46 protein-coding genes (2 of these 46 cut by a window edge) are annotated in these 57,671 nt (G+C 58.1%); 20 read left to right on the top strand and 26 right to left on the bottom strand.

Going from position 1 to position 57,671, the window contains the following annotated elements; all coding sequences use genetic code 11:
- The 4 genes from ACOZK9_RS13220 to ACOZK9_RS13205 all read right to left on the bottom strand — a co-directional run.
- On the bottom strand, positions 1–308 hold the beginning of the coding sequence (locus tag ACOZK9_RS13220; protein WP_058411566.1) for an HlyD family type I secretion periplasmic adaptor subunit. Its footprint begins 1,006 nt before the window's first position; the window shows 308 of its 1,314 coding nt (coding positions 1–308); its start codon is at positions 306–308; the stop codon falls past the left edge of the window.
- The gene (locus ACOZK9_RS13215) at positions 305–2,059 is read right to left on the bottom strand and encodes a type I secretion system permease/ATPase (protein WP_122251188.1); all 1,755 of its coding nucleotides are present in this window, start codon (positions 2,057–2,059) and stop codon (positions 305–307) included. Before ACOZK9_RS13215 ends, ACOZK9_RS13220 begins: the two co-directional genes overlap by 4 nt.
- Before the next feature lie 103 nt (positions 2,060–2,162).
- The gene (locus ACOZK9_RS13210; protein WP_421555978.1) at positions 2,163–2,531 is read right to left on the bottom strand and encodes a protease inhibitor Inh/omp19 family protein; all 369 of its coding nucleotides are present in this window, start codon (positions 2,529–2,531) and stop codon (positions 2,163–2,165) included.
- A gap of 48 nt (positions 2,532–2,579) precedes the next feature.
- Positions 2,580–4,013: a serralysin family metalloprotease gene (locus tag ACOZK9_RS13205; RefSeq protein WP_122251187.1), complete on the bottom strand. Its 1,434-nt coding sequence runs from the start codon at positions 4,011–4,013 to the stop codon at positions 2,580–2,582.
- A 741-nt stretch (positions 4,014–4,754) separates the two neighbouring features.
- Between ACOZK9_RS13205 and ACOZK9_RS13200 the strand changes: the two genes are divergently transcribed.
- The gene (locus ACOZK9_RS13200; RefSeq protein ID WP_058411570.1) at positions 4,755–5,027 is read left to right on the top strand and encodes a DUF1652 domain-containing protein; all 273 of its coding nucleotides are present in this window, start codon (positions 4,755–4,757) and stop codon (positions 5,025–5,027) included.
- 209 nt (positions 5,028–5,236) lie between these two features.
- Here the strand turns inward: ACOZK9_RS13200 and ACOZK9_RS13195 are convergent, their stop codons facing one another.
- Positions 5,237–7,684, bottom strand: a complete 2,448-nt coding sequence (locus tag ACOZK9_RS13195) for a UvrD-helicase domain-containing protein (protein WP_421555977.1) — start codon at positions 7,682–7,684, stop codon at positions 5,237–5,239.
- A 217-nt stretch (positions 7,685–7,901) separates the two neighbouring features.
- On the opposite strand from ACOZK9_RS13195, the gene ACOZK9_RS13190 reads away from it, so the two are divergent.
- On the top strand, positions 7,902–8,597 hold the full coding sequence (locus tag ACOZK9_RS13190; RefSeq protein WP_058411572.1) for a pirin family protein: 696 nt from the start codon (positions 7,902–7,904) through the stop codon (positions 8,595–8,597).
- Between the two features lie 74 nt (positions 8,598–8,671).
- Here the strand turns inward: ACOZK9_RS13190 and pgm are convergent, their stop codons facing one another.
- From pgm to ACOZK9_RS13170, 4 genes are all read right to left on the bottom strand, one after another.
- Entirely contained in the window at positions 8,672–10,318 is a 1,647-nt protein-coding gene (pgm, locus tag ACOZK9_RS13185) for a phosphoglucomutase (alpha-D-glucose-1,6-bisphosphate-dependent) (RefSeq protein WP_421555976.1), read from the bottom strand.
- 105 nt (positions 10,319–10,423) lie between these two features.
- Positions 10,424–11,824 (bottom strand): aminotransferase-like domain-containing protein, encoded by a 1,401-nt coding sequence (locus tag ACOZK9_RS13180; protein WP_421555975.1) that lies wholly within the window; start codon positions 11,822–11,824, stop codon positions 10,424–10,426.
- Complete coding sequence (locus ACOZK9_RS13175) at positions 11,821–13,251, bottom strand: hypothetical protein (protein WP_421555974.1); 1,431 nt, start codon at positions 13,249–13,251, stop codon at positions 11,821–11,823. Before ACOZK9_RS13175 ends, ACOZK9_RS13180 begins: the two co-directional genes overlap by 4 nt.
- Positions 13,252–13,970: 719 nt before the next feature.
- Positions 13,971–14,993 (bottom strand): zinc-dependent alcohol dehydrogenase family protein, encoded by a 1,023-nt coding sequence (locus tag ACOZK9_RS13170; protein ID WP_058411576.1) that lies wholly within the window; start codon positions 14,991–14,993, stop codon positions 13,971–13,973.
- Positions 14,994–15,282: 289 nt separating this feature from the next.
- On the opposite strand from ACOZK9_RS13170, the gene ACOZK9_RS13165 reads away from it, so the two are divergent.
- Positions 15,283–16,197: a LysR family transcriptional regulator gene (locus tag ACOZK9_RS13165; RefSeq protein ID WP_058411577.1), complete on the top strand. Its 915-nt coding sequence runs from the start codon at positions 15,283–15,285 to the stop codon at positions 16,195–16,197.
- 145 nt (positions 16,198–16,342) lie between these two features.
- Here ACOZK9_RS13165 and ACOZK9_RS13160 read toward each other — a convergent pair whose 3' ends face one another.
- Both ACOZK9_RS13160 and ACOZK9_RS13155 read right to left on the bottom strand, forming a co-directional pair.
- A complete protein-coding gene (locus ACOZK9_RS13160; RefSeq protein WP_058411578.1) occupies positions 16,343–17,518 on the bottom strand; it encodes a sensor histidine kinase in 1,176 nt (391 codons plus the stop codon).
- A 5-nt stretch (positions 17,519–17,523) separates the two neighbouring features.
- Entirely contained in the window at positions 17,524–18,213 is a 690-nt protein-coding gene (locus ACOZK9_RS13155) for a response regulator (RefSeq protein ID WP_058411579.1), read from the bottom strand.
- Positions 18,214–18,310: 97 nt separating this feature from the next.
- Here ACOZK9_RS13155 and ACOZK9_RS13150 point away from each other — a divergent pair, with 97 nt between their 5' ends.
- From ACOZK9_RS13150 to ACOZK9_RS13125, 6 genes are all read left to right on the top strand, one after another.
- A complete protein-coding gene (locus tag ACOZK9_RS13150; RefSeq protein ID WP_421555973.1) occupies positions 18,311–19,792 on the top strand; it encodes an efflux transporter outer membrane subunit in 1,482 nt (493 codons plus the stop codon).
- Entirely contained in the window at positions 19,789–20,601 is an 813-nt protein-coding gene (locus ACOZK9_RS13145; RefSeq protein WP_421555972.1) for a MipA/OmpV family protein, read from the top strand. The genes ACOZK9_RS13150 and ACOZK9_RS13145 overlap by 4 nt, the downstream gene beginning before the upstream one ends.
- A 16-nt stretch (positions 20,602–20,617) precedes the next feature.
- The gene (locus tag ACOZK9_RS13140) at positions 20,618–21,736 is read left to right on the top strand and encodes an efflux RND transporter periplasmic adaptor subunit (protein ID WP_421555971.1); all 1,119 of its coding nucleotides are present in this window, start codon (positions 20,618–20,620) and stop codon (positions 21,734–21,736) included.
- On the top strand, positions 21,733–24,792 hold the full coding sequence (locus ACOZK9_RS13135; RefSeq protein WP_421555970.1) for an efflux RND transporter permease subunit: 3,060 nt from the start codon (positions 21,733–21,735) through the stop codon (positions 24,790–24,792). Before ACOZK9_RS13140 ends, ACOZK9_RS13135 begins: the two co-directional genes overlap by 4 nt.
- Before the next feature lie 396 nt (positions 24,793–25,188).
- Positions 25,189–25,932 carry a haloacid dehalogenase type II gene (locus ACOZK9_RS13130; protein WP_152748518.1) on the top strand — a complete coding sequence of 248 codons (744 nt, stop codon included), beginning with the start codon at positions 25,189–25,191 and terminating at the stop codon, positions 25,930–25,932.
- Positions 25,933–25,958: 26 nt separating this feature from the next.
- On the top strand, positions 25,959–26,894 hold the full coding sequence (locus ACOZK9_RS13125) for a DMT family transporter (RefSeq protein WP_172979584.1): 936 nt from the start codon (positions 25,959–25,961) through the stop codon (positions 26,892–26,894).
- A 30-nt stretch (positions 26,895–26,924) separates the two neighbouring features.
- Here the strand turns inward: ACOZK9_RS13125 and ACOZK9_RS13120 are convergent, their stop codons facing one another.
- The gene (locus tag ACOZK9_RS13120; RefSeq protein ID WP_152748517.1) at positions 26,925–28,490 is read right to left on the bottom strand and encodes a PucR family transcriptional regulator; all 1,566 of its coding nucleotides are present in this window, start codon (positions 28,488–28,490) and stop codon (positions 26,925–26,927) included.
- A 398-nt stretch (positions 28,491–28,888) separates the two neighbouring features.
- On the opposite strand from ACOZK9_RS13120, the gene ACOZK9_RS13115 reads away from it, so the two are divergent.
- From ACOZK9_RS13115 to ACOZK9_RS13100, 4 genes are all read left to right on the top strand, one after another.
- Complete coding sequence (locus tag ACOZK9_RS13115) at positions 28,889–29,218, top strand: tRNA-binding protein (RefSeq protein ID WP_152748516.1); 330 nt, start codon at positions 28,889–28,891, stop codon at positions 29,216–29,218.
- A gap of 89 nt (positions 29,219–29,307) precedes the next feature.
- On the top strand, positions 29,308–30,027 hold the full coding sequence (locus ACOZK9_RS13110) for a haloacid dehalogenase type II (protein WP_152748515.1): 720 nt from the start codon (positions 29,308–29,310) through the stop codon (positions 30,025–30,027).
- 216 nt (positions 30,028–30,243) lie between these two features.
- The gene (gene gabT / locus ACOZK9_RS13105) at positions 30,244–31,527 is read left to right on the top strand and encodes a 4-aminobutyrate--2-oxoglutarate transaminase (protein ID WP_152748514.1); all 1,284 of its coding nucleotides are present in this window, start codon (positions 30,244–30,246) and stop codon (positions 31,525–31,527) included.
- Between the two features lie 110 nt (positions 31,528–31,637).
- The gene (locus ACOZK9_RS13100) at positions 31,638–32,120 is read left to right on the top strand and encodes an Lrp/AsnC family transcriptional regulator (RefSeq protein WP_152748513.1); all 483 of its coding nucleotides are present in this window, start codon (positions 31,638–31,640) and stop codon (positions 32,118–32,120) included.
- Between the two features lie 20 nt (positions 32,121–32,140).
- On the opposite strand, the gene ACOZK9_RS13095 is transcribed toward ACOZK9_RS13100, so the two are convergent.
- A complete protein-coding gene (locus ACOZK9_RS13095; protein WP_152748512.1) occupies positions 32,141–33,046 on the bottom strand; it encodes an NAD(P)-dependent oxidoreductase in 906 nt (301 codons plus the stop codon).
- Positions 33,047–33,291: 245 nt separating this feature from the next.
- Between ACOZK9_RS13095 and ACOZK9_RS13090 the strand changes: the two genes are divergently transcribed.
- From ACOZK9_RS13090 to ACOZK9_RS13075, 4 genes are all read left to right on the top strand, one after another.
- On the top strand, positions 33,292–34,536 hold the full coding sequence (locus tag ACOZK9_RS13090) for a D-amino acid dehydrogenase (protein WP_152748511.1): 1,245 nt from the start codon (positions 33,292–33,294) through the stop codon (positions 34,534–34,536).
- A gap of 114 nt (positions 34,537–34,650) precedes the next feature.
- Entirely contained in the window at positions 34,651–35,010 is a 360-nt protein-coding gene (locus ACOZK9_RS13085) for a tautomerase family protein (protein WP_152748510.1), read from the top strand.
- Between the two features lie 69 nt (positions 35,011–35,079).
- Positions 35,080–36,555: an NAD-dependent succinate-semialdehyde dehydrogenase gene (locus ACOZK9_RS13080; RefSeq protein ID WP_152748509.1), complete on the top strand. Its 1,476-nt coding sequence runs from the start codon at positions 35,080–35,082 to the stop codon at positions 36,553–36,555.
- A gap of 205 nt (positions 36,556–36,760) precedes the next feature.
- Positions 36,761–38,122 (top strand): aminotransferase class III-fold pyridoxal phosphate-dependent enzyme, encoded by a 1,362-nt coding sequence (locus ACOZK9_RS13075; protein ID WP_152748508.1) that lies wholly within the window; start codon positions 36,761–36,763, stop codon positions 38,120–38,122.
- 69 nt (positions 38,123–38,191) lie between these two features.
- Here the strand turns inward: ACOZK9_RS13075 and gabP are convergent, their stop codons facing one another.
- The 5 genes from gabP to ACOZK9_RS13050 all read right to left on the bottom strand — a co-directional run bounded on the left by gabP (position 38,192) and on the right by ACOZK9_RS13050 (position 46,014).
- Positions 38,192–39,625, bottom strand: coding sequence for a GABA permease (gene gabP, locus ACOZK9_RS13070; RefSeq protein WP_152748527.1), 1,434 nt, complete (start codon positions 39,623–39,625; stop codon positions 38,192–38,194).
- A 102-nt stretch (positions 39,626–39,727) separates the two neighbouring features.
- Complete coding sequence (locus tag ACOZK9_RS13065; protein WP_152748507.1) at positions 39,728–40,237, bottom strand: amino acid kinase family protein; 510 nt, start codon at positions 40,235–40,237, stop codon at positions 39,728–39,730.
- An 11-nt stretch (positions 40,238–40,248) separates the two neighbouring features.
- Positions 40,249–41,481: a pyridoxal phosphate-dependent aminotransferase gene (locus ACOZK9_RS13060; RefSeq protein WP_152748506.1), complete on the bottom strand. Its 1,233-nt coding sequence runs from the start codon at positions 41,479–41,481 to the stop codon at positions 40,249–40,251.
- Positions 41,482–41,655: 174 nt separating this feature from the next.
- The gene (locus ACOZK9_RS13055; RefSeq protein WP_152748505.1) at positions 41,656–44,565 is read right to left on the bottom strand and encodes an FAD-binding and (Fe-S)-binding domain-containing protein; all 2,910 of its coding nucleotides are present in this window, start codon (positions 44,563–44,565) and stop codon (positions 41,656–41,658) included.
- Between the two features lie 210 nt (positions 44,566–44,775).
- The gene (locus tag ACOZK9_RS13050; RefSeq protein WP_152748504.1) at positions 44,776–46,014 is read right to left on the bottom strand and encodes an MFS transporter; all 1,239 of its coding nucleotides are present in this window, start codon (positions 46,012–46,014) and stop codon (positions 44,776–44,778) included.
- Positions 46,015–46,336: 322 nt separating this feature from the next.
- On the opposite strand from ACOZK9_RS13050, the gene ACOZK9_RS13045 reads away from it, so the two are divergent.
- On the top strand, positions 46,337–47,938 hold the full coding sequence (locus tag ACOZK9_RS13045; RefSeq protein WP_341869388.1) for an amidohydrolase family protein: 1,602 nt from the start codon (positions 46,337–46,339) through the stop codon (positions 47,936–47,938).
- Positions 47,928–48,920 (top strand): CobW family GTP-binding protein, encoded by a 993-nt coding sequence (locus ACOZK9_RS13040; RefSeq protein WP_152748503.1) that lies wholly within the window; start codon positions 47,928–47,930, stop codon positions 48,918–48,920. The genes ACOZK9_RS13045 and ACOZK9_RS13040 overlap by 11 nt, the downstream gene beginning before the upstream one ends.
- Positions 48,921–48,986: 66 nt before the next feature.
- Here the strand turns inward: ACOZK9_RS13040 and ACOZK9_RS13035 are convergent, their stop codons facing one another.
- Genes ACOZK9_RS13035 through ACOZK9_RS13025 form a run of 3 tightly spaced genes read right to left on the bottom strand, consistent with a single transcriptional unit; the run spans position 48,987 to position 51,598 of the window.
- On the bottom strand, positions 48,987–49,298 hold the full coding sequence (locus ACOZK9_RS13035; protein ID WP_421555969.1) for an Mpo1-like protein: 312 nt from the start codon (positions 49,296–49,298) through the stop codon (positions 48,987–48,989).
- 16 nt (positions 49,299–49,314) lie between these two features.
- Positions 49,315–50,184 (bottom strand): SDR family NAD(P)-dependent oxidoreductase, encoded by an 870-nt coding sequence (locus ACOZK9_RS13030; protein WP_058411585.1) that lies wholly within the window; start codon positions 50,182–50,184, stop codon positions 49,315–49,317.
- On the bottom strand, positions 50,174–51,598 hold the full coding sequence (locus ACOZK9_RS13025; protein WP_152748501.1) for a flavin-containing monooxygenase: 1,425 nt from the start codon (positions 51,596–51,598) through the stop codon (positions 50,174–50,176). Before ACOZK9_RS13025 ends, ACOZK9_RS13030 begins: the two co-directional genes overlap by 11 nt.
- Positions 51,599–51,820: 222 nt before the next feature.
- Between ACOZK9_RS13025 and ACOZK9_RS13020 the strand changes: the two genes are divergently transcribed.
- Positions 51,821–52,867, top strand: a complete 1,047-nt coding sequence (locus tag ACOZK9_RS13020) for an AraC family transcriptional regulator (protein WP_122251372.1) — start codon at positions 51,821–51,823, stop codon at positions 52,865–52,867.
- Positions 52,868–52,876: 9 nt separating this feature from the next.
- Here ACOZK9_RS13020 and ACOZK9_RS13015 read toward each other — a convergent pair whose 3' ends face one another.
- The 5 genes in view from ACOZK9_RS13015 to ACOZK9_RS12995 are tightly spaced (at most 24 nt apart) and all read right to left on the bottom strand, a layout consistent with a single transcriptional unit that may run on beyond the window.
- Positions 52,877–54,853 (bottom strand): SDR family NAD(P)-dependent oxidoreductase, encoded by a 1,977-nt coding sequence (locus tag ACOZK9_RS13015; RefSeq protein ID WP_421555968.1) that lies wholly within the window; start codon positions 54,851–54,853, stop codon positions 52,877–52,879.
- A 24-nt stretch (positions 54,854–54,877) separates the two neighbouring features.
- The gene (locus tag ACOZK9_RS13010) at positions 54,878–55,498 is read right to left on the bottom strand and encodes a hypothetical protein (RefSeq protein ID WP_058411589.1); all 621 of its coding nucleotides are present in this window, start codon (positions 55,496–55,498) and stop codon (positions 54,878–54,880) included.
- 10 nt (positions 55,499–55,508) lie between these two features.
- Complete coding sequence (locus ACOZK9_RS13005; RefSeq protein ID WP_058411590.1) at positions 55,509–56,990, bottom strand: aspartate aminotransferase family protein; 1,482 nt, start codon at positions 56,988–56,990, stop codon at positions 55,509–55,511.
- Positions 56,987–57,664: a class II aldolase/adducin family protein gene (locus ACOZK9_RS13000; protein WP_058411591.1), complete on the bottom strand. Its 678-nt coding sequence runs from the start codon at positions 57,662–57,664 to the stop codon at positions 56,987–56,989. Before ACOZK9_RS13000 ends, ACOZK9_RS13005 begins: the two co-directional genes overlap by 4 nt.
- Positions 57,661–57,671, bottom strand: partial view of a xylulokinase gene (locus ACOZK9_RS12995; RefSeq protein ID WP_421555967.1) — the 3' end only. The gene runs 1,618 nt beyond the window's last position; 11 of the gene's 1,629 nt are visible here — the last part of the coding sequence; its start codon lies off the right edge, out of view; the stop codon is at positions 57,661–57,663. Before ACOZK9_RS12995 ends, ACOZK9_RS13000 begins: the two co-directional genes overlap by 4 nt.

Genomic DNA, 57,671 nt, shown 5'->3' with positions numbered 1-57,671 from the left:
GCTTGCAGCGATTGCACATCGGCCTGGTTCTGGGTCTGGTCAAGGCGAAACAGCGGCTGGCCCTGTTTCACCCACTCGCCCTCCTTCACCAGAATCCGGCTGACCACGCCGGGGCTGAAGGTTTGCACGGCTTTGCGCTTGCCCGACACCACCACCGTGCCTTGCACCGGGATGCCTTGATCGAGCGGTGCCAAGCTGGCCCAGAGGAAAAATCCACCCGCACCGACGAGGGTCATCAGCCAGCCGATGCGCACAAAAAAACCGGCGTCGCGTTCTTTAAAACGAGGTTCAACAGTGAGGCTACTCATGCGCCAGGGTTCCCTGCGGCTTGATACTGACGGCTCAGGCTGACGCCGGCCTTTTCACGCGGTGCTTCGTGTGGCTGGCCCGACAAGGCCCGCAGCACTTCCTGGCTGGGGCCGAAGGCCTGCAAACGCCCGTCGTTCAACACCAGCAACTTGTCGGCCTGGGCCAACGCCGAGGAACGGTGCGTCACCAGCACCACGCTGCTGCCTTGGGCTTTCATCTGCACGATGGCACTGGCCAACGCGGCTTCGCCAACGGTGTCGAGGTTGGAGTTGGGCTCATCCAGCACGATCAGGCGCGGCCCGCCGTACAGCGCACGCGCCAGGGCAACGCGTTGCTTTTGGCCACCGGACAAACCGCCGCCGCTGTCGCCCAGCACCGTGTCGTAGCCGTGTGGCAGGCGCAGGATCAGCTCATGCACGCCGGCTTGTTGCGCGGCCTTGACCACCAGCGCCGGGTCGGCATCACGAAAACGCGCAATGTTGTCGGCGATGCTGCCGCTGAACAGCTCGATGTCTTGCGGCAAGTAACCGATATGCGGGCCGAGGTCTTCACGGTCCCAGCGATGGATGTCGGCGCCATCCAGGCGCACGGTGCCGGCCAGGGTTGGCCATACGCCCACCAACACGCGGGCGAGGGTCGATTTACCCGAGCCCGAGGCGCCGAGCACACCGAGCACTTCACCGGCGCCGAGGTTAAAGCTGACCTGCTGCAAGGTCGGCACGCGCCGCCCGGGCGGGCCTGCGCTGACCTGCTCGAAGCTCACCTGGCCCTTGGGCGCAGGCAGCGCCATGGGCGCCTCGTCGGCGGCAAATTCACGCAGCAAATCGTCCAACCGATGGTAGGCCAGCTTGGCCGAGCTCCATTGCTTCCATACGGCGATCAACTGGTCGATGGGGCTGAGCACGCGGCCCATCAGGATGGAGCCGGCGATCATCATGCCGGCGGTCATCTCGCCTTTGATCACCAAAAACGCGCCCAGGCCCAGCACCAGCGATTGCAGGCACAGGCGCAGCGACTTGCTCAGCGAGGTGATGATTGAGCCAGTGTCGCTGGCCTTGTTCTGAAAACCGAGAAATTGCGAATGCACGGCAAACCAGCGTTTGCGCAACGCGCCGAGCATGCCCATGGCCTGGATGGTCTCGGCGTTGTGCAAATGGCTGGTGGCCAACTGGGTCGACTGCTGGGAAAACGCGCCCGCCTCGCCCAGCGGTTTTTTGGTCAGGTATTCATTCAGGCACGCCAGCGCAATCAATAGCACCGCGCCCGCCGTGGCCAGCACGCCAAGCCACACGTTGAACAGGAAGATCACCAGCAGATAGATGGGAAACCACGGCGCATCGAAAAACGCGAACAGCGCAGGCCCGGTGATGAATTGACGAATAACCCCGAGGTCGCCCAGCGACTGCCCGGCATTGCCCTGGCCGCGTTGCAGGTTGCGTTCAAACGCGGCTTTGTACACGCGCAAGTTGAACCGCCGCTCTAACTGGCTGCCGATGCGAATCACGATAAAACTGCGCAGGGCTTCGAGTGTGCCAATAAAGGCAAAGAAGCCCACGACCATCAGCGTCAACATCTCCAGCGTGGTTTCATTCTGCGAAGACAACACGCGGTCATACACTTGCAGCATGTAAATCGACGGCACCAGCATTAATACGTTAATCAATGCGGTGAAACAGCCGATGCTGATCAAAATGCTCTTATATTCACCCAGCGCCCTGAATAAGGGTGCAACCGCACGGGACGTCGCCATAGTGTTTGATCTTCCCTGAACCGAATGACGCGCAACAGTTGCCCGCGCCCCTGACACGGGACGGCCAACTATTAAAATCGAGTTATATGCTTATTACTGTTAACTAAGGTATTCGTTGCAGAACAACTTCTGTGCCCGCGGGGGTATGCCCTTTATATTCGCCGGGTTTCTGGCGATTTAAATGGGTAATGCCAGTGCCTTCGGCGTTCATCAGCCAAATACCGTCGGGCGTCGGCGACCAGCTCAGCGGTTTATCACCCAGCCATTGCTCGGCGCAGGCAACATCACCGGCCAGGGCGTTGGCCTGCTCCAACAGGTCCAGCGCGCAGACCTGATCCTGCTGGTGCAACTGCCAATGGCCGGCCAATTGCGCGGTGGTGGGTAAAACGAGACTGCTAGCCATTGCATGGGCTCCTGCCGACACGAACAACACCTGTGAAACACAGGCGATCAAATAAAAAAAACGCGGCATCTTTAACTCCGGCAGAGTGCGCGGCGCCGCAGCGCCGCGCGCTTTACATCACGCCACGATGTCGCTGACGGCTGCCTGGCCCACGGTAGTGACGAGGAAATCCGCCACGCCATGCCCAGAGAAGTCTACGGCGAAGGTGCCCAGGTTAGTACCCGAGGCATAACTCAGCACCGCATCGCCGGCATGCCCGGTGAACGCACTGACGAAGCTCAAGCCCGCACCTTTGGTAATGCCGGACACGTCGATCTTGTCCGAACCCGAGGTGAAGTCAAAGATCTTGTCCGAAGCACCTGGCTTGGAGTCGCTGCTGGCGCCGTACACGAAGGTATCGCTGCCGGTGCCGCCCCACAGTTGGTCCGCACCGCCGCCGCCGTAGATGATGTCGTTGCCGGCACCGCCTTTGATTACGTTGGCTGCGCTGTTACCAATGATCAGGTCATTACCCGAACCGCCGAGGGCGTTCTCGATGGTGACACCCTTGGCGATGGACACGTTGCCGACCATGCCGCCCACGTCGGAGAACGAGGCCTCATTGAGGTTGATTTTCTGGTTCTGGGTAAAACCGGAGAAGTCCAGGGTGTCGTTGCCGCCACCGTCCCATACCGAAAATACCAGCTTGTCGGCACTGGATTTTGCGCTATAGAAATCACGACCGGTGTTGGAGTTGAAACCGTAGGTGGTGTCATCTGCGCGGGTCGCGTAGTTGGCGCCGTAGAGCTTCTGGACCGCGGCAATGTCATCGATCAGCGGGCCGGAAGCATAAGCCTCGACGCCACCTTTACTGAAGTTTTGCTTGGTGTTGCTCTCGCTCCAGTAACTCATGATGCTGTAGCCGCGCGTGTCCTGTCCGTAGGTCGCGTCGTTGTAGGTTGGGTTGCCATTACCGGCGTTGTAGTCGCCAGGGTGGGACAGGCCCAGGGTGTGGCCGATTTCGTGGGTCAGGGTCTGACGGCCGTAGTTATTCACGTCCGGCGTGGTGTTTTCCCTGTAGCCACTGTTGGTCAGGTACCACGAGACGCCGTCGTAGCCTGCGCCGTTGCCGGGCAGGTAGGCGAACGCCGCTGCGCCATCCTGGCCGCCGCTGTAGTTACCGAAGGTCATGTGGGCGTCACCGCCGGTGGCTTTTTCGGTAAAACTCACGTTGGCGACATCCGACCAGGATTGCATGGCCAGTGCGGCCTGTGCTTTCTGCTGGGTATTGAACTGGCTGAACCCGGAGATGCCATGTTTGTTCATGGTGGCCGTGGTAGCCGAGGTCAGGAAGGTGTAAGTCAGGTTGATCTTACCGTTGCCATCGACGTCCCGGTAAGCGGCACCATCACGCAGCAAAAAGTTGGCTGCCTGGTCGACGCTGTAGGACGGTTTGCCATTGACCGTGAGGTTGCCGCCACGGTCGTACAAATGGCTGAAGCTATCGATTTGCGAGTAAGCCGTGCTGGCTTGCGCGGCAGAAACAATAGCCTTCTCTTTTACTTTTGACATAAACGGACTTCCTTGTTTGCAAATGCATCAGTCTTGGTCGATAGGACCCACGCGGGCGAGGTCGTCCTATCACTCGCCTCTTTTGAAGGCGTAAGAAAATTGACACAATTTGAAATCTTCCGTCTACACATATTTCCGCAGTGAATAGGTGGCGCTCATTCAATAAGATCAAGTCGCGCGCAGTGTTTGTTGGGCGCAACTGCTTTTGTCCGACAGTTTCAGACTGGGTGTTATTTAAATATTAAATAGCGTTGCGCACGGACACGTTTTAACAGCCTAGTTGTTGAATGGATCCAATATATTGCCACCGTGCCAATTACAGCATTGGCGACAGGCTACTTGCGCTATTAATCAGGGTTGTCCCCCATTACCGGGCCACAAAAGTGCAAGGCATAGTGCCACTAAGTTGTACTTAGTCGCACTTCGATAGAGCGCGGGCAACAACGCCTGACCCAGCGATGGTAAGGCCGAGACAATACGCGGCATGTGCAGCGCCGTGACGGGCAGACGGCGGTTACATCCTGGGTTTGACCGCGCTGTCAATGGCGAAACGGCGTCTATCAATAGTGGCAATTCGCCTGATTTGCAGGCGGGCATGACGCAGATCAAATTAATCGCAAACAACCGCCAAACGGCGCCAAAAAACTCACCTTGGGCGCCCGCGCGAATGCTACTTTGAAGTCCTACACTGCCACGACCAGTGAAGGTTATGGCCCTGCCGCGAGCTTAAGGAAGCGCTCAATGAACCAGGTGGGCAACATGAACAAAGTGACGTTCCCCAACGCCTGCCAGCTGATGCGCTGGCATTTCCATCCGATGGGCTTCGAGGGCAGCATGGACGCCCCCGGCAGCATGGTTGCCCGCCTGTTCGACCGTGCCAGCGGCGAGACGCTGATCGCGATTGCCGGCATCCCGTGCGCCACCGTGATGAATGCCGCCGATGTTGAGCGCATCATCGAATCGGTGGAGTACGAGCTGGAGTGTTTCGTGCCACCGCTGTCCTTGCGCGCCTGATTCGATTCCAGCATTGCTTGCCGGGCAACTGTGGGAGTGGGCTTGCTCGCGATAGCGGTGTGTCAGACACGTATTTTTCAGCTGACACACCGCTATCGCGAGCAAGCCCGCTCCCACATAAGCCCTCTCCCACACAAGCCCGCCTCCACACAAGCGCGTTTTATCCGACCATTCAGGCCCGCTTTTGGGCCGTCTGCTTTTGAGCCGGTTTAGCCGCGCTGATCGTCAAAAAACGCTTTTGCGCCGTCTACCCGCTCGGATGCTCTGGGCAGATTCACGCCCTGGCCTTCGGGCTTTTCCACATACCAATAACAATGGCTTACCGCCCGCGTGATGCCGACATAGGCCAGGCGCAGCACTTCGTCTTTTTGCGCGGTGTCATACGGTTCACTGTCGCCGTCCTTGCCCAAGCCCGCCATGCGGTACACCTGGTTCTTGTAGGGCGAACTCGTGAGGTGCTGACAGTCGCCGAGCAGGAATACCGAATCCGCTTGCAGGCCTTTGGCACTGTGATACGTCAGCTGTTTTAACCGGCGGGCTTGTGGCGGCAAGCTAGAATCCAGATTAACTACAGGCTGAATATGCTGTTCAATCAATAGCTTATCGCTACTTTTTCGATACAGCATTAACATCGAATCGCCTTGTTGATAGCGTTCCAGTAACTGCCGACCCAGCGCAGCGTCGTCGCGCGTCAGCACAGTTACGGGCACACGCTCTCGGGGTTGACCACTCGCCTTGGCCTTCTTGCCGGGCAGCGACGGCGCTGCACGCACGATATGCTCGGCAGCGTCGATGATGTGTTGATGGCTGCGGTAGTTCTCGCTGAGCATCACGCGCGTAGTGCTGGGTGACGGGAATTGCTGGTCGAACTCCATGAAGTACTTCGGCGAACTGCCGCGCCAGCCATAAATCGATTGCCAGTCATCACCCACACACAGCAACGACGAGCGTTGCGCGCCACGGCCGACGTGCATTGCCGGGCCACGGCTGCGGATTTCGCGCAGGCTGGCGCGTACCCACGAGACGATCTGCGGCGATACGTCCTGGAATTCATCGATCATCAGGTGCGACATCGGTCGCAGCAAGGGGTCACTGAGCAACTTGAGATTTTCCGGGGTGTTCTCGCCAAACAGCGAGAACATGCGGTTATAGGTCATGATCGGCGGCGACTGGTCGAGCAGGTGTTCTTCCAGAGCTTTCCAGAAAATGCTCAGGGCTTCAAAAAAACCGCGGTCCGGGTCGTCCTGCGCAAAGCTCATCTGCCCCACAGCGGTGGGTACGTCCAACCCGAGGTTCTCGATAAACCCGGCGGCCATGACAAAACTGTCCAGTAGCGGTGCTGACGTGAGTTCGCCTTTCACCTTGTAATCAAAGCCAGGCCCGGCGCTGGCATCACCCGCCAGGCTGCTTAAAAGGCGCTTGGAAGACTCGTAGCTATCCAACCATATCAATGGCTTACGGCAGAAAGCTTGAAACAAGGTGCGCTTAACCGCCCACTCTGCGCGTACCGACAGTTTTGAATTCGGCCGGCTGATCCGGGCGTCTTCCCGTGCGTCGAAGCCGAGCACCACCCAGGCATCCAGTTCCGGGATGTAGCCGTGGCAATGAAATTGCGCGCCGTTGATTTCGAAGGCCTGGCGGCTCGGCTCAATGCCCTTTATCGGCCAGGCGCCAGCGCGAAACCACAGGTCTTCGATCACATCACAGAGTTCTTCATCGCGCTTGGCGGCCAGCTCGGTTACCGCTATGCGCTTCTGTACATCCGGGTGATCGCGCTCCAGCTCCTTGAGTTGCAGGCCATGGCGTGCCAATGGCGCGATCAGCTCGCGAAAACGTTCATGTCGGCCCTGCAGCCGGTGATAGCAGGCGTTCATCTGTTGGCGCTGCGCGTCGCTGATGCGCAGGTCGAACGGGTTGCTGTCCGCGTCCTCGACACCACTGCCGAGATTCTCAAAGGCTTGCAAGCGCTCGAACCCCGGCAAGCTGCGCACCATCGGCAGAATGCGTGAATGAAAGGTACGCACCACGGCCTGAGCTTCTTTAACGCCAAGGGGTTGGCCCCACAGGCTGAGAATGTGCATGAGCTTGTTGATGAAGTCTTTGCGCGACTCGCGGGTGAAGGTCACCACGGTCATCGAGCTCAATTCAAAGCCCAGGTAATGCGTGAGCAGCAGAATGCGCAGCACCAGCGAGGTGGATTTACCCGCACCCGCACCGGCAATCACCGAGGTCGAGGGCGTGTCACTGAAAATCATCTTCCATTGCGCGGTACTCGGCTGCGCATGGGCCGGCAGCAAGCGCGCCACATCGGCCTTCATGCGCTTTTTAAGGTCAGCGCCGAGTGGCAGTCGCCAATCGTCGAACAAGTTGTGATCCACGCCTGGCGCCGTGTGCTCATCGGGGCGAAAGTCACGGATCAACAATACTTGCCGCCCCTCCTCGATACCGTCTGCCTTACCCTCGCGGTAGCCATATTCCACACCGGCCTCGTGCCCGCTGCGGAACCCGTCGGCTTGCCCGTGCAGCCAGGAAAACCGATGCTGGGCACGCAAGCGCGTCAGGCCGTGGCCGAACAAGCGGGCGGCCAGCCGTTTAAGCAGGGGCATTTGCGCCAGTGGCAGCAGATCGGGGGGCAAATCGGGCGTTTGTTGCGGCACGCGGACTCCAGCGATGAGGATGTTTTGGCGAAGCCGCCATGGTCGCCGGAATCGGCGTTGAGTTCCAGCCAATTGCTTTCACGTCATGCAGTTAGCCGATGAAGTGAAAGTCAAAACGCCAGGAACCAATCGGATTATTGGATGGGAATAAGGCATTTTTTACGCTTTTTATCGATCATGCACGGGTGGATCATGGCGACATCAACAGGAGACGATCATGCTTGAACTTCGACCTTTCAATACCTTGGGCGGCGCCCACCATGGCTGGCTTGATGCCCATCACCACTTTTCATTTGCCGAGTACCACGACCCCGAACGCATGCATTGGGGCAACCTGCGGGTATGGAACGACGACATCATCGCGCCCGGCACCGGCTTCCCGCAGCACGCGCACCGTGACATGGAAATCATCACCTATGTGCGTGAAGGCGCTATCAGCCATGCCGATAATCTGGGCAACAAAGGCCGCACCGAGGCTGGCGATGTGCAGGTAATGAGTGCGGGCACCGGGATTGCGCACAGCGAGTACAACCTGGAAGGCGCGCCGACGAAGATTTTTCAGATCTGGATTATTCCGAATGAGGCGGGTTTGCCGCCTTCCTGGGGTGCCAAGCCGTTTCCGAAAGGCGACCGTGAGGGCTTTGTGACGCTGGCCAGTGGCAAGGCGGGGGACAGTGAAAGCTTGCGGATTCGTGCGGACGCGCGGTTGGTGGCGGCCAACCTGAAGGCTGGGGAAAGCGCCGAGTACCGGCTGGACGGCGGGCGCCGCGCGTACTTGGTGCCGGCGACGGGGGTGATTGAGGTGAATGGGCTGCGTGCACAGGCGCGGGATGGTGTGGCGGTGGAAAATGAGCAGGTGTTGCGCGTAACGGCGCTGGAAGACAGCGAGATCGTGCTGGTTGATCTGGCCTGATTGATCGTTCCCGCGCTCCGCGCCAGCTTCTACAGCTGGACGCAGAGCGTGGGAACGATCATGCGGCCGGGTTATCAGTTGGAACTGATCGCACCGTCCACCAACACCTGGGCCTCTTCGACCAACTGCTTGAGGTGATCCTCACCGACGAAGCTCTCGGCGTAGATCTTGTAAATATCCTCGGTGCCCGATGGCCGTGCGGCGAACCAGCCGTTTTCGGTCATCACCTTCAAGCCACCAATCGCCTGGTTGTTGCCCGGCGCATGGCTGAGGATTTGCTGAATGCTCTCGCCAGCCAATTGCGTGGACGTGACCTGCTCAGGCGACAGTTTGCCTAACAAGGCCTTCTGCGCCGGCGTGGCTTTGGCGTCGACGCGAATCGCAAATGGCTCGCCGAGCGCGTCGGTCAGGCCACGGTAGATCTGGCTCGGGTCTTGCCCCTTGCGCGAGGTCATTTCCGCCGCCAGCAAGGCCGGAATCAGGCCGTCCTTGTCGGTGCTCCACACACTGCCGTCCTTGCGCAGGAACGAGGCGCCGGCGCTTTCTTCACCGCCAAAACCCAGCGAACCTTCGAACAGGCCATCGGCAAACCACTTGAAGCCAACCGGCACTTCGTACAGGCGACGGCCGATACGCGCCGCAACGCGATCAATCAAGCCGCTGCTGACCACGGTTTTGCCCACGGCCGCATCGCTGCGCCAGTCAGGACGGTTCTGAAACAGGTAATAGATGCTCACCGCCAAGTAGTTGTTCGGCGCCAACAGGCCGCCGGACGGGGTGACGATGCCGTGACGGTCGTGGTCCGGGTCGCAGGCAAACGCCACGTCGTAGCGCTCTTTGAGGCCGATCAGGCCTTGCATCGCGTAGCTGGAGGATGGGTCCATGCGGATCTGGCCGTCCCAGTCGACGCTCATGAAACGGAAGGTGGCATCGACTTCGGTGTTGACCACGTCGAGGTTCAAACGGTAGTGCTCGGCAATCGCCGACCAGTAGCGCACCCCTGCTCCGCCCAATGGATCGACGCCCAGGCGCAGATCGGCGCTGCGGATGGCATCCATGTCGATCACATTGATCAGGTCAGCCACGTAGCTGTTGAGGTAATCATGGCGATGCGTGGTGTCCGCCTTGAGCGCCTGTGCGTGGGTGATGCGCTTGACCCCGGCAAGCTTGTTGGCCAGCAGCTCGTTGGCCTTGGCTTCGATCCACTTGGTCACGTGCGTGTCGGCCGGGCCGCCGTTCGGTGGGTTGTACTTGTAACCGCCGCTCTGCGGCGGGTTGTGCGACGGCGTGATGACGATACCGTCAGCCAGGCCGCTGGTGCGGCCACGGTTGTAGCAAATAATCGCGTGGGAAATCGCCGGTGTCGGCGTGTATTCATCGCCTTCGGCGAGCATCACGTGCACGCCATTCGCGGCCAGCACTTCCAGTGCACTGGCACCGGCCGGTGTCGACAGCGCATGGGTGTCCAAGCCCACGAACAACGGGCCGTTGATGCCTTGCGCTTCACGGTACAGGCAGATGGCCTGGCTGATGGCAAGTACATGCCATTCGTTGAAGCTCAGCTCGAACGAGCTGCCACGGTGCCCGGAAGTACCAAAGGCCACGCGCTGGGTGGAGATCGCTGCATCAGGCTGGCCGGTGTAATAGGCCGTGACCAGTCGCGGGATGTCTACCAGCAACTGGGCTGGCGCTGGCTTGCCCGCAAAAGGACTGATTGTCATGCATAAACCTCGAAAAGAAGGATTCGGAAAAAATGGCAGTTTACTGAGAGTTGGACTACTACGCGACGGTATCGATCCTACAACCTGAAGAGAAATTTCACCGGCCTAGCCTATCTGCGCCCGGCGCAGTGCTTCGCTCAGCGCCGCCAGCGCAATCTCAAGGTCAGGCTGCCCATGAAACGTGTGGCTCAAGCGAAAATGCTGGTGGTGCAGCCCGCCGACGCTGAACAACTCACCGGGCGCGACAACCACCTGCCGGGCGAGTAAATGCTGGAACACCTGGCGCATGTCGACCGCATGGGTAGAGCCTAACCAGAGGGTGGCGCCACCGGCGGGCATGCGGCAGGTCACTTGATTACCCACGTGTTGCGCCAGGCGCTGACTCATTTCGTCCGCCTGTTGGCTGAGCAACGGGCGCAAATTGCGCAGGTGCTGATCAATGCGCCCGCTGTGGTACAGACGCGCAATTGCGCGCTGGCGAATCGATGATAACCGGAACGAGCGCAGCAGGAACTGGCGCTGCAACTCGCTGCTCATGTGCCGGGACAGCGCATAGGCATACGGCGCCTCCGGCCCGAGTATTTTTTCGAAGGAGGAAAACACCACCAGCCGCTCCGGATTGACCACATCGCGCAGCGCCGCCGGGGGCGGCTTGAACCCCAGCTCACCGTAGGTATCGTTCTCCAGCAGCCAGCAACCGTAATGGTCCAACAGGCGCGCCACACCCAGACAATCGTGCGGCAGCATGGCGAACCCCGAGGGCAGGTTGATCGCCGACGAAAGCAACACCAGGCGCACCGACTCACCGCGCAACATGCCTTCGAGCGATACCAAGTCCAGGCTGCCATCGTGCGCCCAGGGCAACTCTAGAATTCGCACCCCGGCATCCTGCAGCAGGCGCAGGATCAGCCAGTCGCAGGGCGACTCGACAATCACCGTGGCGCCGCGCAGGCCCAGCACCTCGATAAGAATATCGAGCACGCCTCGCAGGTCGGCACCGATATAAACATCGTCGGCGTGCCAGCAGCGGGTGGGCGACGAGGTATAGCGCGCGGCCAGCGCCGCGCGCAGCTCCCAGACCCCGCAAGGCTGCGACCAAGGCTGCGAAGGGTGCGGGTATTGGCGCACCAGTTCGCGCTCGAGTCGCAGCAACGTGCCATCCAGCGACGCCAACAGCGCTGGCTCATCGCCGCTGAGCACCACCATGCCCGGGCGCCGCGCGGCTACGTAGAGGCGCTCAAGCAAATCCCCGCTGGGCATGGCCATGGGGTTGCTCGCCAAGGGCCACGCGTAATAACCCGACTTGGCCACCGAATACACCCTGCCCTCTTTTTCCAGTAGCGAGTACGCGTACTGAATGGTCGAGATTGATACATTCAGGCGCAGCGATAACTGGCGCAAAGACGGCAGTTTCACCCGGGTATCGGTGCTGACCTCGTTAATCAGGTTGATCATGTAGCGGTAAACCGCCTGGTAGGCGAAATCCCGCACACCGCGCAGCGTCATCGTCCGTACAGCTGGAAGTTCAGGTCGCCGTCGGGCATGGCGTGCTCATGGCGAGTGCCGCGTTCACCGCCGCCTGGAGCAATGGCCCGCGGCCGTTGACGGTATAGATGCTGGAGCAACGGCAACGACATGCCGCTGGTGTCAGCCACCCATTGCTGCAACATCTCGGCTGCAGGCTTGCCCTGCAGCACTTTGTGCAGTTCGGGCAGCGCCACCAGCATGCCTGGGTGGCACTGGCGCAAATAACCTTCCAGCCGTTCGCCGTGATGGATAAAAGGCGAAAACAACAGGCAGACCAGTTGGCTTTCATCCAGGCCGAGGGCCTGCTGGGCATACCCGGCAGCCAAGGCGCGCCCGTCACGGCTGCCGGCTTGCGCCATCAGTGCTTCGGGAGCCTGCAGGCGCTGCAGATACGCCTGCGCCTGCAGCACGAAGGCTTCTACGGCTGCCTTGTAGTCCAATGCCCGCACGCATTCGGCCTGCAGGCCTCGCAGGTGTGCCATCAACCTCGGGCTGGCAAAGGCCGGGTGGCTGAAATGAAAGCCCAACGAGTCCGGGGCATAGGCCATGAACTCAGTGAGCAAAGGCGCGCAACTTCTGTCGATACCTTCGAACAGGTCGACAATGCCGATGTACGCCAGGTGATGGTGCCCACCCAGGCAGGGGTCAGCCTTTGGCACATAGAGCTCACCATAAATGTCACGATAGAAGTCATCGCTCCAGGCGTCCATGCGCGCAAACAGCCCATTAAGCGATGCGGGATTGACCGTGGCCTTGGCCCCGGTGGCTTGAGCGGCTTTTTTCAACCAGGCAATGAGCTGGCTTTGTTTACGCGCGCAATCGCCGCTGACCAGCGCATGCACGCCGCCGTTCCAGGCGGTGACACGCTGGTAGAAATCACCCAAGGCCAAGTACGTGTCGTTGCATAACGTTGCGCAAATATCGCCGGACGTCATATGCCCGATTATCAACTTGTTGCGTTGACTGATACCGCGCCCAACGGGTGACACCAGGCGCTGGTGGTTGAACGGCAGTACCTGTTGGTCTTCCACCATCAGTAACTCAACCCGGTCGTCATCGTGCATAAACAGTTGCGTGTAACCACGATGAATCGTATCCAGCGTGGCCTGGGTCATACCCGCGTGGCGCAGCGTGGCGACCCGCAGCTGAAACGTCTTGGGCGCTCGTGCAGCAATACTCAGTTGTGCAGCACGCAGCAACGCCAGGGTGTAACTGCTGACTTCACCACCGCCATGGGCCACAAGCACCTTGTAACCGCCCACCTGTTCCATGCCGCCCGCCGCCACGACGATACGCTGGATCAACAATTGAAGTGTGGTGCGTTCGGTGCGACTGAAGTGCCCGATCAACCGCTGCTGAACTTGCTGGTAAACATAATTCATGGCCTGTTCGTGAATGGCGCTCATAGTTCTACTACCTGAGTGAAAATATCAGTTTCAAACAACTACCGAGCGCAGTTGCCTGATCTATTACGTCTGTAAGAATGTCGCTCACGCAGCAGTGTTCTTCCTATACAAACACTAGCACTTTGCAACAAATCGACAGGTGCCGGGGGCGTGACCGCGCTGAGGACATTCATGGCGCTGACGCCCGTGCGCCAAGCGCCAAGGCCTCTTACGGCATCACTCCTAGGACCTTTCCTACGACGCCCTACACCCTTTTAACCCTGAACTTAAAGATCTGTCCGACAAATAAACCTCTTCAAACTTTAATCCTGATCGACTTATTTGATTGAGATGCGCCTTGCAAATGCCCGAGGCGTCCGGCCCAGGCAGACGCCAAACTTTTAGTTGCTGAAAGCCCGTGCGGCCGTATCAAAATTCGGATCATTACTCAGTCCTTGAGTTGAAAGTGAAGACTCAATTATCAGGACTGACATTTTTATTAACAGATACAGAACCGGGTCGAAAACCAGTTCAGATAGTTACCCGGGCGGTAATTTGATAACGCACACACGCAAGCGCCGCGCTGAAATTCAGGGCGGCGCGAAGAAGAAAGGTATGATTTACGGGGGCTAAAGGCGGTTGCGCGCTTCGGACAGCGCGCGGGTACAAGTCATGTCAGATGGCGCATCTGCCGCATGCGCCAGGGGTTTGGAATACTCGTTTGCGAATACTCCTACACCTCAAACAGCTTCGACCTGCAGCGCAACGCGCTCGCGGCAAGGGCACTCGTCCATATAACGGTGTGCTTCAACGAACTGATTGAACGGAAACACTGTGGTTTTCAATGGCACCAGCACGCGGTCGGCCGTCAGTTGGTTGATGTCGCGCAACGCACGCTGCAGCGCAACCTGGTCCTGAATGATGCCCAACTCCGGTTTGCCGGTGAAGTTGCCGATACAATGCACAAAGAACTGAATGTTCTTCTGGAACGCGGCACACGCCGGGAACGGCGTTTGATTGCCGCCTTGCAGGCCGTAGAGCACCAGGCTGCCACGTGGTGCAAGCACATCACCGAGCAATGACATCTGCGGGCCACCCAAGCCATCGAACACCACGTCAACGCCGCGGTTATCGGTGAACTTGTTGATCTGCATGAGCAAGTCCTGCTCCTCGGTGACAATCACCTTTTCTGCGCCCAGCGACAGCAGGTACTCACGCTCCGCGCTGTCTTTGGTGGCGGCAATCACCCGCACACCCAAGGCTTTGCCCAACTGCACGAACGAGGGGCCGGCACAGTGGCTCGCGTCGGTGACCAAGGCAAATTGCCCGGGTTTTACGCGTGCCAGGTCAACGTAGGCAAAGTAGGCGATCAGCAACGGCGTGTAGTGCACGCTGGCTTCAATCGGGCTCAGCACATCCGGGTACCGCACCAAGGCTGAACGGGGCAGCACGATCTGTTCGCCATACACCGGGTAATCGTTGGGGCTCTCGGCCGGAAAACTGGCCACTTTATCGCCCACTGCCAAGTCATCCACGCCGTCGCCGAGGGCTACCACCACCCCAGCCATCTCATGGCCGAGGCCGGACGGCAGACGTGCATGCGAGGACGCCAGGTTCTGGCGCCACAGAATGTCGTACCAGCTGATGCCAATCGCTTCGACACGCACCTGCACTTCGCCCGGTGCGGGCTGCGCGGCTACATGCTCTTCGCATTTGAGCACCTCGGCCGGACCAAACTTGTGAAAACGGATCGTGCGGGACATCGCAAACCTCGTCAAAGTAACCTCTAATGCCATGAACTTTATCTGGGCTTTCCAGGTAAGGCCACCGGTCGCCATTAATAGTCGACATGCTTGTCATTGATTCCGCAGCTGAATATTTGTGCTCAGCCGTTGTGGGAAAACTCAATTTGCGCGTAGGAAAACGCAATTAGCCGGTGCAGAGTAACAGCCTTTGCCCGTAAGATTAATGCCGGTCGTGCCTCACAACGGAACCTCAGGGGTTCCTGTATGGCCGCTCTCGTCAAGTAAGCTGACTCTACCAGGACACAAGATGAACCGTAACGACCTGCGTCGTGTCGACCTTAACCTCTTGATCGTATTCGAAACCTTGATGCATGAGCGCAGCGTGACCCGCGCCGCCGAGAAGCTGTTCCTCGGCCAACCGGCGATCAGCGCGGCGTTGTCGCGCCTGCGCGGTTTGTTCGATGACCCGCTGTTTGTGCGCACCGGGCGCAGCATGGAGCCATCGGCCCGCGCCGTGGAAATCTTCGCCCTGCTCTCCCCAGCCCTCGACTCGATTTCCACTGCGGTCAGCCGCGCCGCAGAATTCGTCCCGGCCACCAGCACCGCCGTGTTCCGTATCGGCCTGTCGGACGATGTCGAATTCGCCCTGCTGCCACAACTGCTCAAGCGCCTGCGCGCCGAAGCCCCTGGCATCGTGCTGGTGGTGCGCCGCGTCAACTACATCCTGATGCCCGGCCTGCTGGCCTCCGGCGAGATCTCCATTGGCGTCAGCTACACCGCCGACCTGCCCGCCAACGCCAAGCGCAAAGTGCTGCGGCGCAGCCTGCCGAAACTGCTGCGCGCCGACAGCGTGCCCGGCTCGCTGAGCCTGGACGACTTCTGCGCACGCCCTCACGCCCTCGTGTCGTTCGCCGGTGACCTGAGCGGGTTTATCGATGAAGAGCTGGAAAAGTTGGGGCGCAAACGCCACGTTGTGCTGGCCGTGCCACAGTTCAATGGGCTGGGCACGTTGCTGGCGGGCACTGACATTGTGGCGATCGTGCCGGACTACGCCGCGCAAGCGCTGACCGCAACCGGCGGCCTGCGCGCGGAAGAACCGCCGTTGCCGGTGCGCTCGTTTGAACTGCACATGGCGTGGCGCGGGTCGCAGGATAACGATCCGGGTGAGCGCTGGTTGCGCTCGCGGATTCAGATGTTTTTTGGCGACCCTGAGAGTCTTTAGAAGTCCCCGGACAGGCTATTTATCTGATCATTTCTGCCTTTCAACAAACCATGTAGCTCCATTCACTTCCAGTGGATTACTACATTGGGGGCACGTCTGAGGGCATGATTTACATAGCCATCTGTATAGGTAGATGGGTCCACGGTTACAGCGGAAATACCGCGCTGATCATGGTGCCACCCTGGTCACGATTGCTGGCGGTAATAGCGCCACCATGGGCCTGGCAAATCGCACGGGCGATGGAGAGACCTAATCCGCTGCCGCCCGAGTAACGCGCCCTCGAACGCTCCGCACGCCAGAAGCGATCAAATACGCTGTCCAAGTGCTGCGCCTCGATACCGGGGCCGCGGTCCCCGATCTCAATCACCACCCGATCTTGGACCTGCCGCGCCATGATGCTCAGCTCGCCGCCGCCTGCCGCGTAGCGCAGCAGGTTATCAATCAGGATATTCAGCACCTGGCCCAAGCGATCGCGATCAGCATGGATACAACACCCATCGGCAATACTCACGTGCGTACGCACACAGGCGTCATCCAATTGCGGCTGGAACCAGGCCAATCGTTCGCTCACCAGGGCCGCGAGGGGAAAGTCGCTGCGTTCCAGCACCAACCGACCCGCCCTGGCCATCGACAACAGGTGCAAGTCATCCACCAATTTTCTGAGTTGATCGAGCTGACGCTTGACCATGCCCAATTGTGCTACATCGCTGGGGAACACCTCATCGAGCATGCCCTGCACGCGTCCCATGGCGGCATTCAGGGGCGTGCGCAGTTCATGGGCGATGACCGCGCTTGACTCGCGCACATCCCGCTCGTAACGCTCCAGTTGCGTGGTCATGCTGTTGAAGTCGCTGATCAGGCGTTGCAGTTCGTCGGGCGTGTGTCGGTGAATCGGCAGGCGCGTGAAGAAGTCTCCACCGGCAACCTGCCGTGCCCCTTGGGCTATCGCCGAAAACTGGCTGGACAAGGGGCGCGAAAACCACAAGCCACAGACGATGATGATCGGGATGGCCGCCAACACCAGGCAGGCCAGGATCAGCCAGTCGCGATTGGCGATATCCGGCTGGAAAAATTCCACTGGGTAGTATTCGGCTACCAGTTGGCGCAAGCGTGTCTCGTTGAGTTGCGGCTCGGCGCGCAGGTGCAGCAATTCCTCACGCGCTTGCGGCGGCAGGCGCTGCAAGAAATACCAGTCCGAAAGCCTGAAGTTGCCCCACATGCACAGGGCAATCACCACCACGGCGCCGATCGCCAATAGGCTCATGCGCATACCGACCCAGCGCCACAGCGGTTTGTCGTTGACCCGAGACTTCTCAAACATGCGGGTTACCTGAACCGATAGCCAATGGAGCGTACGGTCACCAGTACCCCGGCGATGCCATGGGTTTCCAACTTGCGTCGCAGGTTGTGAATATGGGCGTCAACGACCCGGGCCAGGGCTTCGCTTTCCGGTAGGCAGATTTCCAGCAACTCATCCCGGGTGAACGCCTTGGACGGTGTCTTGAGCAACGTGACCAGCAGCTTGAACTCCGTCGGCGTCAGGTCCAGCAACTGCGTTGGCGCATCGCGGTGCTCAATGGCCGCCGTGAAGGCAGTGAGGTCAACGCGCAGGTTTTCATGGCGCAGCAGTTGCTCAACCGGTTGGCTGCCCAGGGTACGTCGCAATACCGCATGCACCCGCGCCACCACTTCCCGCGAGCTGTAGGGTTTGACCACGTAGTCATCCGCGCCATAACGCAAGGCGCCGAGTTTTTCCGGCTCATCGCCCATGGCCGTGACCATGATCACCGGCGTATCACTGCTGCGGCGCACGGCGGACAACACTTCAGTGCCACTCAAGCGCGGCAGCATCACGTCCAGCAGGATCAGGTCGGGCTGCCAGCTTTTGTGCAGGTCCAGACCACGCTGACCGTCTTCGGCCAAGGCTACCTCAAAGCCATCCCGGCGCAGATAGGCTTCGAGAATATTGGCGCTGTCGGCATCGTCTTCGACAATGAGGATACGTTTTCCTGACACAAAGAAGCCTCTTGATGAAACCTTGATAATTCACGAACGGTTTATTGAAAGTCCGCTGCCAGTATTGCCCTACGCCCGACTTTCGCGAACCGATCCTATGCCGACCACTGCACCGCTGTCCAAGCCTATCAAGCTGCCTGAACACCTCGGCGCGGTTTTGCTGCTGTCCGGCATGCTGGCCGGCTGTTCACTTACGCCGACCTATCACACGCCTGCGTTGCCGGTACCGGACAACCTGCAAGGCACACGGGTAGCGGACGCCCCCTCCTCCACGATCAACGATGTAGAAGTGCTCAGCGAAGAAGAGAAACAGCTGCTGGGTAGCCTGGACTCATCGGCGCAGTTGCTGCACTTGGTTGAACAGGCCCTGGACTACAACCGTGACCTGCGCCTGGCGTTGCTGCGTGTCGAGCAAGCCCGCGCCCAGTTCGGTATTTCCCGCGCCGATCGCCTGCCCACCGTGGCCTTAGGGCTGCAACGCGACCGCCAGCACTTGCACGACAAGGCCGCCGACGAACGCTATGGGCAGGACATCGCGGTGGCGTCCGTGGGTATTTCGGACTTTGAGCTGGATTTTTTCGGACGCGTGCGCAGCCTGTCCGAAGCGGCGCGACATGATTACCTGGCCACGCGCTACGGTAACCAGGCCGCGCGCAAGGCGCTGATCGTCGAAGTGGCGCGGCTATATTTGCAGGAACGCTTGCAGGCCGGCGTGAGGGCCGACACTCAGTCCATTCTCGACAACCAAAACCAGCTGCTGAGCGTACTCGACGGCCAGCAAAAAGCCGGTCTAGTGGCGCAGGACACGGTTGACACTCAGCGCATGCAGGTCCGTCGTTCCGCGCTGCAACTTGAGGATGCGAACGCTGAACATGTGCGTGCTCAACAGGCGTTGTCGTGGGTCACAGGGTATCAGGTCGCCCCTCTGGCAGCGGCGGCACAAAGCCAAGTCATCGATCTAAAGCCTCCGTCATGGCTGGTCGATCTACCGTCACAGCAGCTGTTGCAGCGCTTCGATGTGCGCCAATGCGAGGAAACCCTGCGCGCCGCGAATGCCAACATCGGCGCCGCGCGAGCGGCGTTCTTTCCCTCGATCACCTTGAGCACCGGTGCGGGCATCGCCAGCCCGCGCTTGAGCAACTTGTTTTCATCCGGCAGCGGCGCCTGGCTGTTCACCCCGCAACTGAACCTGCCGCTGTTCGACGGTGGCCGCAACCAGGCCAACCTGGATCTCGCGACCGCTCGCCAACAGTCCGCCGTCGCCCAATATGAAAAGACCGTGCAGGACGCTTTTCGCGAAATCGCCGACCTGTTGACTCAACGTCAACAAGCGTTGGCCAACGCCACCACGCAAATTGATCTGGCGGCATTGACCGCATTGAAGACCAAGCGTCTTGACCAACAAATTGCCGTGGGCGCGGCTGCGCGCTCAGACCACCCGGCCGCTTCAATTCGCCTGACTGAATCCGCCATCGAGTTACGCAAGGCGACCTACCAACTGTTGTTCAACCGCCTGGCGCTGTATCGCGCGCTGTCCGGCGCACCGCTGTTTTCCTCCATAGAAAGGGTTTCACCATGAACTTGACCACTCCCCCTACCCGTGCCGTGCTCTGGGGCGCCGCCGCCTTGATGTCCTGCACACTCGTGACCCCGGCACAGGCAGCCGATGCTAGCCCGGCGGCCGACAAGACCACCGCCACTCTGGGCCTCGGCATGGGCGTCGCACCTCGCTACATGGGCGCCGACCGCTACCGTGCGCTCGTGCTGCCGATGTTCAGCATCCAGCGCGGCGTATTGTTTGCCGACACCACCCGTGGCCTCGGTGTGCAGTTTCAATCCGACAGCGGCTTTGCTGCCAGCGCGGCAATCAACTACGACCTGGGCCGCAAGGAAAAAGACAGCACCACCCGCCCGGGCGGCCGCGACTTGAATGGCATGGGCGATATCAGCGGCGCCACCGTCGCCGACTTCACCCTCAGCCAGCAACTGTTCGACTGGCTGTCGGTCAGCGGCGAAGCCGAACTGCGCATGGCCGGCGAGCACCGCGGCAACCGCTACCGGTTCGGCCTGGAAGGCATCCTGTTCCACACAGGCAGCGACACCCTGGCCTTGGATATAGACGCCCATGCCGGTGATGGCCGCTACAACCAGACCTTCTTCGGCGTCACCCAGGCACAGAGCCAACGCACACTCTACGGGCGATACAACGCCGACGCCGGGATCTATGCCTACTCCGCCGCCTTGAACTGGCAGCACAGCCTGGACGCGCACTGGTCGACGCTGGTCAGCCTGACGCTGACCCAGTACGCCGACCAGGCCCGTAACAGCCCGCTGGTCCGACGTGAAAGCGCCGGCCTGGGCATGTTCGCCATCAATTACACCTTCTGATAACGAGGCGCCAGGCATGCAGGGTTTTGCTCAGTTGTTCCGTCCTTGGGGCCGTCCCCTGCTGCTCGGCGTTGCCTGCCTCATGGTGGCGGCCTGTTCGCGCGAGGAAGCGGTGTCGCAGCCGGCCGTAAGGTCGGTGAAAATCACCACCGTACACGCCGCATCGCCCGACGCTGCGCCATTGACCGGTGTGGTGCGCCAACGCCAACGCGCAGCCCTGGCCTTCGAAGGCGCGGGGCGATTGGTGACGTTGAACGTCGACGTCGGCGATACCGTAAAACAAGGCCAGGTGCTGGCAAGCCTGGACACTGCAGCCGTGCGGTTACGTTTGAAACAATCGCAGGCGGCCTTGTTGGCCAGCGTGGCGCAAACCGGCGAGCGCAAGCGCAACAAGGTCCGCCAGCAACAGCTGTTTACCCAGGGCAGTGTTGCGGCCAGCGCGATGGAGCAAGCTGAAGCGGCGTGGCAAGCGGCCGTCGCGCAGCAGACCGCCGATGAAGCGGCGCTGGACCTGGTACGGCGCGATCAGCGCCAGGGCCAACTGATTGCGCCGTTTGACGGCCGCGTCGTGGCAAGACCCGCGCAGTTGTACAGCGAGTTGTCGCCCGGCCAAGTGGTGATGGAGCTGGAGGCCGGCGGCGCGTTGCAGGTCATCGTGCAAATCCCGGTGGAACAAGCCGCCGGCCTCAAGCCTGGGGACCACGCCGTCGCAGCCGACCCGGCCGCACCCGGATCAACCCTGCCGTTGGTGCTCGAAGGCTTGTCGGCGCGGGCGCAGAACGGCCTGTTGCAAAGCGCGCGTTTCCGCTTGAACGCCCGCGACCTCGCACTCCCCAGCGGCGTAAACCTCAACGTGCGATTGGCGGCCCCTGCCGCGCCCGCGTTGTCGATTCCAACCCAGGCCCTGCGCATGGGCGGCGACGCCAGCCAGGTGCAGGTGTTTGTCTATGACCCGACCCAGGGCAAGGTCGCCCTGCGTGACATTATGATCGGCCTGATCGACCAGGGCCGTGTTGCCATCGACAACGGCCTCAAGGACGGCGAGCAAGTGGTCGTCACCGGCGTCGCGTTTCTCAGTGACGGTCAGCCCGTCAACCTGCTAGTGCCTTCCAGTCGCTTGAGCACAACCGAATGATCAACCTGACCCGACACGCCTTGGGCGCAAGCCGCCTGACGCTATTCACCGCGCTGTTGATCCTGATCGCAGGCGTGGCAACGTTTCTGAGTTTCCCGACCCAGGAAGAACCCTCGGTGACCATCCGCGATGCGCTGGTGAGCATCCAGTTCCCCGGCCTGCCCAGCGAACGCGCCGAAGAGCTGCTGGCGCGGCCAACGGAAGAAAAACTGCGCGAGCTGTCGCAGATCAAAAATATCGTGACCACCATTCACCCCGGCAGCGTGGTGATCCAGGTGACGGCGCGCGACGAAATCAAGGACCTGGGGGTGCTGTGGCAACAAGTGCGCAACAAGGTCGCCGACGCCGGCGCCGGCTTTCCACCGGGCACCCAAGGGCCGTTTGTCGACGATAATTTCGGGCGCGTCGCCGTCGCATCCATCGCGATTACCGCGCCCGGCTACAGCATGAGCGAGATGCGCGGGCCGCTGAAGCGCCTGCGCGACCAGTTGGGCGGGCTACCCGGCATCGGCCAGGTGACGCTGCACGGCATGCAGGACCAGCAGTTGTCGATCGACTTCAACCCTCAGCGCCTGGCGGGCTTGGGCTTGTCTCCCCAGCAACTGTTCCAGCAATTGCAGCAACAGAATGTGTTGGCCCCCGGCGGTATCGGCAACATTGGCGGGCAGATCACCACCCTGACCGTGACCGGTGAAGTGCTCAGCGTGGAGCAACTGCGCCAGCTGCCGATCCAACTGCCCGGTGTAGAAGGCACCACGCAATCGGTAGCACTCGGCGCCATCGCGCAGATCTCGGTGATGGCTGCCGACCCTCCGCAGACCGCTGCGGTGTATCAAGGCCAGGACGCGGTGGTGCTGGCGGTGTCGATGGCTGCGGGACAGAACATCCATCAGTTCGGCACAGCCCTGCGCGCTCGTTTGGCACAGTTGGAACAGCAACTTCCGCTGGGCTTTACCGCCCATGTGGTGACGTTCCAGGCCGATGTGGTCGATCAGCAGATGGCCAAGATGAAGCACGTAATGATCGAGACGGTGGTCATCGTCATGGCCGTGGTCATGCTGTTCCTCGGCTGGCGCACCGGACTGGTGGTCGGCGCCATTGTGCCGCTGACCATCCTGGGCACGTTGATCGCCATGCGCATGCTCGGGGTCGAGCTGCAAACCGTGTCTATCGCCGCGATTATCCTCGCCCTGGGCCTGCTGGTGGACAACGGCATTGTGATTGCCGAGGACATCGAGCGCCGACTGCATGCCGGTGAGGATCGACGCCAAGCCTGCGAGGATGCCGGGCGTACCCTGGCGATTCCGTTGCTGACCTCCTCACTGGTGATTGTGCTGGCCTTCTCGCCGTTCTTTCTCGGCCAGACCAGCACCAATGAATATCTGCGCTCATTGGCCATCGTGCTAACACTGACGCTGCTCGGCTCCTGGCTGTTGAGCGTCACCGTCACGCCGTTGCTGTGCCTGTATTTTGCCAAGGTCCCACGCCATAAGGCAGCCGAGGACAGCTACGACAACGGCTTTTACCGAGGCTATCGGGCCGTCATTCGCCAGGTGCTGCTGCACAAGGTGCTGTTTCTGATTGCGATGCTGGTGCTACTGGCCGCCGCCGTTTTCGAGTTGATGCGCGTGCCCTATGACTTTCTGCCTCAGTCGGACCGCATGCAGTTCCAGGTGCCCATCACCCTAGAGCCCGGTAGCGGTTCGCGCAAAACCTTGCAAAGCGTGCGCGAGATCAGCCTGTGGTTAGGCAAGGAGCCTCAGGTGGTCGACAGCATCGGCTATGTGGGCGATGGCGGGCCGCGCATTGTGCTGGGTCTCAACCCGCCCTTGCCCGCATCGGAAACCGCTTACTTCACCGTCAGCGTCAAGGCCGGTACGGATATTGATGCAGTGATTGCCAATATGCGTCGCTATCTGCTCAAGCAACACCCCGAGCTGCGTGCCGAACCCAAACGGTTTTCCCTGGGCACTACCGAGGCCGGTGTCGCTATCTATCGCGTGATTGGCCCGGACGAGAACGTCATACGTACGCTGGCCGGCCAGATCGAACAGGCTCTGCGTGACATGCCGGGCACACTGGATGTGCGCAATGACTGGAGCACGCGCTTGGCGCGCTATACCGTCGAGGTCGACGAACACAGTGCGCGCCGCGCAGGGGTGGACACCCAAGCCATTGCCCAGGCCTTGCAACTGCACTTCGGCGGCATCCAGGTTTCGTCGTTGCAGGACAACGAAACCCGCGTGCCCCTGGTGGTACGTGAACCCGCTTCGGCCAACCATGACGCTCCCGATTTGCGCGGCATTCTGGTCTACCCGGCCGACGGTTCGACGCCTTTGCCGCTGACGGCCATCGCACGCATCGTCGCGTCCAGTGAGCCCTCCACCCTGGTACGCCGCAATCAGGAACGCTGCATCACCGTGGTCGGGCACAACCCGTTGCTGACCGCAACCTCCATCGTCGAGCAACTGGCGCCACAGGTGGCTGCGCTGGCATTGCCGCCGGGGTACCGCATTGAGTTGGGGGGCGAAATCGAAGACTCGGCAGAGGCCAACCAGGCGCTGTTGCAATACCTGCCCCACGCGCTGATCGCCATGCTGCTGTTGTTCGTCTGGCAATTCAATTCGTTGCGCAAGGTGCTGATCGTCATCTCCGCAATCCCCTTTGTATTGATCGGCGTTGCGATCGCGCTGCTGATCACAGGCTACCCGTTCGGCTTCATGGCCACGTTCGGCCTGTTGTCCTTGGCGGGAATTATCGTCAACAACGCCGTGTTGCTGCTGGAACGGATCGAGGCGGAACTCCACGATGGCCTGCCGGTGTACGAAGCGGTGGTGAATGCTGCCGTGAAACGCCTGCGCCCCATCGTCATGACCAAGCTGACCTGCATTATCGGGTTGATCCCGCTGATGCTCTTCGCCGGCCCACTGTGGGAAGGCATGGCGATCACGCTGATGGGTGGCCTGGCGCTGGGCACATTGGTGACCCTTGGGTTGATTCCGGTGCTCTATGTAGTGCTGTTCAATAAAAAATCGGCCGCCTCCCTTGCTCAATAGTCACGCGAAACATGGGAAAAAATCGCTACACATTCCTATGATTTATAGGTGATACGTTCAAACAGGCATCGTTATCATGACCCGCTAATACCTTTGCCCGTTCAACAGCGAACACCATCGAAGCGAGAAGCGCGTCCATGAGTCTCAATACCTGCAGGGTGATGCATTTTTTGCGCAATGCCGCGATCAGGCTCGGCGGGCAAGAAAAGCCGGCGGCCCACCTGAAGGCACAGAAAATGCCTGTTCGGCACCTGTTCAGCGCAGGCAGTCCTCACGCGCATTTGTGCATCTGGTGATGCGAGCCAACTGACAGGGTATGCTCGACCGGAGAGGGTCTTTGTTGAGCTGGAGAGGCCAAAGACCGCTGCCCCAGTGCCTATTTATGAGAGGTTGAGCATGAAACTGACAGATTTTGAGGTCCTTAGCTTCGACTGCTACGGCACACTGATTGATTGGGAAAGTGGCATCTTCAATGCCTTGAAGCCGCTGGTGGTCCGTTCGGGAAAAAAACTTACTCGCGATCAGATTCTTGAGGTGTTCGGTCGGCACGAGTCGCCGCAGCAAAAAGCAACACCGACGGCACTCTACTCAGATATTTTGCGCAAAGTGTACGACCGCATTGCGAAAGAATGGAACGTCGAGATCAATCAACAAGAGCGCGAGGCGTTTGGAACTTCTGTCCAGCACTGGCCACCTTTCCCTGACTCGATCAAGGCACTCAACTACTTCAAGCAATTCCACAAGCTTGCCATCCTATCCAACATTGACCGCGGCGAATTCGAATTCAGCAAAGAGAAACTGGGCGTTGAATTCGACTGCGTCGTCACGGCTCAAGACGTTGGCTCTTATAAACCCGACCCCAGAAACTTTGCTTACTTGATGGACGCCCTGGGGAAAATGGGCTTTGAAAAAACATCCATCCTCCATGTGGCCGAAAGCCTGTATCACGACCACGTGCCGGCCAACGCGGCTGGGCTGGCCAGCTCGTGGATTCATCGTCGTCACGGCAAAGAAGGCTTTGGCGCGATCCATGTTCCCGCGACTGAAGCCACCTACAACTTCCGTTTTATCAGTTTGGCAAAAATGGTTGAGAGCCATAAAAAACTGATATTAGAAAAGCCCGACAACGTGATTGTCTGACTCCCCTACTATCTGCAGCGAGTGATATGTCGAGCCGTAACCCCTCTTCTTCTTTTTATCTTATGGCTGCGGCCGGTGCGATTCTGATCTGGAGCACCCTGGCAGTCAGCGTGACGTTCTGCAACACGCTAAATCCAATGTTTATCACGGGAGCCGCGTTGTCGGTGGGCGGCATTATTGGATTGCCCTGGCTACGCTTCTGGAAAATGCCCAAGCGATTGTTGGCGGTCGGTACTGCTTGCATGCTCGGTTATCACGTTATCTATTTCTACGCGCTGCAGTTGGCCGACCCGATTGGCGTGAGCCTTATCCATTATCTATGGCCGATATTGATCGTATTACTGGGTCCACTCTTCGTCCAAAACGGGAAGGCCTCATTGCGTTGCCTGCTTGCGGGAGTGGCAGGCTTCGTTGGGGCCTTGGTCAGTTGCCGACCAGGGCAGCTTGATGACTTGAGCAACCTGGCAGGCTACGGGCTCGCGTTTTTATCTGCAGTGGTCTGGGCGGCGTACTCCTTGACATCAAAGAGGTTCCCAGAGGTCAAAAGTGCCTCTGTTGGCTTGTTTTGCATGATCTCCGGGCTGGCCTGCCTGACTGTGTATCTAAGCAGTGCGCCTTGGCCCACATTGACCACGAATGAGAGCCTGGCGCTGCTGTATATGGGCGTAGGCCCCATGGGCGGCGCTTTTTATCTGTGGGACTTTGCAATGAAGAAGGCGGACCACCAGACAGTCGCCGTTTTAAGCTACGCGACGCCCGTTTTATCCACGGCCTTTTTAGCCTTCTATTTAGGCCAAGGCATGGAGGTATCCATCTGGATAGGTGCCGTATTGGTAGCGCTATCGATGGCCATGGCAGCAGGCGGCAGTACTGCGCCCCAAAACCATCAAAGCACCAGTGCCTGGTTTAAGCGCTACAGCAAAGGGACAACCGTTCCATCAGGATCTGACGCTCAGCTTTAGTAACCACCCTATACCGAACCCAAGCGTTTTTTACTCGTCATGCTCCAAGCGATACATCTCTGCAGCGACTTGAATTTGAAACCGCGATTCCGGGTTTTCCAGGGAGATGTCGAGCAACTTCTCAATACGGGCCAAACGGTAGCGTAAGGTACTGATATGCACCTCCAGCACCTTTGCAGTATTGGCTAACTGAAAACCTTCGCTGGATAAGGCACAGACTGTTTCCAGCAGCATGGTGCCGTTCTTTCGATTGGCCAGAGGTTCGATCAGCCGCTGAAGCAGCATCCCACGCGCTTTTTTGTCGCCCATCAGGGCCCGTGGAAACAAAACTTCGTTGAACACATGAAGACGCCCTGGCCGCAGCAAGGGCACCAATGCCGCCACATCTTCAGCTCCTTGAGCCATGCCTGAAACACCTCGATGGACGCGACTGACAGCCATCGCCCCACCTTCGTGACGCAACTGCTTCCAGATCGTTTCGGGCGCGAGCGTCGCCGGAATAATAAAGCTGATCTGGTTCAGCGACACTGAAATCAACGGCGAAATGCTGCTGGCTATCATCAGATTAAACACGCGCGCGGTTTTTTCCTTTCTCCGCTTGAAGCCTTCCAGACTCAGCGGAATAGGTTCGTCCAACAGCACCAGGCAGATCCTGTAATCGCGGGTTTCGCTCCACCCCGACACCAGGGCTCGCTCAATCGCGCTGGGTGTCTCTGGAAACTTACCCTCCAGCAGCCCCGCCACCAGTGCATGGCCCAGCCGAGTCTCTTGGTCCAGCAACTCTCGCTGGTGGGAAAGATGCAGCGCAGCAATGACCGCCGAGTGCTCAAGCGCTCGGGAATGCAGCTCCTCAAATTGATCCTTGGGGCTTTCAAGCCAAACGATGCCGGCAACCTCCCCTTGCAGCCATATCGCGCAGCCAAGCCTGAAACGAGGCCGGCTATCCGAGAGGTTGATCGATAAGGTCTGCGACTCATCAAAGCGGTGTTCCAGAGGGCGTTCGGCGATAAATTTTGTAATCAGATCGCGTTCAAACTGCTCGTTCGTATCGATGTCATGCTCGCTCAAAATATCCCCGGAAGCCGAGACGACCAGGGCGGACACCTCCAGGGCACTGGCCAACGCGCTGCCCAGGCTTTCAAGGTTGTCGGCCTCGATAGCGGCCTTGGTCAACTTGCGATGGATCAAATCCGAGCGCTGAATGATTTCGGTCTGCAGGTTGATGATCTTGGCCAGGATCTCTTGCGTGATTGCACTGAAGGGCACCTCCCATGGCAGCTCCAACAGTGGAAAGTTGCACTGTTCGGCTTCAGCGATGGTGGCTTGCGAGAAATGCTCGCGGAAATGCGGCACCGCAAGCACTACGCCAGCGAGCCCCAGATCGTTGAGTGTGCGCACCAGCCCCCGGCTTTCTTCATCGTCCTGAGGCCAGTTGTAGCCGGTGGTAAGCAACACGTCTCCCACCTTCAACCACTGCGTGATATCAGGGTGATCGATAATGTGGACCCAGGCGATTTGCCGATCCAGGCCATTGGCTCCCGCCACGACGGTGGCCTGCCGCAGGATGGTCTGCTCTAGTGCGGTAGATAGTTTCATTACTTGTCCACAAGTGGAGGGCCGACCGAGGTGTGCCAATAAACACGATCACGGGTGTATCGAGCGTTTCACTTTAAACCGCATGTAGCAGCACTATTACCTACTTAGAGTAGGTCAAAATCAAATAAACATCCTACTTTACACACTATCCATGCTGTTTTCCCTCACCTCATGTGTGCCGATGACCGCCGCCCGCGGATTGGCGGAACACCGCTCGACAGGCGCCAGGACTAAAACCCACCATCTTCATGCACAAAGCAGGATAAACCCTGAATAACCTGCTGCCTTTTGTAGGTGGTTTGGCCATTTAACAGTTCCTATGATTGTAAAACGTGAACACGGGTCCCCACCGCAGGGAGCATCGGTGCAAGCTCACTTTAAAATGTCAGGAGCGATGTATGACGCCATACGAAGCGTTTTCCAGTGTCGACATGCGAGTCGGCCAAGTAACCAAAGTTGAAATAAACGATAAGGCTAAGAAACCTGCCTACAAGTTCTGGATCGACTTTGGTGAATTGGGTGTAAAAACCACGAGCGCGCAATACACCCGTCTTTATTCAGCAGAAGAGCTGGTGGGTGAATATGTCGTTTGCGTGGTTAACCTGGGCACTCGAAACATCGCTGGCTTTGCCTCAGAAGTACTGATGCTGGGTGCGGAAACAACGCCTGGCGATGTGGTTTTTCTTAAACCGGAACGCCCGATCACACCTGGCCAAAAAATCTTTTAAACGTACACCGACGCCGAACGGCATCGGCCTATGAAGTTGGTCTCGAATAACGCTACGTCATACCGATGGGTATATTGAGAGGAAAGGCAATGAAACTCACTGATTTCACCACACTGTCGTTCGATTGCTACGGCACCCTGATTGATTGGGAAAGCGGTATCGTAAACGGCCTCCAGCCGCTGGCTGATCGCAGCGGCAAAGGGCTGGATCGCGAGCAGATTCTGGAAGTGTTTGGCCGCCATGAATCGCCGCAACAAACGCTGACCCCAGGCGCTTTGTACCCGACCATTCTGGGCGCGGTGTATGACCGCATTGCCACCGAATGGGAGCTTGAACCCATCGCCGCCGAACGCGAAAAGTTCGCCACGTCGGTCAAGGACTGGCCTGCATTCCCTGACTCGGCAGAAGCCCTGCGGTACCTGAAACAGCATTACAAACTGGTGATTCTGTCCAACATCGACCGTACCGAATTCAAGTTCAGTGAAGCGAAGCTGGGTGTTGAGTTCGATCACATTGTGACAGCTCAGGATGTGGGCTCCTACAAACCGAACCCCAACAACTTCACCTACATGATTGATCTGTTGGCCGAGGCCGGCATTGCAAAAGACGATATCCTGCATACCGCAGAAAGCCTGTATCACGACCATGTTCCAGGCAAAGTTGCCGGCTTGGCGGGTGCATGGATTCATCGTCGTCATGGCAAGGAAGGTTTCGGCGCAACGCATGTACCGGCGACCGAAGCCAAGTACGACTTCCGTTTTATCAGCATGGCAGACATGGTCGAAGCTCATAAGAAACTGGTGAGCTGACAGTCACGTGCTATTGGCTGATGCCACCTGAGCGTGGCATCAGCTTTCGCCTGCCGGGTGACCATTAACCCGCCGGTACCTTATTTATTACTTCTTTTGGATCGCAGTACTGGGCTGTCTGAAAGAACGTTGCCGCTCGTTTCGTATTAACGGCGCCAGATGATAACGCTTGGCCAGCGCTTCTGTGAGCGCTGAATAACTAACGGAATTTTTAGAATGAGTGACATTAATTCAAACCCGGTTTTGGCCGCACGAGAAACCCACGTGTCTCGCGGTGTAGCGTCCGCACACCCAATCGTTATCAGCCGTGCAGCCGGCAGTTATGTCTGGGATACGGATGGCAAAAAATACTTGGATTTCGTGGGTGGGATTGGCGTACTGAACGTCGGGCACAACCACCCCGCGGTCGTTGATGCGATCAAGAAACAAATCGACAGTTTTACCCACGTCTGCTTTCAAGTTGGGGCTTATGAACCTTATGTGGAACTCGCGGGCAAACTGAATGCACTGGTAGGCGCTGGAGCGCCCTACAAGTCAGTGTTCCTCACGACAGGCGCTGAAGCCGTTGAAAACGCCATCAAAATCGCACGCAGCCACACACGCCGCTCCGGGGTGATCGCGTTTCGCGGTGGTTTCCATGGTCGCACGCTGCTGGGGATCTCGCTGACCGGATTCAGCCAACCGTACAAGCAGAACTTCGGCCCTTTCGCACCTGACGTTCATCACGCGACTTACCCGAATGAGTATCGCGGTGTTTCGACCGAACAGGCACTCGCCTCACTTCAGGACATTTTCGATACGCAGATTTTGCCCGAACGCGTTGCGGCCATCATCATTGAGCCGGTGCTCGGCGACGGCGGTTTCGTGGCAGCCCCACCCGCTTTCATGAAAGCACTGCGTGAACTGACCACACGTCACGGCATTGTGCTCATCTGCGATGAAATCCAAACGGGCTTTGGCCGCACCGGCAAGATGTTCGGGTTTGAGCACTCAGGCATCCAGCCGGACCTGGTCACCGTTGCCAAAAGCCTGGCTGGCGGGATCCCCTTGTCGGGAGTAGTGGGTAAAGCCGAGATCATGGACGCCCCTGCGCCTGGCGGCTTGGGCGGCACCTACGGCGGCAATCCACTGGGCTGCGCGGCTGGCCTGGCGGTGCTGTCCATTTTCGAAAACGAGCATCTGCTGGAACGCAGCCAAGGTATTGGCCAACAGTTGATGACAGGGTTCGAAAAACTGAAAGCCCGCCTGCCACAGATCGGTGATGTACGCACCCTGGGAGCGATGGCTGCGGTTGAGTTTGTCACCGACAGAGCCAGCAAGGCGCCGGACGGTGAGATCGCACAAAAAGTCATCGAGCAGGCGCGGTTGCGAGGGCTGTTGCTGATCAAATGCGGGATTCACCGAAACATCGTGCGCTTCCTGTGCCCTCTCAATACCTCCGAGAGTGATGTCGAGGACGCATTGACCCTGTTTGAGCTGGCGCTGGAGGCCAGCCTTTGATTCATCGCCCTCTGCGAGACGGCAAATGAATCAGCAAAAGTCGCCTCGGTTGGCGACTTTTGCATTGCAGCATACGCCGAGAGTGGTGTTCATTAGAGAGGCGAATGGAGATGCACGATCTAAACAGGCTTGACCGCATAGATATTTCCATTCTTGCCCAACTGCAGAAGGACAGCTCATTGACCAATGCGGCCCTGGCTGAAAGAGTCAACCTTTCGCCGAGCCCGTGCTACATCCGGGTCAAACGCCTGGAAAAAAGTGGCTACATCTTGCGATATTCCGCAACCCTGAACATCGCAAAGATAGCCGACTCACTGACTATCTATTCTGAAATCGAACTGGACCAGCATCGTAAAGAGAGCTTTCAGCGATTCGAAGTCGCCATTGGCAAGTATCCCGAGGTGCAGGAATGCTACATGGTGACCGGTAAAATAGACTATGTATTGAAGTTCACTTGCAAAAGCGTGGTTGAATATCAAGCCATCATGGATGAGCTATTGCAAAGCGATTGCGGCGTTGCACGATTTCATACGTTCTTTGTGACTAAAACAGTATTTCGCAGGGAAGGTGTCGATTTACAGGCACTTCTGTAGTCCAGAAATGCCTGACAATGCTACCGATGCGCGTAAGCGCCCATAGCGCTCACCGTGCGCCTCCACAGCTCTATGTAGGCCTCTTCGGTCATATAGGCGGCATGCGGGGTCAAGGTTACATCTTCTCTGTCACACCATAGGTCATTCGCCCCAATCGGCTCTTGCCAGTAGACGTCTAGCGCGGCGTGCCCGACATGACCTGAGTGCAGCGCTTGAGCAAGGTCGTCCTGATTGATCAACCCGGCGCGAGCGGTGTTGATTAACAGTGCTCCCGGGTTAAGCAAGCGCAGGCGCGCGCTATTGAGAAAGCCTGCGGTCTGATCATTAAGTGCCACGTGCAGTGACACGACCTCTGCCCCGGTAAGCACCCGCTCTAAGTCCGGCTCAAAATGGGCTGTATCCACCGGCGTACGATTCCACACTGAAACACACATGCCCAGCGCACTTGCCATTTCGGCGTAGCAGCGGCCGACCTCTCCGAAACCAATCACTGCGACCTTGCGACCTTTAAGCTGCATGCCGCCCCGTGGTCGCCAAACGCCGCGAACCATGTCCTTTACCATTGGCCCTAACTTGCGCGCCGCAGCAAACGTCAACGCCATGGCATGCTCAGCGACTGCCGTACTGCCATATCCAGGTGTGGTACTCACGGCAATGTTGTTGACCTTCGCCCATTCCAGTGGAAGGTATGTGCCGGCGCCCGTGCCCATGAAAACGATCGCTTTTAGATGAGGGCATGCAGCCAGCGTCTGTGCCGTGATCACAGTGTGTTCAACCAGCATGACCTCGGCGGTTTGACACAACGCAAGGACATCCGCAGCAGTCGGCTCACCGACATGTATATAAGTCCCCTCCGGAATAACCAAGCGACCTGTCTCAAACAGCGCGTTAAGCTCGTGCGTACAATCAACCAATACAACCTTCATGACATAGCCTCCGTTAGTCGTCAACACAGACTAAGCCAGCGCCTTTTAAAAAATAACTTTAATGCTTCATTGAAAAGAGAATTTGCATCGTTACGAGTGATGTTTCGAATAAAAAATAATAAGCCGATGCTCATAATCAAGTGGCAGTGCAGCGGGTGACTATTGCCAGGCAGTACATGCAATGAGCCAGGGACTACTTCGTCACGGCCAAACGATAACGATGTTTATATTCAAAAGGTCTGATTATGAAAGTGTTGGTGCTGGGTGCAGGCCTTGCCGGGATTCCTTCAGCTTACTATTTGGCCCGGGACGGTCATGAAGTCACTGTGATTGATCGCCAGTCCGCGCCGGCCATGGAGACAAGCTTTGCCAACGGAAGCCTGCTTTGCCAGGGTCACTCGTACCCGTGGGCTAGTCCGGCGGCGCCACGCATCATGCTCAAATCTTTTTTCCGAAATGACCAGGCGTTGCGCATTGCGCCCAAGATCGACCCAAGACTGTGGTCCTGGCTCATCAAGTTTCTCTGCGAATGCCCAAGAGCGCGTGCAGATAAGCACGCAGCCACCCGCCTGAGATTGGCCGCCTATTCTCAGGCGGTCATGAAAGAGGTGGTGAGCGATACCCAAATCGAGTTCCATCACATCGATAAGGGCCTTCTGTATGTCTATCGAACGCACCATTCGATGGAAGAAGGCTTGCGCCAAATGCGCTTTCTGGAACAAGCAGGATTGAACATTGAGGTGGTGTCCGGAGCGCGTGTCGCTGAGCTTGAGCCCGCACTCAAACCTGTCGCCGATAAACTGGTGGGAGGCGTTTACGTACCGTCTGATGGAACGGGCGACGCCCGGCTGTTCACGGCCGAATTAGCTCGCGTGTGTGCGGAACGTGGCGTCAAGTTCATGTTCAACACCCAAGTACTGGGCCTTGATATCGACAACAGAAAAGTGCGCGCAGTCAGCACGTCTAAGGGGTTGATCGCTGCAGACGCTATTGTCGTCGCCATGGGGTCTTACTCATCCATTCTATTGCGCAAGCACGGCGTAAACATTGATGTATTCCCCGTCAAAGGCTACTCCATGACTGTTCCTATCGAGCGGCCCGAAGAAGCCCCGACGATGGGCGGGCTCGACGAAGATAATCTTTTGGCATTTTCCGTACTGGGAGATCGCTTGCGCCTGACCGCAACAGCGGAGTTCAGCGGCTATGACATGAGCATTTCGCGCGACGACTTTCGCTACATGACACAGGCCGCAAAAGACCTGTTCCCAACCATTGGCGATTACAGCAAGGCAGAACTGTGGTGCGGCCTGCGCCCCGCCACACCGGACGGCAACCCGCTATTTGGTGCAACACCGATCAGCAACCTTTTCCTCAATACAGGTCATGGCTCCCAAGGGTGGACCATGTCCTGCGGCAGCGGGAAGGTGACTGCCGACCTCATCGGGGGTCGTACACCAGACCTGGATATAAGCGCAATGCTGTATCAGTAGCCCCTCCCTTACTGCCTGTCATAGGAGAGAACTGCCGTTCTTTCCTATGCCGTATTTGTAGTTCGAATTCACCGCGCTCTTTACTCTAAAGATGAGTCGACTTGGAGGTTTGCCATGCCATTAACCTTAATCGAAACCTGTCGCAAACATACCGATGATGAAATAGAGCAGTTGTTGCAGGCGATCTATGAGGCGCAGCTAAATGCATTCAATGCGCCCGCCTCAGATCGGCAGTTGCGTTATGTCGAACACAACCCTAAGCAATTTTTTACGCCGCCAGACAGCTCGAAGAACTTTACCCTTATTACGATCCAACTGTTTTCCGGGCGTACAGATGTCGCCAAACAAATGCTGTACCAAGAGATCATCAAACGCCTCGGCGCCCTAGGCATACACGAGATTGATATTTTTATCAGTTTGATTGAATCGCCCCGCGAAAACTGGTGTATCCGAAATGGTCGGCCTGCGCCGTAGCGACTTTTTCTCGCAGTATCAAGCACGCTATACGGCGCGATTGAACTGTCATTATGTTATGGAGGTAACATGTCTTTCGCTCTTGAAAATACCGAATTATTGCTCCAGATGAACTTCATCGACGGCGCATGGTGCGATGCCCGCAGCAAGAACATACTGCCGGTAATCAACCCGGCCACGGGCGACGTGTACGCCACTGTTCCCGACAGTGATGAAGTTGACGCCAAGGCTGCCGTCGACGCGGCGGCGGCGGCGTTCACGAACTGGAAAAGGGTTCCTGCGAAACAACGTGCCAACATCCTCAAGCGTTGGAACGACTTGATCCTGGCGAACGCCCAGGACCTGGGGAAAATCATTTCCTCGGAACAGGGCAAGCCGCTGGCAGAAGGTGTAGGAGAGGTCGCTTACGCGGCCAGTTACGTTGAGTGGTTCGCCGAGGAGGCGACACGTTCCAATGGAGAGATCATCCCTTCTCCAGCGACCGGACGGCGTATGGCTGCGCATAAAGAGCCCGTGGGCGTCATCGCGGCGATCACCCCCTGGAATTTCCCTGCTGCGATGATCGCTCGCAAAATCGCGCCAGCCTTGGCAGCAGGCTGTACGGTGGTGTGCAAACCTGCGGCAGAAACCCCTTTGACGTCCCTGGCACTGGTCAAGCTGGCCGAATTGGCCGGCGTTCCTCCTGGCGTCTTGAACATCGTTGTGACGTCGAAATCCAAGGAAGTCGCTGATGTCTGGTTGAATGACCCGAGGGTTCGCAAGATTACCTTCACCGGCTCCACTCCGGTCGGTAAGCACCTGGCGCGGGCGTCTGCCGATACCCTTAAAAAGCTGTCATTGGAATTGGGCGGCAACGCCCCCTTCATCGTCTTTGATGATGCCGTGATTGATGACGCCATCGAGGGCCTGATGGTTGCCAAGTTCCGAAACGGCGGTCAGACCTGCGTATGCCCCAATCGCATTTATGTGCAGGACGGCGTTTACGACGCGTTCGTAGACAAACTGACTACACGCGTTGCCGCGCTGGTAGTTGGCCCTGCGACAAACCCCGCTTCGCAGATTGGCCCGATGATCAATGCCAAAGCCATTGAAAAAATCGAGAGTCATGTGGCGGATGCCGTCAGTCGCGGGGCGCGAGTGGCAACCGGCGGCAAGCGAATCCAGTCGAAGGACTGCGTGAGTGATACCTACTATGCGCCGACTGTGTTGGTCGATGTCGATAAGTCCTCAAGGTGCTTCCAGGAGGAAACCTTCGGCCCAGTCGCGCCGGTCACCCGATTCACCACCGAGGCTGAAGTGCTGCTGTGGGCCAACGATTCACCCTTCGGCCTGGCCTCGTACTTCTACACGACAGACCTGCGCCGAGTCACCCGAGTGGCCGAAGCACTCGAGTGTGGAATTGTAGGGATCAACGAAGGTGCCCTGGCGGCCGAAGCAGCGCCTTTTGGTGGTGTGAAAGACTCGGGCTATGGCCGCGAGGGCTCCACCCATGGCCTGGAAGAGTACATGCATATCAAATACACCTGCCAAGGCGGGCTGGATTGATTTACCACACTTGAAGGGCGCATTACCGGCTGCCGTGCCACGGGGTCGGTAATGACTGGCCTCTATTCGATAACACCTCTATTTGCGCCCGCCCCCTGCTGTGCCGGTTGTTTCCTGCCCTCCACGCGGAACGGCCTTAAGTCCCACCTGGAAGCCCGTGCACAGCCTGTTTGATCTCATCCATCCATTAGTCATTGGAGTTTATATGCACGACGTAGATCGCCTGGTGCGCCAGGATCGTCATTGGGTTCACCCGGTCACCGCATTGCTGGAACACGAAGCGATGGGGCCCTGTATATGGAAGTCGGCCGAAGGTATCCATCTGACCGATATTCACGGCAAACGGGTACAGGATGCCTTCTCCGGTTTGTGGTGCGTGAATGCCGGCTATGGGCAGCAATCCATTGTGCGGGCGGCCCAGCAACAGCTGGAGACGCTGCCCTACGCCACGGGTTATTTTCATTTCGCCAGCGAGCCGGCCATACAGCTCGCAGCCCGGCTCGCAGCGATAGCACCTAAAGGCCTGGATCGGGTGGTGTTCGGCCAGGGTGGATCGGATGCAGTCGACACGGCGATTCGCCTGGTTCGTTACTATTTCAATGCCACTGGCCGGCCGCAAAAGAAGCAGTTCATCGGGTTGCAGCGCGGCTACCACGGCACTTCGTCCAATGGCAGCGGGTTGACCGCATTGCCCTTGTTCCACCGCTATTTCGATGTGCCCACCCAGGAACAGCATCACATACCCTCCCCTTACACCTATCGGCATCCAGCAGGCCCGGACGAGAGCCAGGTGCTGCGCAGCATGGTCAAGGCGCTGGAAGACAAAGTCGCTGAGATCGGCGCGCAGAACGTTGCGGCCTTCATCTGCGAACCCATTCAAGGTTCAGGTGGAGTAATCGTTCCGCCGACCGGCTTTTTAAGGGCGATGCGTGACGCGTGTGATCGCTTGGATATCCTGCTCATCGTCGACGAAGTAATCACCGGGTTCGGGCGTACAGGCCCGATGTTCGCCTGCGAGTCGGAAGGGGTCAGCCCGGATTTGATGACACTCGCCAAGGGCCTGACCTCCGGTTATGCGCCGATGGGCGCAACCTTGATTGGCGAGGAAATCTACACCGCCATTGCCGCGGCCGGCAGTGACGGAACAGCATTGGGGCATGGTCAAACCTACGCAGGACACCCGGTCAGTGCCGCCATCGCGAACGCAACGCTCGACCTCTATCTCGACGGTGGTCTTCTGCAGAATGGCCAGGACGTTGGCGCTTACTTTCAACGCAAGCTCAAGCAACTGGAGTCATTGGCTTGCGTGGGTGAAGTGCGCGGACGTGGCATGTTGGCGGCCTTGGAATTCGTGGTCGATAAACAGAGCAAATCAAAGCCTCCGGCTGCTCTGCAATTCGGGCAGAAAGTCCTTAAGCGCGCGTTTGCAGAAGGTTTGGTATTCAGAGCCTTCTCCGACGACATCCTGGGGTTTGCTCCATCGCTGAACTACACCACGGCCGATGTCGATACGCTCATCGACATCTTGAAACATGCGATCGAGAAGACGGCTGCTGACACGCTCTAGGGAACGGAACAGCAACACACAAAAAAGCCCAGACCATAACGGCCTGGGCTTTTTCATATGACCACGGCGTTAGCGTGGCGCTTCCTGGACGACCCGGTCAGGCACCCACGCCTGGGACGGGCTGCCTCGTTTAACCAGCAGACCGGTAATCACCACCAAGGCTGCCAACCCTGCAGTGGCAAGGACTTCGCCTTGATGCGCCGGCAGAGTGAGCATCACGCCCAGCGCGCCAACGATGAACACAATCACCGCCCAGGTCAGCCCAGGGTACAACCACATTCTGAAACTGATGCGGTGCCCATGGGCAATCAGTTTCTTACGCATGCGCAACTGGGAGACTGCAATCACCAGGTAAACCAGCAGCGCAACCGCGCCGGAGGTAGCCAACAGGAAGGAGAACAGGCGCTCCGGCGCGAAGTAGTTGATGATCGTAGTGACGCAGCCAATGGCGGTACTTGCAATGACCGCCTGGCGCGGCACTTTGGCGAGCGTCGTCGTTTTCAGGAACGCTGGCGCCTCACCGCGCTTGGCCAACGAAAACAGCATTCGCGACGCGGTGTAGATAGCGGAGTTGAGACAGCTGGCAACAGCGACCAATACTACGATATCGACAATAAACTTCGCGTTCGGAATTTGCAGATACTCAAGTGCGCGCTGGTACGAGCCCACAAGAGCCAGGGCCGGATCATTCCAAGGGACAATCGACACAATCATGAAGATCGAGACGATGTAGAACAAACCGATACGCCAGATCACCGAGTTGGTGGCCCGCGCAATTTGCTTGCTGGGGTTATGAGATTCCGCCGCCGCGATGGTGACGATCTCAGTGCCCATGAAGCTGAACATAGTGGTGAGCAAGGCCCCCAGTACGGGGGCATATCCATTTGGCGCGAACCCACCGTTGTTGTTGATCAGTGTACCGATACCACTGACCGTAATATTAGGAAGCCCACCCACCAGTGCGATGGCGCAAACCACGATGAACGCGATGATCGCCAGCACTTTCGCCAGGGCAAACCAGAACTCGAACTCGCCGTACCGCGCCACACTGTAGAGATTGGTCAGGGTGAGCCCGCAGGTGATCGAAAGCGCAAAGATCCACGTATCAATACCAGGAAACCAACTGTGCAGGATCGCTGCGGCAGCAATGGCTTCAAGGGGAATCACTAGCACCCAGAACCACCAGTAAAGCCAGCCGATGGTAAATCCCGCCCAAGGCCCAATGGCGCGATTTGCATAGGTTGAAAAAGATCCGGTATCCGGCGACGCTACGGCCATCTCGCCGAGCATTCTCATGACCAGCACCACGAGCGTGCCGGCAGCCAGGTACGAGAGCAGCACCGCAGGCCCTGCGGCCGCAATGGCATGACCCGAACCGACAAAAAGCCCGGCACCGATGACGCCCGCAATCGATAACATCGTGACATGCCGCTGTTTCAGACCAGGGGCAAGCGAAGAGCCGGCCTGTCCTCCGGACTCGAGGGTTGTTTGTATCTTTGACATAGATTCACCGTTTTTTTTATTAGGCAGGTTGTGAAATTCCGGGTGCACGAAGACACCCTATTATTGTTTTATAGTTCTCCAAATATTCGAACTTGGTTTCACTCAGGCGATGACATGGTCGCGTTCCATGACCTGTTCCTGCTCCCGTTTCGGCGCTTCAATAGTGGCTCGCAATCTATCGGCGAGGCACTCGGCAATGTCCCACTGCACCTCCTCGGCTCGACCGGTCAACCAGGTCAGTTGGTTATGAATAAGCACAGGGATAACACCCAGATCCGCCAGGGTTCTTATCGTGGAAAGTGCGTGCAAAAGTTGACGATCAGTTCCATCACGGCAACGTTCCACCACCAGTTGCGCACTCAGGATATTGGACTCACTGAACACCGCGACCCACTGTGCAATCAGCCGAGTTTGTTCAATTAGCGCAGCGGGAGCCCCCCCCATGCAATAGATCGCCGCCCCCGGTTCAGCCTGTATAACGACTACAGGTTTTACCCCACGCGCCAACATCTTCAATAATGTTTCAATAACCTGACGAAAAAGGGCCGGTTGCAACTCGTGGCGATTAGTTAGTTCACCCTGAGTTATCTTGAGGATCGCGAATTCGCTCACACGTCATCTTCCTATCGGTGGCTGTACTCTTTCAGCGATGTGCAGAAGTTGGCGATAGCGCTACAGCTTTGCTCAAGTGATGCGTCGTCCAGTGCATAAGCGATCCGGATAAAGGGTGACAATCCGAAGGCCGCACCATGTACGACGGCTACATGGGCTTCTTCAAGCAGCGCGTAGGCCACGTCTTCATCGGTGTTCAGAAGCCGACCACCCGGCGTCATCTTGCCCAGCAACCCTTCACAATCGGCAAACGCATAGAAGGCACCGGCAGGTGATGAGCACGACAAACCAGGTGTTGCGTTGAGCAACCGCACCATCAGGTCCCGACGGCGCTCAAACACGCCACGAGAGCGCGCAATGAAATCCTTCGGCCCGTTCAGCGCCGCCAATGCCGCATATTGGGAGATGGTGCACGCACCGGATGTCTGCTGACTCTGGAGTTTCTCCATGGCCTCGATCAGCCACCTGGGCCCAGTGGCAAAACCAATCCTCCAGCCCGTCATCGCATAGGCTTTCGACACGCCATTCATAGTCAATACGCGTGGCTGCAAGCGTGACTCTACTTGAGCCAGCGTAAAAAACGGCCTGGCGTCGAATATCAGGTGTTCATAGATATCATCGGACAGGATTAAAACCCCTGGGTAATCCAGCAAGGTTTCAGCCAGCGCTTTTAGTTCTTCTTTGCTGTACACCGCACCGGTCGGGTTTGACGGTGAATTCAATATCAACCACTTCGTTGCCGGCGTAATAGCTGCCCTCAACAAGGCCGGCGTCAACTTGAATCCGGTGTCAGGGGGGCACGGCACAATGATAGGCGTGGCGCCACCCAGGCACACCATTTCGGGATAGCTGACCCAGTAAGGTGCGGGAATAATAACCTCATCGCCTTCATTCAGCGTGCAGGCCAGCGCATTGAAGATAACGTGCTTGCCACCATTACCAACAATCGTATCTTTCCAGCCTACGTCCAACTCATTTTCAACACGAAACTTGTTTGCAACCGCCTCGCGCAGTGCCTGCATACCGGCAACGGCCGTATAACCTGTGAAACCGGCATTGATCGCGTCAATCGCGGCATTGCTGATAGAGGCCGGTGTATCAAAGTCCGGTTCACCTGCACTGAGCGAAATAATAGTCTTGCCCTGTGATCTAAGTTCCGCCACGCGAGCGATCATCCCGTAAGTCGCCGATGGTTGAGCGCGCGCCAGGTGTTTATTTAGAAATGTCGGCTTCGTCTCAGTCATGGTCGAGTCTTTCCTATGTAAACGACGAGGTGCCCTCGCACGATCAAAGTCGATGGCACCGCAGCGCAGAAACCAAATGCGGTACAGCTCATAGAATCAACAATCGCGGGCTTTAATTCTTCAAACTCCGCAGGTGAATAAGCGAAGACGGCATCCTATTCGGGATAGGACGCTTCAGCGCAGAATCATCGCCAGGTACTCCGCCAGGTGCATCGGTTGTCGGCCACTGACGTTGCGTATTTGTCCCCTGCAGCTGAACCCGTCAGCCACCACTCGGGCGTCCTCGGGCAATTTGTCCAGGTGCGGTTTGAATTCCTGTTCACCGATTATCTTGGCGATGGGCGCACTTTTCAGGTGGTAGCCGTAGGCTCCGGCGACCCCGCAACAGCCTGCCGGGATGATCCCGCCCTTATCACCCAATTGCTTGAGGACCGATTGCTCAGCGCTCAGCCCCCCGCACGACTTCTGATGGCAATGCCCATGGATGCGAACGTCTTCCTCGATTCTGGGCAATTCAATAGCGTGGTTTTGAATCAGCTCGCTCAGCGTGACCAACGATTTAGTCAATTGCTTTGCCCGGGTGTCATCCGGGAAAAGCCCGGGCATTTCATCCCTGAACACAGACAGGCAACTGGGCTCAAGCACAACAATCGGAATACCTTCGCGCAGCGGTTTGTCCAACTGCGTCAAGATCGCTTCCAGATTGGCTTTGGCCTGATCGAGCATCCCCACATCGTAGTAAGGCCGCCCACAGCAGATATGCCGCTGCATGAGCTTGACGCGAAAACCCAGTTTCTCCAGCACCTCGACCCCGGCCTCCAGCACCGTCGGTGTGAACCCGTTATTGAAACTGTCGACCCAGAGCAGGACATCCGTTGCCGAGACATCGTCCTTATGTTCACGCAAACGCCTGGCGGTCTTGCCTGCCCTGAAACTCTGGCCCGCGATCCTGGGAAACTTGACACTCGGCGCCAGGCCAAACAACGCCCCTGCAGCCCTGAACAGCGGGTTGCCCATGGCGTAATTGAGGACGGGTGAGACCTTCGTCGCGACGGGCAGCCACTCGCCAATGCGACCAATCATGGCGTCCATCAGTGATCGAGAATTCTTCTGGTAGTGTCGATACAGGAATTCAGTTTTATAACGTGCAATGTCGACATTGGTCGGGCAATCCGACTTGCAGCCCTTGCAACTGAGGCACAGGTCAAGGGAGTCCTTGATGTCCTTGTTGTTCCAGTCATCCTGGATCACATCGCCCTTGAGCAATTCGAAAAATAAACGGGCGCGGCCCCGCGTAGAGTAACGCTCTTCTTTGGTTGCGCGGTAGCTGGGGCACATCGTCCCGCCTTCCGGCGAGCGGCACTTGCCCATGCCGATGCACCGCTCGGTCTCCCTGGCAAACCCTTTGTCGCCCAGCCGCGCGTCGTACGTGAACAGGCTGCTGACCTCCCTGCGCGTGTAGTCCGGCCCCATGCGCAGGTTGGCGTCCACCGGCATGGCGTGGATCAGCTTGCCGGGGTTCATTTTATTCAGGGGGTCCCAGATTGCCTTGAAATCAGCGAGTGCCTGCATGATGGTTTTGCCGTACATGATGTGCAGATACTCCCCCTTGGCCTGGCCATCGCCATGCTCACCGGACAGCGATCCGCCATAGCGCACTACCAGATGGGCGGCCTCATCCAGAAAAGCCCGCCAGGTATCAATGCCATTTTGGGATTTGAGGTCGAAGGTGATACGCGAATGGATACAGCCGTCACCGAAGTGGCCATACAAGTTGGTCTTGTAGCCGTAGTTGGCAACGATCCGGGAAAATTCGCGTAAATACTGGCCCAGCAAATGCGGCTCGACGGCGGCATCTTCCCAGCCAACTGTCGGATCGGGCTCGTTTGGATCGAGCCCCAGGGATGTCGCGGATGCACCGGTCTCACGGATGGTCCAGATTCGGTTCATCAACGCCGCATCCGTGACCAATCGCACACTGGGACGCCCTGGCAATGAATCAGCGATATCCCGAGCCCTGGTCGCCGCAGCCAGTACATCCGCGTCATTGGTGGCACCGAACTCCACCATCAGCCAAGCATTTCCCGCCGGAAGCTCTGCAATATCGTCGACCTTCATGCCCCGCTCAAGCAACCCGCCGATGATGCCATCGTCCAGCCCTTCCATGGCGATGGGTTCCAGCGGGAGCAACTGGGGTACAGAGTCAGCCGCCAGGAAAATATCCTCGAAGCCAAACACGACCAGCAGGCGATGGGTGGGGTTCTTGACCAGTAACGTCTCAGCTTGCAGTACCGTCACGCAGGTGCCTTCCACGCCAACGAGGGCCCGCGCAATGTTGAAGCCATTTTCCGGCAACAATTGATCGAGGTTATAACCCGAGACCCTGCGCTTGATCGTCGGGAAAATCCCGCGAATGTCGTCGCCGTACTGATCAGCCAGTGCCTTGAGCCCACGTACAATTTCCGCACGCCTGCCGCCTGCGGCCAGGTGCTCCTGATATTGCGCCTCGTCTGTCGGGCCTACCCAGAAGCGCTCACCGTCGTAAGTGAGGATCTCCAGGCGTTCCACGTTTTCGACCGTTTTTCCGGCCATGACCGAATGCGCACCACAGGAGTTGTTGCCGATCATGCCGCCCAAGGTACAGCGGCTGTGGGTGGCCGGATCCGGACCGAAGGTCAAGCCGTGTTTGGCCGCGGCGGTTTTGAGCTGATCACAGATAACGCCTGGCTCTACGCGGGCAATCCTCTTTTGGGAATCAATATCGATGATGCGGTTCAGGTATTTTGACGTATCGATGATGACCGCAGCGTTCACCGATTGGCCACACATCGAGGTGCCCGCCCCGCGAGGCAGCAGTGGCAGGTTTGCCTCCCGGCAAAGGCGCATTGCGGTAATGACATCCTCAATGGACCGGGGCACTACAACGCCGATGGGCAACTGGCGGTAGTTGGATGCCTCCGAGGCATACACTGCGCGTGTGGCGGCATCGAAGCGAATGTCCGCAGTGGTTTGCGCCTCCAATTGTGATCGAAGCTTCATCAGCACGTTCAGGTCAATGATGGATGCGGCGGTACTGGAGGTCATAAGGTTGCCTATTGTTGTGTCAGCGGCTACGCACTGGGTGACGACTGGTGCTGCGCCGGCGTAGGCCGGCGCCTTCAGCGATGATTCATCCTATGCATTGCCGGGCGGCGGCTCCACGGCTGAAAAGTAGGAAAGAAATAACCTTCTCTACTGCGCCAAGTGTGAGCCCGGCCGATCGCATAACGCAGCCCGCCCAGCAACGAACAGGCGTTATTTGGGCTGGCGATACCCCAGCATGACGCCAAGGAAGCTGAAAGCAGCGGCGAACATCACATAAAAGGCGGGTGCGGTTGCGGTGCCCGTCGTTTGAATCAACCACGTCAAAATCAGCGAAGCGAAACCTCCAAACGTCATGACCGCCAGGTTGTAGGCCACCGACAGCCCGGTAGAAAGCACTTTGGTCGGGAACGTTTCAGACAACGCCGCCAATATCGGCCCCGTGTAGGTCGCGATCAACAGCCCGAACACCGCCTGGAAAATGCACAGCGTCTGCAATGACGGCTGCGAAACGATCATATTGAACAGCGGCCAGGCCAACACCAGCATCGCAGCAGACGCGCCGCCCAGTAGCCATTTGCGCCCCACTTTGTCCGACAACCAGCCGGTAATCGGTGAGCAGATCGAGATCACTGTCCCGCCGACAATCGCAGCCATGAAGGACGCTGATTGCGGCAGTTGCAGGACCCTCACCGAGTAGGTCGGCATATAGAACAGAATGACGTAAATGCACACCGTCCAGAGCACCACCATGGCGAAACTGGCAAAGGCCTGCTTGGGGTACTCCCGAATCACGTCCTTGAAGGGCGTCTCGGATTTGTCACCCGCCTCCAGAAATGCAGGCGACTCATCCAGGTTGCGGCGAATAAAATAACCAATAGGGCCAATCAACAAGCCGAATAGAAACGGAATGCGCCAGCCCCAGCTCTCGACCTGCTCCGGGCTCAGGTTGAGGGTAATGCCTGTGCCGAAACAGGCCCCCACCAGCACGGCAAAACCGATACTGGTCTGGATCCAGCTGGAGTAGTAGGCCTTTTTGCCCGCCGGAGCGTGTTCGGTCAGGTACGCCGTGGCGGTCCCCATTTCGCCGCCCGCGGAAATCCCCTGCAGCAGCCTGGCAAATACGATGATGCAGGGCGCCGCCATGCCGATTTGCGAGTAAGTAGGTGCCAGCCCGATAAGGGCTGTGCCTATCCCCATCAGAATGATCGTCAGGGACAGCGCGCCTTTTCTTCCGTAACGGTCCGAATAGATGCCGATGAGCACTCCGCCTATGGGGCGCACCAGGAAGCCGACGCCGAAGGTGGCGGCAGAGAGCATCAGCGAGGTGACGTCATTGCCGGTGGGGAAAAAAAGCTTGCCGATGGTGATGGCAAAGAAGCCATACACCATAAAGTCAAACCACTCAAAACCATTGCCCAATACGGTGGCCACGATGGCCTTGCGGCGCATCGATCCGTGTGCCTGGGAATGGAATGCTAGCGGTGCTGTAGTCATAACGCCTCCGAGCTTTCAGCTATTCGCGCAAGTGAAAAAGCCGTGCCCATCTTGTTGTTGGGGGGGGGTATGCATTTGGCCCACTTGGGCGACACCTGCGTCACCTGAGCCAAGTAGGAAAAAAAACTGCTGCAATAGCACCTGAAATAGGAGAACCCGCCAGCGGCGCGAATCTATGCTGACAACACGCTCTAATGACGTGCCTCAATAACAATCTGAGCCCGCCCCCTCCCCATGCACAGCGTGGGCTGAAAGGGCGAGGCGCCGGGAGGATTCAGTGAAAGACCTTGTAACCCCCGCCATCGAAGTCGGCGAAGAGATGGTCGCAGGCTTTGCGAAAAAAGGGCTTGGCCAAGTCGTACCTGCCACGACCAATGATCGGGGGCACGGCCCCTTCCAGCGCCTCGTGTTGCGTGGGGCCACCGTGATTGACGGTACAGGCGCCCCGCCCTGGGGGCCTGCCGACGTTGTGATCGAAGGTGAGCGCATTGTTGAAATCGCGGCCGTTGGCGTGCCCGGACTGCCCATCAACCCCATGAGACGGCCCGCCAGTGGTGACCATGAAATCAATTGCACCGGCAAGTTCATCACCCCGGGCTTTGTCGATTGCCATGCGCATGTCGGCACGCCATTTCATGGCGAAAATGGCCAAATGCTTCCCGCCGATTACGCCTACAAGCTGTGGCTGGCTCATGGTGTAACGTCGGTGCGCGAAGCCGGGTGCATGAACGGACTGGCATGGACCTGTGAGCAAAAGCTGGCGTCTTCGCAAAACCGCATTGCAGCGCCGCATCTGTATGCCTATGTCTATTTTCCGGCGGTGAATGATTACCTGAAAGCGATCCATACACCCGAACAAGGCCGTGAATGGCTGCGCCAGGTAAAGGACAAAGGGGCTGACGGCGTGAAGTTCTTCGGCGCCTCCCCCGCGGTCATGGAAGCGGCCCTCGACGAAGCGCAGAAACTGGGCTTGCGCACGTGCTGCCACCACGCCCAGCTATCGGTCGGCCGAATGAATGCGTTGCGCACCGCCAAGTGGGGCCTGACCAGTACCGAGCACTCCTATGGGTTGCCGGAAGCGTTATTGGAGGGGCGCACGCTGGCCCTTATCGACGACGACTACAACTACAACGACGAGTACTTACGCTTCGCCACGGCCGGACAAACTTTCCTCCAGGCGGCCAAGCCGGGTAGCCCGAAATGGAACCAGGTGTTGGAGGCGTTTCTTGAGGCCGGCCATACATTCGTCCCCACCATGAATGTATACGATGCCAATCGCGACCTGATGCGTGCGCGGCGTGCGGAATGGCATGACCAATACACCGACAGCACCACCTGGAATTATTTTCAGCCGCAACGTGGCGGGCACGGCGCCTATTTCTATCGATGGTCGGTCAAGAATGAGCTTGAGTGGAAGGAAAGCTTCACGATCTGGATGCAGTTTCTGAACGAGTTCAAAAACAGAGGTGGGCGTGTCTGCCCGGGCAGTGACTCCGGATTCATGTTCCAGATCTACGGCTTTGGTTTCATTCGGGAGTTGGAGCTGTTCCAAGAGGCCGGCTTCACCCCCCAGGAGGTCTTGCGCGCAGCCACTCTGCACGGCGCTGAGCTGCTAGGAATCGACAACGAAACCGGTACGCTGGAACCTGGAAAGAGAGCGGATATCCTTATCCTGAATCAAAATCCGATGACGGATTTCAAACTGCTTTATGGCACCGGTGCATTGCGGCTGAACGACAGCACCCGCTCACTGGAACAGAATCGTGCCCTTGAAACCACGATAAAAGCCGGGGTCCTGTTTGAGGTGACCGATCTCCTGGCTGACGTGCGTGACATGGTCGCACGCACCTGGAAGAGAGAAAGCCGTGATGAACGCTGACGCTCACAGCACGCCATGGGAACTCACCCAGTTCATCATTCTTGCGGGCCCGCTGGGCAGCGGTAAAACAACCCTGCTTGAAACGGTCATCACCGCCCCAAACATGGCGAGCTCGACGGCGGTGATCATCAATGAAGCCGGTGCTATCAACATTGATGGGGCCATTTTGGCCGACTCCGCCCAAGGCCTGCCGATGGCGACGCTGAGCAACGGCTGCGTTTGTTGCTCGCTGACCAATGACCTGGTGTTTACGGTAGAAGAACTTATCGCTAGCCGGGCCAGATCTGGCTCGCCCCCCTTGGCGCGTATCATTCTGGAGTGCAGCGGGCTTTCAAAGCCAGGACCCGTTATGCGCTCATTGGCCGGACTGGCAGAACTGCGTATGCGCGTCAGTGTCGTTTCAACTCTCGATTGCAGCCGTGACATAGGTTCTAGCATTGATGCGCAAGCAGAGTTGGCACAGTTGGCAGCCGCACAGGTGATCGTACTGACAAAGGGAGATCTGGTTTCAAATACAGTAAGCGCTCATCGCGTTGAATCCGTCAAACGGCTGAATCCGTTCGCCACCGTCATCAATGAAATCGAACCACACAAACGAATGAATTGGGCCCGTATCAGCGGACCCACCGAGCGGCATGTTCAGTCCTTCATCTCACGGCCAATAGACTCGCAAAGGGTTCAGCATCCGCGCATCCAGGTTCTTCATGCACAGCTGGACAAGCCGGAATGGGAAGATGTACAGGATTGGTTGGAAAACATTGCCAGCGTGCTGGGCGAGCGGCTTTTGAGGATAAAGGCGCTGGTGAATGACCCAAAGGGCATCGCGGTTTTACTCCAGAGCGTCGGTACGACATTCTCAGCAGCGCGACGCTTGTCGGCCCCAGCGACGGAGCGCACATCCGTCGTGTTCATCGTTTGTGATGGTGATGTTGCGTTGCTTTCCAGTGTCGGCACGCATCTGAGCGTAGAGTGGGCCTCATGAGCGGCAGATTGCTTCATACACCGGCCGGCCAGACACTTCGTCTGGCGGCCTATCTTCCAGCATCTGTCAGAACGGTATTTTTCCCGTCAGTATTTCCCACCACATTCGCCAATCCCCAGCAAAACTCTTCAAGGGGTGCTTGAAAGTGGCCGGTCGGTTTTTCTCGAAGAAAAAATGCCCGACCCAGGCAAATGTGTAAGCCTCAATAAATGCCAGCACCAGCAACCACCACACACCGGTTATTACGCCCACCACCAGCAGGACGACTGCAAGCGTCGATCCGATAAAATGCAGTCGACGTGATGTTCTATTCAGGTGTTCACTCAGATAGAACCTGTAGAACTCACCGACTGCTTCGCCCTTCTCTGCTCTGTTCATATTACTGCCCCTTGGCTCATTTCAGGCGCCAGCCTTCACCGTCTCTGGTTATCAACCCTCGCTGCTCGAGCGACACGACATAGTTGCGATGGCCCTTTTCGCTCTTGCGCCGGAACAAGGGCAATATGTGCGGTAAAATTCCCGGCACCAGCATGGCTAACCGCGCAGTCCAGGATTCACTGGGACGAACGAACAGTTCCAGCCGAGGTTTTTCCAGCGCTTTGATGACGGTTTTAGCCACGTCTGCGGGCATTTGAGGCGGATCCATAAACTGCATCTTGTTGCCATTTTCAATGGCCTCACGCATCAGCATCGGCGTCTCCGTCGCGGACGGATTCACAATGGTAAATTTTACGCCTAAGCGTTTGCCATCCAACCCCAAGCAAAGCATGGCGCCACGCAGGCCAAATTTTGTTGCCGAATAAATGCATGTTTCCGGCATGGGAAATAATCCCCCTAAGGAAACAATTGAAATAACCCGTCCGTCACTGGCTTGTTGCAACAAGGGTAGAAACGCCTGACACAGTTCCAAAGGAACCATCATATTGAGCTGGACTTCACGCGCAATCGATACAATTGGCCTGGTCTCGAATGGAATATTGCTTAATATCCCGGCGTTATTGACCAGCAGATCGAGGCGACCGATCTCACTACTTACATAGTTCACAAGCCCCCCAAGCGCTTCACGATCGGTAAGGTCCGCCTGATAGGTCAATGCCTGGGGCCCGAGGGCAGTGGCGGCCTCGGCCAGGCGCACCGCATCAATATCGACCAGCACGCATTTGACACCGCGGGCGATCAGCGCCGCCGCGATCGCCCGCCCCAACCCACCGGCGCCTCCCGTAATCAGCGCTGTCCAGCCCGTAAATGACGTATTACTCGCCATGCAGACTCTCCCCCAGCACTTCATGAACCACAGGAGCAGCGCTCTTTGGAAAGGGCTGATCGAGCTTGATGGCTGCATACAGATCCTCAGTCAAGCGCGGCCAATGCATGCGTGTGCGTAGCGTCTCCAGGTAAGCAGTGAAGGACCGAGCATCCAGATAAACCGCATGCCGGTCCGATTGAACAAACTGAATCCCGCCACTGAGGTCCGGCTCGTCGCTCTGAATCAATTGATCGAATTGGCGCGCGGTGTCGAGCCCATCCAGCTGCGCCCGAAAATACGCAGCCAGGGTGAGCGCCTGGGTATCGAAAAGCTTGAAAGCACTGGAGTTCTGGTCGAGGTAACCGATGGCGCAGAGGTTACGGTGAGTGCGGCTGAACATCGACAGATAAAGCAGGGGCCTGCCATGCTTCCATTCGAAAAACTGCGCAGCGCATTCAGCGCCCCATTTGAAGCCTGTGGCACAAAGAATCAAGTCGATCTTTTCGCGTGCACCATCTGAAAAAATGACGAAATCACCCTCCAGCCGGTCGATGTTTTTACGCACCGCAATATTGCCGTGCTGAAGATGATGCAGCAGTTGCGAGTTCACGATCGGGTGGGTCTCGAACAAACGATGATCAGGCTTCGGTAAGCCCCATCGTGTCAGGTCTCCCACAAGCAGCTTCAATAAGAACTTGAAGACAGGCCTGGCCAGCCACAAAGGGAGGTGCGGCCCATTTTCACCGAACACATCGGCAGGTACACCAAACACATGCTTGGGAATGAAGTAGTAACCACGGCGCATGCTGATAAAGGCTTGTTTTGCGTGAATGGCGGCCTCGCAGGAAATGTCCGCGCCAGAATTTCCCGCGCCCACCACCAACACGTTCTTACCTTGGAATTCCGATCCGGATTGAAACGAGTTGGAATGGCGTATTTCCCCATCAAACTCACCACGAAACGCTGGCAGGTTGGGCTTCCAGTTTGTCCCGGTCGCTAACACGATCCAACGGTATCGCCGTGTAGAACCATCACTCAGGCTGACGGACCAGTGCCCGTCAGGATCCTTTCTAATCAGGGTTACCGTTGTACTGAACTGAATAGACTCACGCAGCCCGAATGCTGCAGCGAAGCTCCTGAGATAGTGCGCGATTTGACGGTGGGAGGGGTATTCCGGAAAGTCCCTGGGCATTGGAAACCCGACGAATCCCGACAGATCCCTGGACGAGATAAAATGCGCCGAATCGTACATCGGTGTGCCGACATTGTTGATGTCCCAAATCCCTCCTACATCCGAATGCCGCTCGAACTGGTCATAGGTAATTTTCTTTGCTTTGAGTGCGCGTGCGGCACTCAGCCCACCAGGCCCGGCGCCAATAATGCAGGCGCTATTTCCTCGGTCGATAATCGCTGCGTCTTGTTCTGATTTCATAGCGCTTCCCTTGAATATCCAGTTCGGTGTTGAACCAAAATCTAAAGGGAAGTCGGTGCTTTCGATGAGCCTTTCGCGGCCATTCAGGGGACCATGGAGGACAGATAAGCTGCGCGCACAGGAAACTCACCCGTTATGCCCGCAATAGCAGAAAGGGAGGTGTTAGATTACCGACCGAAAGGTATCGTCTACAGACTCATTCTGATGGAGAGCGTGTGATCTATGTTAGAGCCCGCAGCCGCTGCCCAGCACTGGAAGCAGCATCCCCAACAAAATGAAGCGGTAGTGGTTCCCAACGTCGCGCGGGCGTTGTTCAGCCTGTTAATGGAAAGCGGGCTCTCGACGGAGCGCATTTGTCGCGGGCTCGGCTTCGGTTATGCCGAACTGCTTGATCTGGACATGCGCTTGTCTTATCGGCAAACCCGAATGCTGATTACTCGAACGCAGCGAGTGGTCAAGGATCCTGCGCTGGGCCTATCTACCGGCGCACGTCAGACCCCGGTGTCTTGGGGGTTTGCGGGCCTGGCCATGCTGACCTGTAAAACGCTGGGTGAAGCCATCACCTACGGTCTCGAACACCAAGGTGATACCGGTGCTTTACTGGAGCACCGTGCCTGCGTCCATCCCAATGAGTTCATCATTGAGGTCAAACCCAAAGTGTTTGATCTGGAAATTGAGCCCTTCTTGATCGAAGAAGCCTTTTCGAGCGCGGTGTCCGTGGTAAGGCGGCTTATCGGGCCAGCCTTCAACCCCCTCAGGGTAGAGTTGTCGTACGCTCGCCCGAATTATGCCCAGGCCTATCGGCGCGAATTTCGTTGCCCGATAAAGTTCATGGCCGGGAAAAATCGCTTGATCTGCGAAGCCCATTGGTTAAGCGCACGCCTGCCGGATTACGACGACATGGCGTGTGGACCCTTGCGGGCGAAATTGGATCAGTTGATGAACAGAGGCGATTCACGAAATGATTTGATCGAAACCCTCTCCAGTCATATCCGCCTCAACCTCGACGATCCTGAAGCGCTTCAGACCTTTTCCAAGGCGCTCAACATGAGTGAGCGTACCCTGCGTCGTCGACTGACGGACCTGGGCGTGACGTACAGCGGGCTGCTGGATCGAGTCAGGCACGAGCGTGCTTGTGACTTACTGCAAAACACCCGTATGTCGATAGCTGACATTGCGCACACCATCGGCTTTAGCGACGCACGGGGCTTCAGGCGCGCCTTCAAACGCTGGACGGGTGCGTTGCCGAATACGCAGCGCACCACCTGATGTCAGACTTTATGCCGAGGTGTTCTTGAAGGTAATCACGGGTGAAGACGCGCTGCTGTCATTGGCCAGCACCGGCAACTCTCGACGCAATACCCAGAGCGTGATCGGTTTGGGCAGAACTCTGGCCAAACGGATCAGCCACCTCATCGGCCAAGGAAACAAGTAGTCCCAGCGCTGGCTGCGCATTGCGTACAGCATGTGATCGACGGCTGCCGCTTCGGAAATTTCCAGCGGTGCCGGCATGCCATCGTTTGCGGTTTTAGCGGTGGCCACAAACCCTGGGTAGAGCGACAGAAAGCGAATACCTCTGTTACCAAACTCAATGCGACATGTATCAATCAACAGGCGCAGTGCGCCTTTAGCGGCGCAATATGGGCCCTGCAACGTCACCCCCAGGAACCCCGCCAGTGAATTGGTGTGCACGACAAAACCATGCCCCTGGCGACTCATATGCTCCAGGGCGGGGAAAAGATAATTGACCACCACATCATAGTTCGAGCGCATATACGCAGTGACGTCGGACGCACTCATCTCACGCATATCCAACGCAGGTGCGCCGCCGGCATTCAGTACGACCACATCCAGACGACCGTACAGCTCGATAATTTCACCCACCAGATCGGCCGCCGCATGCTCATCCAGGGCGTCCACTGCCGAGACCAGGCATTTGCCACCCTGGAGCGTGATTTCCAGTTGCAGGTCGTTCAACAGCTCCTTGCGCCGCGCCGTGGCCACAACCCAGGCGCCTTCCTGCGCCAGACGCACCGCCAGAGCGCGCCCCATGCCTGAGGACGCCCCCACCACCAGGACCACTTTGCGTGCAAAGCTGACGCGGTTGCTTGCCGGGCACCGGCGAAGCAAGCCGACCAACGTCAATGCAATCAGCGAGAACACGGCACTGACCAACAGCACGTACTCGGCGTTCTCCCCCACCACCCATTGTGACGCCATCAAGGGCCCGAAAGCGCACCCCAACAGCTGCATGCCCGGCACCAACGCGGCAACTCGCCCCGAAGGATCAAGTTGCAGAGCAATACGTACCTGGAAGGGTGTCAGCATCAGCCAGACCAGGCCAAACGCGCCGCACAGCAGCAGAAATACCCTGACGCCCATATCCGCAGAAAAATACATACCCAGCGCGATGCCGCCCAACAACAAGGCGGCGACGGCCAACAACGAAAAGTCCGAGATCCGGCGTACCAGGACGATCCCCAGGCAGCCGCCCAATACCTGCATGAGCAAGGTACCGGAGATCAGCAATTGTGCGTTTTGCGCATCAAGCCCCACGTATTTGCTTAACGGCTCAAGATAAGCCCAAAGCCCACCAATCGCGCTGAGCTGCATAAAGACCAGCCCGAGCAATAACAGGTGATTAAGACCCCAACCGAACCCGGCATCGTCCGTTCGCTGTGCTTGCTGATTGGCCAGCCGAATGGGTTGCCACCGAACCAACAACAAAGAAGCTGCCGTCAGCGTACCCAGGAACACGAAACCATAAGACGAGGTGCTCTGAATAGGCAGCACCCAATACGCCAACACCGCAGCCACCAAGGCCTGGCCAAGGGTTTGCACCACCATGAACACCCCCGCCACGCGGTCAGGTGCCGGGCCTTGGACGATCAGGTTCACGGTGCCCCATAACAGCAAACCTTCGGCCAGGCCGGCCAAGGCCCGCGCCACTGCCAGTGCGCCATCCCCGGTGGTATTGGCCGTGACCAGGTCCATACCCGATGCCGCCAGGATAGCGACGACGGTGAGCTGGCGCAGGCTGAACACGGAGCGCAATAAATCGCCCAGGACGACACCCAGCCCCAGCGCGAGAATTTCGCCCATTGCAACCAAGCCGACGCCCTCAAGTGAAAGCCGGTTCTGCGCCAGCAACTCTCCCAGCAACAAGGGTTGCAGCCCCACCATCAGCACGGCGATAGAGCCCAGCGCCAAGGCGACACTCAGGTGTTTACGGGAAACAGCGGACGGCATGTGCATGGCGTTACACCTCTTGAAGGGTTTTCAGTAACCACGGTTTTCCGGCGGAATCTCGCCTCGGGCAAAACATTGCGTCGCACGTTGCTCATCCTTCATCAGTCGGCTGTTGGCAACTCGCACTACCCACCAAGGCAGCAGTGTCATCTTGGTACCGGAGGCCTTGGCGAGGGTGAACGCCTTGGCGCATTTTTCAAACAGCTGCGCATTCATCGCCATCCGGGTACCGGTGGTGCCCAGGGTCGCGGGCACGCCCTTGATCAGCACGGCATTGCCGCCCCGCTGCAAGGCGCCGGCAATGTCGTGGACTGACGCCGCCGGCGCCCCCATGTGGCCAATATGCCGTGCCTGCTCATCAAACAGAATGGGCATAACCCCGCCAAAGTCTGCCAAGCGCTGGGCGAAGTCTCCTCCGCCCAGCAAAATGGCACCGACGTCACTCCGGGCACGGTAGATCGCCTGGTGGGTCTGGCTGTCACCCAGCACATGTACCGGCCAACCGACGTGGGTGGGGGCCAAGTCATCCAACGGGCCCCACCACATGCTTTGCTCGCCCGGTATACGCAAGGAAAAACTGCTCCCCTCCTGTACCAGACCCACCAGCCGTTGCCGGATTTCCAGCCATTGTTGCCGCAGTACATCCTGCATCACGCTCACCTCACACCAGTTGAAAAACGGCGTCGAATCGCTCGAGCGCGTCGTCGATGACGTCGTCGGTATCAGCCAGGCTGGTATAGATCCGGCTGCCGGCCAGCGTGATCAACCCATGTGCCGTATAAGCCGCACCCATTTCTTCCATCATGTGTTTACGCGACTTGGCTTCATGACGTGCACGCAGCAACTTGAGCGGGTTGCTGGTATCCAGCAACAACACGCCTGAGGTTTGCAGGTGCACGATCGAGCCCATGTTATAGGCCACATACGGTAAGCCACGGCGGTTAATGATTTCGTCCAGCCCCTTGCGCATACGGTCACCAGCGCGTCCCGCCAAAGCCGGCGCATTCAGTTTGCGCGCCTCGATCAAAGCGTAGTAGCCCGCCACGCAGGACAGCGGGTTGGCCGACAACGTGCCGCCCACAAAGGCCCGTCGTGCAGAAGTACCAATACCGCCGGCGAGCAGCTGCATCACCTCCCTGCGCCCGCCGATGGCACCGGCCATGGGGTAGCCGCCGGTCAGGCATTTGCCAAGTACGGTGATGTCCGGCATCACGTTGAAATACGCTTGTGCGCCCCCCAGGCCCGCACGGAAACCCGTGACCACTTCATCGAAAATCAGCAACGTGTCGAACTCGTCGCAGAGCTTGCGCAGTTGACGGTTGAAGTCCGGGTGCACCGGGCGCGTGCCGCTTTCCGGGCCAAAGGGTTCGACCATGATCGCCGCCGTGCCGCCGCGCAGGCGATTGATCTGCAAGCGCCGACGCAACGCGTCCAGGTTATTCGGCGGGCTTTCCTGGGTGTTAGCCGTGGCGCCGCGTGGAATGCCGACGGCCTCCATACGGCCGGTGCCCGGCAATCGCATGCCGTATACCAACTGGTCACTCCAACCGTGATACGCCCCGCCGATCTTGATCACCCATTTCTTGCGGGTATACGCGCGCGCCAGGCGCACCGCCGCCATGACCGCCTCGGTACCGGAGCCCAGCAGGCGCACCATGTCGACGCCAGGCATCACTTCGCAGACCAACTGCGCCAGCTTCACCTCGTATTCATGCAGCAGGCCGGTGACCGGACCGCAGTCGTCGAGGATCCGATTGACCTGCTCACGAATCGCCGGATGGTTGGAGCCCAGCAAAGTCGGCCCGCCGGCCTGTAGAAAATCGATATAGCGGTTGCCGTCCACATCGGTCAGGTGCGCGCCCTTGGCCTGGGCGATGGCGAGGGGGAACGGGTGATTGAACGCGAGGTTATGCTGCACGCCCCCCGGTATGAATTTTTTGGCCCCCTCGGCGAGCCGCTTCGAACCCTGGCAGCGCTCGTCGAAGTAGCCCATGACCTTGTTCAGCGCCTCACGCTTCAAGGGGCGAATGGGTTGCTTGACCAGCGCATCGAACCGTCGATAGAGCGAGTCAACATCAGGCCATTGCGAAACTGCGGAATCTGCCGCCGCAGGCAATGTGATGGGGTCCAGGGGTTTGTTCATGATGGGATCTCGGAAGAAGAGTGAGCATCGACAGCGCTGGAACGCACCAAGGCGTCGACCAGGCGTGCCACGGCGGCAGGTGACTGTGATTTATGACGGGACTGTTCGGTGATTTGGCGTAACAGGTAGTCACGGCAAAAGGTCTCGAGGTCCTCGAGGCGCGACAGAGTTGTCTCGACATCCGGGCCACAGCACAACACCCCGTGGTTGCGCATCAGGTACGCGTTGTAATCCCAACGAATAGCCCGGCCGAACTTGCCGGCCAGCCAGTTGGACCCTGAAGGCGCGTACCCGACCAGGGGAATGTGTTTACCCAAGGAATCCCACAGTTCAGGGTTGGGCACATCCATTGGTTTACCGAGCAAGGTGCAAGCACTGGCTACGGGCTGATGCGTGTGGATGCTGCACTGCACATCCGGGCGCGCCCGCAGGATTTTTGCATGTAGCCCGCTTTCAACCGTGGGGGCACGGTCACCGGAGAGCTGCGCCAGATCCTTGAGGCGCAGCACACAGACATCCTCGGGGCGCATGGTGAAATAGTCAGTAGCCGACGGCGTGACCGCGATGTGCTGCGCATCGATACGCAACGCGAGATTGCCGCCCGTGGCCGCAAAAAAGCCGCGGTGACACAGATGCTGCGAGAGCTCGACAATTTGCTCTTGGACATGACTCATGAGGCCG

Source organism: Pseudomonas kitaguniensis (genome assembly GCF_049199985.1).
In the GTDB taxonomy this organism is placed as follows: Bacteria; Pseudomonadota; Gammaproteobacteria; order Pseudomonadales; family Pseudomonadaceae; genus Aquipseudomonas; species Aquipseudomonas kitaguniensis.
The sequence above is the reverse complement of the archived record's forward strand: the minus strand, read 5'-3'. Positions and strand labels throughout refer to the sequence as shown.

Bases quoted from the DNA above. Each gene is read 5' to 3' on its own strand.
- ACOZK9_RS13115 (WP_152748516.1), top strand. From the start codon at position 28,889: ATGACGCCATACGAAGCGTTTTCCAGTGTCGACATGCGAGTCGGCCAA.
- gabP (WP_152748527.1), bottom strand. From the start codon at position 39,625: ATGTCAAAGATACAAACAACCCTCGAGTCCGGAGGACAGGCCGGCTCT.
- ACOZK9_RS13125 (WP_172979584.1), top strand. From the start codon at position 25,959: ATGTCGAGCCGTAACCCCTCTTCTTCTTTTTATCTTATGGCTGCGGCC.
- ACOZK9_RS13015 (WP_421555968.1), bottom strand. From the start codon at position 54,853: ATGCACATGCCGTCCGCTGTTTCCCGTAAACACCTGAGTGTCGCCTTG.
- ACOZK9_RS13010 (WP_058411589.1), bottom strand. From the start codon at position 55,498: ATGCAGGATGTACTGCGGCAACAATGGCTGGAAATCCGGCAACGGCTG.
- ACOZK9_RS13080 (WP_152748509.1), top strand. From the start codon at position 35,080: ATGTCTTTCGCTCTTGAAAATACCGAATTATTGCTCCAGATGAACTTC.
- ACOZK9_RS13140 (WP_421555971.1), top strand. From the start codon at position 20,618: ATGCAGGGTTTTGCTCAGTTGTTCCGTCCTTGGGGCCGTCCCCTGCTG.
- ACOZK9_RS13210 (WP_421555978.1), bottom strand. From the start codon at position 2,531: ATGCCGCGTTTTTTTTATTTGATCGCCTGTGTTTCACAGGTGTTGTTC.
- ACOZK9_RS13135 (WP_421555970.1), top strand. From the start codon at position 21,733: ATGATCAACCTGACCCGACACGCCTTGGGCGCAAGCCGCCTGACGCTA.
- ACOZK9_RS13180 (WP_421555975.1), bottom strand. From the start codon at position 11,824: ATGACGCTGCGCGGTGTGCGGGATTTCGCCTACCAGGCGGTTTACCGC.
- ACOZK9_RS13090 (WP_152748511.1), top strand. From the start codon at position 33,292: ATGAAAGTGTTGGTGCTGGGTGCAGGCCTTGCCGGGATTCCTTCAGCT.
- ACOZK9_RS13200 (WP_058411570.1), top strand. From the start codon at position 4,755: ATGAACCAGGTGGGCAACATGAACAAAGTGACGTTCCCCAACGCCTGC.
- ACOZK9_RS13175 (WP_421555974.1), bottom strand. From the start codon at position 13,251: ATGAGCGCCATTCACGAACAGGCCATGAATTATGTTTACCAGCAAGTT.
- ACOZK9_RS13170 (WP_058411576.1), bottom strand. From the start codon at position 14,993: ATGTCCCGCACGATCCGTTTTCACAAGTTTGGTCCGGCCGAGGTGCTC.
- ACOZK9_RS13075 (WP_152748508.1), top strand. From the start codon at position 36,761: ATGCACGACGTAGATCGCCTGGTGCGCCAGGATCGTCATTGGGTTCAC.
- ACOZK9_RS13120 (WP_152748517.1), bottom strand. From the start codon at position 28,490: ATGAAACTATCTACCGCACTAGAGCAGACCATCCTGCGGCAGGCCACC.
- ACOZK9_RS13055 (WP_152748505.1), bottom strand. From the start codon at position 44,565: ATGACCTCCAGTACCGCCGCATCCATCATTGACCTGAACGTGCTGATG.
- ACOZK9_RS13035 (WP_421555969.1), bottom strand. From the start codon at position 49,298: ATGAACAGAGCAGAGAAGGGCGAAGCAGTCGGTGAGTTCTACAGGTTC.
- ACOZK9_RS13040 (WP_152748503.1), top strand. From the start codon at position 47,928: ATGAACGCTGACGCTCACAGCACGCCATGGGAACTCACCCAGTTCATC.
- ACOZK9_RS13030 (WP_058411585.1), bottom strand. From the start codon at position 50,184: ATGGCGAGTAATACGTCATTTACGGGCTGGACAGCGCTGATTACGGGA.
- ACOZK9_RS13110 (WP_152748515.1), top strand. From the start codon at position 29,308: ATGAAACTCACTGATTTCACCACACTGTCGTTCGATTGCTACGGCACC.
- ACOZK9_RS13215 (WP_122251188.1), bottom strand. From the start codon at position 2,059: ATGGCGACGTCCCGTGCGGTTGCACCCTTATTCAGGGCGCTGGGTGAA.
- ACOZK9_RS13000 (WP_058411591.1), bottom strand. From the start codon at position 57,664: ATGAGTCATGTCCAAGAGCAAATTGTCGAGCTCTCGCAGCATCTGTGT.
- ACOZK9_RS13130 (WP_152748518.1), top strand. From the start codon at position 25,189: ATGAAACTGACAGATTTTGAGGTCCTTAGCTTCGACTGCTACGGCACA.
- ACOZK9_RS13005 (WP_058411590.1), bottom strand. From the start codon at position 56,990: ATGAACAAACCCCTGGACCCCATCACATTGCCTGCGGCGGCAGATTCC.
- ACOZK9_RS13160 (WP_058411578.1), bottom strand. From the start codon at position 17,518: ATGTTTGAGAAGTCTCGGGTCAACGACAAACCGCTGTGGCGCTGGGTC.
- ACOZK9_RS13150 (WP_421555973.1), top strand. From the start codon at position 18,311: ATGCCGACCACTGCACCGCTGTCCAAGCCTATCAAGCTGCCTGAACAC.
- ACOZK9_RS13205 (WP_122251187.1), bottom strand. From the start codon at position 4,013: ATGTCAAAAGTAAAAGAGAAGGCTATTGTTTCTGCCGCGCAAGCCAGC.
- gabT (WP_152748514.1), top strand. From the start codon at position 30,244: ATGAGTGACATTAATTCAAACCCGGTTTTGGCCGCACGAGAAACCCAC.
- ACOZK9_RS13190 (WP_058411572.1), top strand. From the start codon at position 7,902: ATGCTTGAACTTCGACCTTTCAATACCTTGGGCGGCGCCCACCATGGC.
- ACOZK9_RS13025 (WP_152748501.1), bottom strand. From the start codon at position 51,598: ATGAAATCAGAACAAGACGCAGCGATTATCGACCGAGGAAATAGCGCC.
- ACOZK9_RS13095 (WP_152748512.1), bottom strand. From the start codon at position 33,046: ATGAAGGTTGTATTGGTTGATTGTACGCACGAGCTTAACGCGCTGTTT.
- ACOZK9_RS13165 (WP_058411577.1), top strand. From the start codon at position 15,283: ATGAACCGTAACGACCTGCGTCGTGTCGACCTTAACCTCTTGATCGTA.
- pgm (WP_421555976.1), bottom strand. From the start codon at position 10,318: ATGACAATCAGTCCTTTTGCGGGCAAGCCAGCGCCAGCCCAGTTGCTG.
- ACOZK9_RS13100 (WP_152748513.1), top strand. From the start codon at position 31,638: ATGCACGATCTAAACAGGCTTGACCGCATAGATATTTCCATTCTTGCC.
- ACOZK9_RS13020 (WP_122251372.1), top strand. From the start codon at position 51,821: ATGTTAGAGCCCGCAGCCGCTGCCCAGCACTGGAAGCAGCATCCCCAA.
- ACOZK9_RS13085 (WP_152748510.1), top strand. From the start codon at position 34,651: ATGCCATTAACCTTAATCGAAACCTGTCGCAAACATACCGATGATGAA.
- ACOZK9_RS13050 (WP_152748504.1), bottom strand. From the start codon at position 46,014: ATGCGCCGCAAGGCCATCGTGGCCACCGTATTGGGCAATGGTTTTGAG.
- ACOZK9_RS13145 (WP_421555972.1), top strand. From the start codon at position 19,789: ATGAACTTGACCACTCCCCCTACCCGTGCCGTGCTCTGGGGCGCCGCC.
- ACOZK9_RS13060 (WP_152748506.1), bottom strand. From the start codon at position 41,481: ATGACTGAGACGAAGCCGACATTTCTAAATAAACACCTGGCGCGCGCT.